We start from the raw sequence: 56,689 nt of genomic DNA on the forward strand, positions 1-56,689 counted from the left end.
CTTGCCCGGCGGCTGAACCTGCCCCTGCGCTGCGCCGGCAATTTCACCACCTCGAAACTGCCCGACGCGCAGGCGATGATGGAGGGCACGATGTCCATGCTTTCCGCCATCCATTGCGGCGCGAATTACATCCTGCATTCCGCCGGGTTCCTCGACGGCCTGCTGTCGATGTCCTACGAGAAATTCATGCTGGACGCCGACCTTTGCGGCGCGCTGCATTCCTATCTGAAGGGCGTGCAGGTCGATGACGACCAGCTTGCCGTCGATGCCTTCGCCGAAGTGGGGCCGGGCAACCATTTCTTCGGCTGCACGCATACGATGGGCCATTACGAAACGGCCTTCTGGGACAGCGAGCTTTCCGACAACGAGCCTTTCGAGAAATGGGAGGCTGCCGGGTCGGAAGATGCCGCGAGCCGTGCCAACAAGCTGTGGAAGCGGCGGCTGGCGGAATATGAGGCCCCGGCGCTGGACGAAGGTATTGACGAGGCGCTGCGCGATTTCGTGGCGCGGCGAAAGGCGGAAGTCGCGGATATGTGGTATTGATCTGCATGGCACAGGGCATTGCAATTCTTGGCGGAACCGGCTGGCTGGGGCTGGCGCTCGGACAGAACCTGCTGCGGCGCGGCCTGCCGCCGGGGGCTTTGCGCCTGCTCAACCGGCGCGGGCCGACGGCGGATTATGACGGCTGGCCGGGCGTTCACTGGGCGACAGACCTTGATGACCTTCTGGCGGGCGCCGGGGTTGTGGTGCTGTCGGTGCGTCCCGGGGATTACCACATCCCCGTCCCGCAGAGCTTTGGCGGGCTGGTGATTTCCTTCATGGCGGGTGTGCCGCTGGAACGGCTGGCGCGGGACTGGTCGCGGGCCACCATCGCCCGCGCCATGCCCGGCGGTGGCGCGCAGGAGGGGCAGGCTCATGTGCCGTGGTGCGCGGGCGAGATCCCCGCCGCAGCCGCAACCCGGGTGGCCGGGGTGCTGGGCGCCATCGGCATGGTGGATCGCGTGGCGGATGAGACGGCGCTGGCCTATATGTCGGCGCTGTCCGGCTCGGGTGCGGCTTATCCGGCGCTGATGGCGCAGGCAATGTATCACGACGCCATCAGGCGGGGCATCGCGCCGGATGTGGCATGGCGGGCCGTGCGGTCGGTGGTCTGCGGTGCCCCCGCGCTGTTCACCCAGGGCCCGGAACAGGCGGCGGCGCTGCTGAAAAGCTACCACGGCTATCGCGGTGTCACGGCGGCGGGGCTGACGGCGGCCGAGGCGTCGGGCTTTGCCGGGGCCATTACCGCGGCGCTGGAGGCCGCCACCGAAAAGGCACTGAATTTCTGAGCCTAGAGGCCGAAACGACCCCGGAACCGGGCAATCTCGCGTGGTTCCGGCGGGCGCCCCGTGTAGATCTCGACATAGCTCGGAATCCGCTCCAGCCGGGTTTCCAGCGTCTCGTCAGCCTGCATCGAGATATAGCCGATCTGCACCAGATAGATGGTGCGCGCCCGCACATCGGCATCCAGCGCCGCATGGCCCCAGCGTTCCAGCAGGGCAGCCAGCGCGGCCAGTCGCTGTTGATCAGCCTCGGCCACGCGGGCAAGGATGGCCGGGTCTTTCAGGCCCCAGCCGCGCATGGCGAATTCCAGCTTCGCGTCGAAGGTCTCGGGCCGCAGGAAACAGGCGATGACATTCAGCATCGCCTCCGTCTCCGTTTCGGCAAATTCACGCGTCGCGGCGGTCAGGGGGGTTGTGGTCCGCGCCTCCCACATCTCGGCCAGTGCGGCCAGCAGCGCGTCGCGGTTCTGGAAGAACCAGTAGAACGACGTCCGTGACAGCTTCAGCTGCTCCGCCAGCGGCAGGATTTTCACCGCATCCACGCCCTCGCGGATCAGCGCACCATAGGCCGCTTCCAGCCAGCCCTCGCGCGATCCGCGCCAGCCCGTTTCAGGTTTTTCCGTCTCTTCCATGACACGCAGACTAGGCGGAACGAACGGTATCCGCAAGAAATGTTCTACACTGACTGTTTTCTTGACAGTTATGAACATTTTTCCGATGATCCCGCCAGACTCACCTGCCAGCCCGCATCCGAAAGGCGCCCGCCATGTCGAACGACCCGCTTTTGCAGCCCTACAAGCTGAAGCATCTCACGCTGCGCAATCGCATCATGATCACCAGCCACGAACCGGCCTACCCGGAAGACGGGATGCCGAAGGGCCGCTACCGCGCCTATCATGTGGAACGGGCAAAGGCGGGGGTGGCGCTGACAATGACGGCCGGTTCCGCCAGCGTGGCGCAGGACAGCCCGCCGGTGTTCAACAACATCCTCGCCTGGAAGGACGAGGTGGTGGGCTGGATGAAGCAGATGGTCGATGAATGCCACGACCATGGCGCCGCCGTGATGATCCAGCTGACCCACCTTGGCCGCCGCACCCGCTGGGACAAGGCCGACTGGCTGCCGGTCGTCGCCCCCAGCCATGAACGCGAGGCGGCGCATCGTGCCTTTCCGAAGCGGATCGAGGATTGGGACATCACCCGCATCATCAGCGACTTCGCCGATGCCGCCGAGCGGATGAAGGCGGCGGGCGTGGATGGGATCGAGCTGGAGGCCTATGGCCACCTGCTCGAACAGTTCTGGTCGCCGCTGACCAATGATCTTGAGGAGCCCTATGGTGGCAGCCTCGACAACCGGCTGCGCTTTACCTTCGACGTGCTGCGCGCCATCCGTGCCCGCTGTGGCGAGGATTTCATCGTCGGCCTGCGCTATACCGGCGATCAGTGCCAGCCGGGCGGCATGACGGCGGCCGAGGGGCTGGAGGTCAGCCACAAGCTGAAGAACAGCGGGCTGGTCGATTTCCTCAATGTCGTGCGCGGGGCAATCGACACCGACCCGGCGCTGACCGATCTGATCCCGATTCAGGGCATGAAGAACGCGCCGCATCTGGACTTCGCGGGCGAGATCCGTGCGGCGACCGGCTTTCCGACCTTCCATGCGGCGAAGATCCCCGATGTGGCGACGGCACGGCACGCCATCGCCAGCGGCAAGCTGGATATGGTCGGGATGACGCGGGCGCATATGGCCGACCCGCATCTGGTGCGCAAGGTCATCGAAGGGCGGGAGGATGACATCCGTCCCTGTGTCGGCGCCAATTATTGCCTTGACCGTATCTATCAGGGCGGGCTGGCCTTCTGTCTGCACAACCCGGCGACGGGCCGGGAAGAGACCATGCCGCACAGCATCCCCGCTGCCGCCACGAAGAAGCGCATCACCATTGTCGGCGCCGGTCCGGCGGGGATGGAGGCAGCGCGGGTGGCGGGCGAACGTGGCCATGCCGTCACCGTATTCGAAGCGGCCGACCAGCCGGGCGGTCAGATCCGCCTGACCGCACAGGATGAACGGCGGCGCGAGATGATCTCGGTCATCGCCTGGCGTCAGGCGCAATGTGAAAAGCTGGGGGTGGATTTCCGCTTCAACACCTTCGCCGATGCCGCTGATATTCTGGCAACCAGCCCCGACGAGGTGATCATCGCCACAGGTGGTCTGCCGCATACCGAGGTGCTGTCGGGTGGCAATGACCTCGTGGTCTCTGCCTGGGACATCCTGTCGGGCGATGTGAAGCCGGGCAGCAATGTGCTGATCTATGACGACGCGGGTGATCATGCGGCGCTGCAAGCGGCCGATCTGATCTCGGCCACCGGGGCCGCGGTAGAAATCGTGACCCCGGACCGCAGCTTCTCGCCCGAGGTCATGGCGATGAACCTTGTGCCCTACATGCGCAACCTGCAAAAGCGCGACACCACCTTCACGGTGACCTGGCGTCTTATGTCGGTCGCACGCGAGGGCAATGCGTTGCGCGCCACGCTGGGCAGCGACTACGGCGATTTCCGGCGCGAGCGGCTGGTGGATCAGGTGGTGGTCAACCACGGCACCCGCCCGCTGGACGAGCTTTATTTCGAGCTGAAGCCGCAGTCGTCGAACCTGGGCGAGGTGGATTACCGCGCGCTGACCGCCGGTGCTGTGCAGGATGTGCGGCGCAACACCGAAGGCCGGTTCCGGCTGTTCCGCATCGGCGATGCGGTGGCGGCGCGTAACACCCATGCCGCGATCTATGATGCGCTGCGGCTGGTGAAAGACCTGTAATCCGGCTGCCGCCGCCCCGGCCTCCGGGGTGGCGGCCCGCCAAACCTTCCCCGTGGGGAATTGGCACGCCCCGGCGAAGGCCGCATACTGCGCGTGATCGGCGGTGGTGCGGCGTGGCAAGGAGCGGAAGATGGACGTAGGGACCAATGGCGAAGTGTCGTTCTGGTATGCCGATATGGGCGGCGTGCCGGGCTATCGCCCGCCGCTGCCCGGCGACATCTCGGTGGATGTCTGCATCGTCGGCGCGGGGTTCACCGGCCTCTGGACCGCCTATTACCTGAAAGAAGCTGAGCCCGGCCTGTCCATCGCCATCGTGGAAAAGGAATTCGCGGGCTTCGGCGCCTCGGGTCGCAATGGCGGCTGGTGTTCGGGCGAATTTGGATGGAGCCGCCACAAATACCTGTCCTCCGGCAGCCGTGCGGGGGTTATCGAATTTGAACGCCAGTTACGCGCCACCGTGGACGAGGTGAAGCGCGTGACGGAGGCCGAGGGCATCGACTGCGACTTCCGGCTGACCGATTGCCTGACCTTCGCCCAGACCCCCGCACAAATGGCGCGTCTGCGCGCGGATTACGAAACCGCGATGTCCTGGCAGGTGCCGACCACGCGGCTGGAACTGATCGGCGGGGCCGAGGCGGCGGCGCGCATCCGGGTACCCGATGCGAAGGGCGCGCTGGTGCGTCACCACGTCGCCCGCGTGCAGCCCGCCAAGCTGGTGCGCGGTCTGGCCGAAGCGGTGGAACGGCGCGGGGTGGCGATTTATGAACAGACCACCGTGACCGGCATCGCAAAGGGCCTTGTCACCACGAACCGGGGCAGGGTTACGGCGCACCGGATCATCCGCGCCACCGAGGGCTTTACCCATGGCATCCCCGGCAACGAACGTGAGTGGCTGCCGATGAACAGCGCCATTGTGGTCACCGAACCACTGCCCGATGACCTGTGGCGCGAGATCGGCTGGGAGGATCATCAGCTTCTGGCCGATGCCTCGCATGCCTATTGTTATGCGCAGCGCACGCGCGGCAACCGCATCGCCATGGGCGGACGCGGGGTGCCCTATCGTTTTGGCTCAAAGACCGATACCCGCGGCCAGACCCAGCCGGAAACCATCGAAAAGCTGAAGGACATCCTTTATCGGATGCTGCCGCAGACGCGCGGGCTGCGGCTGGATCATGCCTGGTGCGGGGTGCTGGGTGTGCCGCGCGACTGGTGCGCCACTGCGGGGATGGACCCGCAGACCGGCATCGGCTGGGCCGGCGGCTATGTCGGGCTGGGGGTCTCGACCTCCAATTTCTCGGGGCAGACGCTTGCCGATCTGGTGCTGGACCGCCAGACCGAACGGACCGCTCTGCCCTGGGTCAACCGCCGCCCGCGCAAATGGGAAGTGGAGCCGTTCCGCTGGCTGGGGGTGCATGGCATGTACTGGCTTTACCACCGCGCCGACCGGAACGAAGCGGCGGGCGGCGGCAAGACCACCTCGCGCCTTGCGACCTGGGCAAACCGTCTGACCGGGCGCTGAGCCGCTCAGCCCGTGCTGCGGCTGACGAGGCGCGACCAGAACCGTTCGACCTGCGGGCTGGTGGCATGGGCGTTGCGATAGGCGGTAATCCCGATCGGCTCGGCCATCTGCGGCATGTCGCGCGACAGATCGGCCAGCGCCCCGCTGGCCAGTTCCGCCGCGACCAGCTTTTCGGGCAGCCAGGCAATACCCAGCCCTTCGATCACGGCAGTTTTCAGCGCGGCGCCGATACTGTCCTCATAAACCGTATCCAGCGACAGCGCGTCGCCGTTGCGGGCGAGGATCGTGCGGGTCAGCCGCCCCAGAAAGCTGCCTGGCCCCGGTGACAGGAAGGGGATGTTTCCCCCGTCCAGCCCATGCAGCGCCTGCCCGGCCATGGCCTTCGACACCGGGATCAGGCGGTCGCGGTCCAGCGGGCAGACCGTCTTGCCCGGCAGGAAGCTGCCGGTGGAAATCGTGTCATGCGAATAACAGATCAGCACATCGGCAGAACCGGAGGTCACGGCATCCACGCATCCGGCGAAATTATCGGCAAAGACCCGGAACCGCGGCCGCGCACCATGATCGTACAGATTGCGCAGGAAAACAGGCACATAGGCCACGCTCAGCGATTGCAGGCAGGCAATGCGGATACCCGCCCGCGCCTCGCCCGCCCCCGCAAGCTCGGCCCGCGCGGTTTCCCATTCAAAGATCAGGCTTTGCGCCACCGGCAGAAATTTCTCACCCGCCGGGGTCAGCGTAACCGGATGCACGGAACGGTCGAACAGCACCGTTCCCACCGCATATTCCAGCTTCTTGATGCGGCGGGTGAAGGCAGGTTGCGTCACGTTGCGGATTTCCGCCGCGCGCGAGAACACCGAACATTCTGCCAGCGTCACGAAATCCAGCAGCCAGACCAGTTCCATTGCATGCTCCCTGCCCTTTTCGGCATTGATCATACCGAAAAGGCATCATGCAAAAAAGGCATGATAAATGTATCAACGGCATTTCCGCAAAAGACAGCGCCGCGACATCCTTGGCACAGCAACAACGGAGAACTTCCATGCGTGTCGAACGGGATCAGCTTGGCGTCGTCGAAATCGCCGATGATCTGGCCTATGGGGCGCAGACCGCCCGCGCCGTCCTGAACTTTCCGATTTCGCGCAGCCGCCTGAAGGACGAGCCGGAATTCGTGCGTGCCCTCGCCATGGTCAAGCAGGCTGCCGCGCGGGCCAATCTGGAACTGGGGGTCCTGGCACCGGAAAAGGCGCAGGTCATCACTGCCATCACCGACCAGATCATCGCGGGCCAGCACCACGATCATTTCGTGGTTGATCTGATTCAGGGTGGCGCGGGCACCTCGTCGAACATGAACGCCAACGAGGTCATCGCCAATCTGGGCCTGCGGGCGTTGGGGCATGGCTTTGGCGAATACCGCTACCTGCATCCGAACGACGATGTGAACCATTCGCAATCCACCAATGACGTCTATCCCACGGCAATCCGGCTGGCGCTGCTGCACCGGGCGCGGGCGCTGACCACCGCGCTGGAGGCGCTGGCGTTGGCATTCCGCAACAAGGCGACAGAGTTCGCCGGGATCACTAAGGTTGGCCGTACCCAGTTGCAGGATGCGGTGCCGATGAGCCTTGGCACCGAATTTGCTGCCTTTGCTGCCACGCTGGCCGACAGCGTGCGCCAGATCACCGCCGCAAGCGAAGGGCTGCGGGTGATCAATCTGGGTGGTACAGCCATCGGTGACGGCATTCTGGCACCTGAAGGGTATCGCGCCCGCGCCATTGCCGCGCTGTCGGAAATCTCCGGCTTTGATCTGACCGGCGCCGACGACCTGTTCGCCGCCGGCTACGATCAGGGCGCGCTGGTGCAGTTTTCGGCGGCACTGAAATCCGCCGCGCTGCGAATGTCGAAAATCGCCTCGGATCTGCGGCTGCTGTCCAGCGGGCCGCGCGCTGGTCTGGGCGAAATCATCCTGCCGCCGGTACAGGCCGGATCGTCGATCATGCCGGGCAAGGTGAACCCGGTGATCCCCGAGATGGTCAATCAGGTGGCCTATGCGGTGGTCGGCAATGATGTGACGGTTACGATGGCAGCCGAGGCGGGTGAATTGCAGCTGAACGCGATGGAACCTGTGCTGCTGTGCCGTTTGCTTGAGTCGCTGAGCCTGATGGAAAACGCGGCCAACACCTTCCGCACGCGCTGCGTTGACGGGATCGTGGCGGATGCCGACCGTTGCCGCGCGCTGTTTGAAGGCAGCCTCGCGCTGGCCACCAGGTTGAGCCTTGATCTGGGCTATGACCGCACCAGCGCGCTGGTCTACCGCGCGAAACGCGAGGGGATCGGCCTTGTTCCGGCGCTGGTTACGGAGCCGGATCTGCCAGGGGATCTCGTTGCGAACCTGACCGGCACGGTTCAGCGCAAAAGCGCCTGATCCGGCAAAACTGCGCCTTTGGTCGCGTTGCGGACAGGCGGGATGGGTGCTTCTGTGGGGGAGGGTCGGCAGAGCCGACGTCCCGGAGGACCGCAGATGCAGACACCCCTGTCCCGCCACCTGCAAAGGATCGAGGTGGCGCTTGCCAACGGGCAGGCGGCCCGATCCGCCATCGCGGCCTCCTGGGCGCGGTCGGCGCATCTGCACGGGCTGGACCCGACCCGCCGCCATGCGGTGCCCCGCCTGACACAGGCCGAGCTGGCGGAGGCCCGTGACCGGCTCGGGCCGCTGCCGCTGCTGGCCGCGCCGCATCTGGACCGGCTGTTCCAGATCGTCGGCGGTCTTGGCGCCTGCGTCGTGCTGGCCGATGCCGAAGGCGTGGCGCTGGACCGGCGCGGCAATCCGGGCGATGACCGCGATTTTGCCGACTCCGGTCTCTGGACCGGCGCCAACTGGTCCGAAGCGGAGCTGGGCACCAATGGCATCGGCACCTGTCTGGCCGAGGGGCGGGCAGTGACCATTCACCGTGATCAGCATTTTCTGGCCCATAACACCGGCCTGTCCTGTTCCTCCGCCCCCGTGCATGATGCGCAGGGACGGCTGGCGGCGGTGATCGACGTTTCCACCGCCCGCGCCGACTTGCCCGAGGCGGTGGCTTCGCTGATTGCCCATACCGTTTGCGATACGGCCCGGAAGATGGAGACGGATCTGTTCCGTGATCATTTCCCCCGCGCGCGCTTGGTGCTGGTGCCGGGCCTGGATCAGGGGCAGGGGGCGGTGCTGGCGGTGGATGCCGACGATCTGGTGATCGGCGCCACCCGAGCGGCGCGCACCCATCTGGGGCTGAGGGGCGATCTGTCTGCCACGCCGCGCCCGCTGGCTGATCTGGTGCAGCTGGAAGCGCATGAACGGCTGGAAGATGCCGAGCGCGCCGTGCTGAACCGGGCAATGGCGCGTGCCTCGGGCAATGTTTCCGCCGCCGCCCGTGCGCTGGGGCTGAGCCGCGCGACCATGCACCGCAAGCTGGGCCGGACCTGAGATTTCCGCGCCCCGACTGTCTCAAACCTGAGACAGTCGGGCGGCGCGAACCTTCGTGCCCCCGGTGACCGACTCATCCCCAGACCCCATGCTTTCCCCATGGCCGCAAGGAGGCGGCTTCGGAGGAGGAACAGCATGAACCAGATGACACAGGCCGATTTCCGCACGGTCTCGCCCTTCAAATCCCGCTATGACAATTTCATCGGCGGACGTTTCGTGCCCCCGGTGGCGGGGCGCTACATGGACAATATCACCCCGATCACCGGCGCGAAGGTCTGCGAAGTGGCCCGTTCGGATGCCGCCGACGTGAATGCCGCGCTGGACGCCGCCCATGCCGCGAAAGACGCCTGGGGCAAGACCTCGGCCGCGCATCGGTCAAACATCCTGCTGAAGATCGCGGATGTGATGGAAGCCAACCTTGATTTGCTGGCCGCGGCCGAAACCTGGGACAACGGCAAGCCGATCCGCGAGACGACCTTTGCCGACATTCCGCTGTCGATCGACCATTTCCGTTACTTTGCCGGTGTCCTGCGCAGCCAGGAAGGCACCATGTCGGAAATCGACCATGACACCGTGGCCTATCACTTCCACGAGCCGCTGGGCGTCGTCGGTCAGATCATCCCGTGGAACTTCTCGATCCTGATGGCGGCGTGGAAGCTGGCCCCCGCGCTGGCCGCCGGCAACTGCATCGTGATGAAGCCCGCCGAACAGACCCCGGCGGCCATTCTGGTGCTCGCCGAACTGATCGCCGATCTGCTGCCGCCGGGCGTGCTGAACATCGTGAACGGCTATGGTGCCGAAGCGGGCGACGCGCTGGCGCGGTCGAACCGCATCGCCAAGATCGCCTTCACCGGTTCGACGGCCACGGGCCGCAAGATCATGGAAGCGGCGACGGTGAACCTGATCCCGGTGACGCTGGAACTGGGCGGCAAGTCGCCCAACATCTTCTTCAGCGATGTGATGGCCGAGGATGATGCCTTCCTTGACAAGGCGGTCGAAGGCTTTGTGCTGTTTGCCTTCAACCAGGGTGAAGTCTGCACCTGCCCATCGCGCGCGCTGATCCAGGAAGACATCTACGAGGAATTCATTGCCCGCTGCATCGCCCGCGTGAAGGCGATCAAGCAGGGCGACCCGCGCGACATGGCCACCATGGTGGGCGCGCAGGCCTCGCGGATGCAGCATGACAAGATCATGTCCTACCTGCAAATCGGCCGTGATGAAGGCGCCGAGGTGCTGGTGGGTGGCGATGCCGCGCGCTTCAACGGCGATCTGGCGGAAGGTTTCTACATCCAGCCGACCATCCTGAAGGGCCACAACAAGATGCGGGTGTTCCAGGAAGAAATCTTTGGCCCCGTCGTCAGCGTGACCACCTTCAGGAACGAGGCTGAGGCGCTGGCCATCGCCAATGACACGATGTATGGCCTCGGCGCCGGTGTGTGGACCCGTGACGGCACCCGCGCCTATCGCTTTGGCCGCGCCATCGAGGCAGGCCGCGTCTGGGTGAACAACTACCACGCCTATCCGGCCCATGCAGCCTTCGGTGGCTACAAGCAGTCGGGCATCGGGCGCGAAACGCACAAGATGATGCTGGACCATTATCAGCAGACCAAGAACATGCTGGTCAGCTACAACCCCAACAAGCTGGGCTTCTTCTGAGGTCTTCATGGCACGCAGGGTTGCCCCGCGTGCCACAGCCATGACGGAAACGGGCGCAGTTGTGCGCCCGTTTTTTCATTTGCATGTTTGTGTTCAGTATCGTTCCCGCCTTCCGGGCGTCAGACAGGCCAGCGGCACCGCGCTGCGAGATATTCCTGCGCATTGTTTCCAGATGAACGGGGTGAAGCGGATCTGCTCTCGGGCACTGACGCGCTAGCGCCGATAGGTGAAATCGGTGGTTTCCAGTGGCCGGTCATCCGCCTCGGCCAGCAGCCGGTCCACCAGCCCCCGGTGCGGCGAATGGCGGCAGACCGGATCAGCCGCGCGGGCATCTCCTGCCAGCGCCATCGCCTGACAGCGACATCCCCCGAAATCCCGGTCCCGCCGCGCGCAGCCCTGACAGATGTCCGGCAGGTAATCGGTGCCGCGGAAAGCCATGAAAGCGTCACTGCGGTACCAGATATCAGCCAGCGGCAGGTCGGTCACCTTCGGGAAGCTGAGACCCGGAATCGTCTGCGCCGCATGGCAGGGCAGCACCGTCCCGTCGGGCGCGATGTTCAGACCCGTAGACCCCCAGCCGCCCATGCAGGCCTTGGGATAATCGGCATAATAATCGGGCGGCACGAAGTCGATCTGCATGCGGCCCTTATAGGTGTCGCGTGCAGCCTCCACCGTGACCTTGGCGGCCGCGACCTGTGCGCGGCTGGGTTGCAGGGCGGTGCGGTTCTTCAGCGCCCAGCCATAGAACTGCACACAGGCGACCTCGATCCGCCGGGCGCCAAGCTCGGCCGCCAGCGCAATCGCCTGCGGCAACTGGTCCAGATTGTGCCGGTGCATCACCGCATTCACCGTCAGCGGCAGGCCGCGCCGGGCGATGCTGTGCGCCACCGCCATCTTGCGGTCAAATCCGCCGGCATAGCCGCCGATCCGGTCCGCCACCGCATCACTGACCCCTTGCAGCGACAGTTGCACATGATCGAGGCCGCGCGCCTCCAGCGCATCCAGCCGCGCCTCGGTCAGCCCGATGCCAGAGGTGATGAGGTTGACGTAAAGACCCGCCTCGCGCGCCGCGCCCACCAGATCAGCCAGATCGCGGCGCGCGGCGGGTTCGCCCCCGGAAAGGTGCAGTTGCAACACGCCAAGATCCGCGGCCTGACGGAAGATGCCTGCCCAGACCTCGGTTGGCAGTTCTCCATCGGATTTCAGCAATTCCAGAGGGTTGGAGCAATAAGGGCAGGCGAGCGGGCAGCGATGCGTCAACTCGGCCAGCATGGAGATCGGCGGAGGAATGGCGCTCATGGCAACAGATCCACCAGCCGCCGGTCCCGCAGATCGCTCAGGAACTCATGCACATCCCCGGCAATCTCGGCCTCGGGCGCGGCAAAGCGCGCGGCCAGACGGGTGACGATCTGGCTTTCGCGGCTGCAGTTGTCGACTTCGGTCAGGATGGCGTGGGCAATGTCATCCAGCATCAGCGCCCGTTCCGGCCCCAGAAGGACGGGCCGTCCCCGCACGCGGTCGTCATGCAGCCGAACCCCGCGCGGCAGCAGTACCAGCGGGTCGGCGCTCATCGCAACTGTCCCTCACCGGGGCGCCAGGCGCCGGGCGGGATGCTGCCCTCGACATAGCCATGCCAAAGCGCATCAAGCTGTGCCCAAAGCACCTCGGTCTTGAAGGTCAGTGCGGCGGCGGCAGCCTCCTGATCGGCGCGGCTGGTGGCGTGATCCAGAACCCAGCGCAGGGTGAAGGCCACGTCCTTCGGCGCCTCGGTCAGACGGTGGCGGAAATAGGCAGTGGTTTCGGGATTGGCGAAGGGGTAATGCGCCAGCAACCCTTCGATCCGCTGGCCGTGGATGGCTGGTGCGAACAGTTCCGTCAGTGACGAGGCCATGGCCGCGATCAGCGGCTCGTCCCGCACGAAACGCACATAGGCATCCACCGCGAAGCGCGTGGCGGGCATCACGCCGCGCCCCGAGGCGACGTAATCAGGGTCCAGCCCCACCCCCTCGGCCAGTTTCAGCCAGCGCCGGATGCCGCCGCCCTCAGCTTCGCCACCATCGTGATCCTCGATCCGGCTGCGCCAGATGCGGCGCAACTGCGGGTCGGTGCAGCGCGACATGAAGGCCGCGTCTTTCATCGGAATGCGCGACTGGTAATACCAGCGGTTGATGACCCAGGCCTGCACCTCGTCCATCGAGCATTGGCCGCCATGCAGGCGATGATGGAACGGGTGGCGGTCGTGATAGCGTTCGGCGCCGATCTGGCGCAGACGGGCTTCGAAGGCCTGCGGGTTCGGGCTCTGGTCGGTCATGGGCGGATCTCCTCCTGATCCTGAACGATCTCCCACCCGGCGGCACGCAGGGCGGTGCGTTCGGCACTGGCGGGGTCGAGCGCGGGATTGGTGTTGTTCACATGAATGTAGCGGCGCAGCGCCCGCAGCCCGGCCAGCCGTGCCAGACTGCCCGAGGGGCCGGACATTGCGATATGGCCCATCCGCGCGCCGGTTTTGGCGCCGGTGCCGCTGGCGGGCATTTCGTCATCACGCCAGACGGTGCCGTCGAAGAACAGCAGATCGGCGTCGGCCAATTGTGCGACCAGATCGTCGGTCACTTCGGCGCAGCCGGGGATGTAGTGAAACACGCGGTCTTTGGCTTCGATCCGCAGGCCGATGGTCTGTTCGCCCAGCATCCGGGTATTGGGCGCAGCCCCCTCCAGATATAATGCGACCTTGCCGGGCACAGGATAGGCGGTGACCTGCAGGCCGGGCAGGGGCTCGAATGGCTGATGCAGTGCGATGGTGCGCGGGATCACCAGCGTTGGGTCCAGCACGCCAAAGATAGGATTCGCCGCCAGATCGGCGCGGGTACCCGATGTGGCCCAGAGGTCAAACCCGGTCTTTTCGCGCAGTGTCAGCAGACCCGCCACATGATCCACATCGGCATTGGTTACGATGACCGCCGCGATGGGTGTGTCGCGCAACCCGCGCGGATGCAGCGGCGGCGCGGCAGCCAGTTGCGCGCGCAGGTCGGGCGAGGCATTCAGGACGATCCAGCGGTCGCCGTCCGGGGAAACGGCGACCGAGGACTGCGTCATTTCCGGGATCGCGCCCGCCCGGGCAAGGGCACAGTTGCGGCAGCCGCAGTTCCATTGCGGCAGCCCGCCACCAGCCCCCGCGCCGAGCGTCCGGACGATCATCGCCGGGTCAGATCACGTCGTCGGAACGACGGTCATCCTCGGCGGGACCGTACATGTTGATCTCCATGCCGCAGGCAACTTCCTTCAGGGTCGGTTTCTTCCAGGCCATGTCATCCTCCTCTGTGCCGATGGCTGACCAAGGCTAGCAGAGTGCCCGAACCGTGCCATTCCACTTTGGTCTTGGATCGGCTGACAGGTGCCCGGTGCCGGGGCGGCATGGCAAGGCAAGCCGGCACCCCAAAGGGTGAACCGGCTTGCCCGCGCCCCTTCCGCCACTGGACAGGCGGAAGAGGATGGCTGTGCTGACCTACAGGTTCTGCCGCGACAGTTCCGCCGCGATGTGGTCTGCCTGCCGGATTGCGAGGGCGACGATAGTCAGCGTCGGGTTTTCCGCCGCGCCGGTGGTGAACTGGCTGCCATCCGAGATGAACAGGTTCGCGATGTCATGGGTCTGGCCATGACGGTTCACCACACCGTCGCGCGCATGTTCCGACATCCGGTTGGTGCCAAGGTTATGCGTGGACGGATAGGGCGGTGTCGGGAAGGTGCGGGTGGCGCCGGCGGCACGATAGATCGCCTCGCCCTGCCGGTAGGCATGACTGCGCATCGCGATGTCATTCGGGTGATCATCGAAATGCACATTGGGTGCGGGCAGACCATATTGGTCCTTCACCGTCGAGGACAGCGTGATGCGGTTGGTTTCCTGCGGCATGTCCTCGCCGACAATCCACATTCCCGCCATCCGTTCGTAATCATCCATGGCCGAGGTGAAGCCACGCCCCCAGCCGCCCGGATCGAGGAAGGCCGCCATGAAGGGCAGGCCAAGCGACAGGGTTTCCAGTTCGTAGCCGCCGACGAAACCGCGCGACGGGTCGAACCGGGCCTCGTCCTGCACGATCCCCGCCATGGTGGTGCCACGCCACATCCGCACCGGCTTTTCGAACACGCCATAGACCGATCCGGTGACATGGCGCATGTAGTTGCGCCCGACCTGACCCGAGGAATTGGCAAGACCATCCGGGAACATCTCGGAGGCGGAGTTCAGCAGCAGACGCGGGCTTTCGATGGAATTGCCCGCAACGCAGACCACGCGCGCCTTCTGGAAATGCTGGTTGCCCTCCTTGTCGGCATAAAGCGCGCCGGTGACGCGGCCTTTTTCATCATGTTCGATGCGCAGCACCTGCGCATTGGACCGCACCTCTAGATTGCCGGTGGCCTCGCCCTTCGGGATATCGGTATAGGCGGCCGACCATTTCGCGCCCCATTTGCAGCCCTGAAAGCAGAAGCCGGTCTGCTGGCAGGCCGGGCGGTCATCATTCTCGACCGAGTTGATGGCCATGCGCCCGGTGGAGACCTCCTTGTAACCCAGGGCAAGCGCGCCCTTTTCCAGCACCTTGTAATTGTTGTTGCCGGGCAGGCCGGGGAAATTGCCGGTGCGGGTCACGCCCAGCTTGGCCTCGGCTTTTTCATACCAGGGCGCCATTTCCTCGGCGTCGATCGGCCAGTCCAGCAGATTGGCGCCCGCGACATGGCCATAGGTGGTGCGGGCCTTCCATTCATGCGGACGAAACCGCAGCGAGGCCCCGGCCCAGTGGATCGTGGTGCCACCGACAGCCTTGACGATCCAGGCGGGCAGGCCCGAGAAATCCTGTGCCACGCGCCAGTCACCCGAAGTGGTCCGCGCATCGAGCCATGACAGCTGGCCGAAAGCATCCCATTCGTCATTGATGTAATCCTCGGGAAGATAGCGCCCGCCCGCTTCCAGCGCCACCACCTTGACGCCCTTTTGCGCCAGTTCGTTGGCCAGCACCCCGCCGCCTGCGCCGGTGCCGATGATCAGGACGACCGAGTCGTCATTCAGGTCGAATTTCGCAACCATGGTCCTGTTCTCCTTACAGCCAGTCGATGTCGTCGAAGCCACGGTCGATGTAGCCGCCCTGGCTGAAGGACTCGCCTTCATAGCCGAACAGCGGCCACAGCTCTTTCTGGTTGTAGAGCCCGGTCACCAGCCCGCCCCGGATCTTCTGGAAGAAGGCGGATTTCTCCATCCCGCGCAGCAGGGCCACGCGGTCATCCTCCCATGCGGCATCCAGATAGCTGGCATGGCCCGCCCCCTGTGCTGCGGCATTCAGCGCGGCGATGCCCGCCTCGATCTCGGCCGCGGTTTCGGCGGTGTCATAGCCTTTCACCGCCGTGACATAGAAAGCATCGCCGATGTGATCATGCGGATAGATGTCGCGCGCCATGCGGATCAGCGTGGCAAGCGTTTCGGGCTTCAGTGCCGCCGCCTCATAGGCCCAGGCCGCATTCGGCGCGGCGACGAAGCCTGCGCCGACGATCAGCGTGGTGCCCGCGGCAAAGCTGCGCGCGATCAGCTGGCGGCGGGTCATCCCGCGCCAGTTCGGTTTGGTGGTCATGGTGTCCTCCTTGCTGTTGGCTGAGTGCCCCGCCGCTCCTCCCGGCGGGGTTGGGTCAAAGGTAGCGACCGCCCCGTTCCAGCACCTCGATCTGGTAGCCGTCGGGATCGGCGATGAAGAAGAACCGCGCGATCACCTCGCCGCCGGGGGCGAAGTCGACGATTTTGCGCGGGGCATGTCCAAGGGCGGTCAGGCGGCTGTGTTCGGCAGCCACATCGGGCACCGACACCGCCAGATGGCCGTAGCCGTCGCCAAGGTCATAGGGTTGGGTCCGGCCCTTGTTGATGGTCAGCTCCAGCTCGAAGCTGCTTTCGGCATTCGAAAGGTAGACCAGCGTGAACGTGTCGAAATCCAGCCGGGCGGCGGGTTTCAGGCCAAAGGCCTCGTCGTAGAACTTCAGCGTGCGCTCCTCGTCAAGAACGCGGATCATGCTGTGGATGGCCTTGGCCATGGGATGCTCCTTTCCGGTAAATCAGGCGACAAGGCGCCCGTTGCGATAAAGCCGCAGCGCGGTGTCGCGCAGGGTGAAGGCGGCGGTGTCACCGGGGGCGAGCCCCAGCCCGGCCGGTGCCCGCAGCCGCACCTCGCCCGCCGGGTGGGAGAGGGCCACGATCTCGTCCAGCCCCTCGAACCACAGCCGCGCCACGCGGCCCTGCATGGTGCCGCTTGCGCCCGAAAGCCGCGCGTGCTCCGGCCGGAAACCCAGCACGAGGCCATCTGTGGGCAGCCCGTCCGGCAGCGGCAGCGACAAGCCGGTGCCCGGCACGACGGCCCGCCCCGCGACGGCCAGCGCGGGCAGGAAATTCATGGCGGGCGAGCCGATGAAATGGCCGACATGCGTGGTGGCCGGTCGTTCGAACAGATCGCGCGGGCGGCCTGCCTGCACCACCTCGCCATGATTCATCACGATCACCTCTTCGGCAAAGGTCATCGCCTCGGTCTGGTCATGCGTGACCAGAACCATGGTCACCCGGAATTCGGCGTTGATTTCCTTGAGGATGCGGCGCAGCTCGAATTTCATCTGCGGATCGATGACGGTCAGCGGCTCGTCCAGCAGTATTGCGGCCACATCCTCGCGCACCAGCCCACGCCCCAGCGAAACGAGTTGTTTCTGATCGGCCGTCAGGGCATTGGCGGGCCGTTTCAACAGTGGTGTGAGGCCAAGCCGTTCGGCAATTGCCTCCACCCGTTGGCGGATACGCGGGGTCGGGCCCCCCCGGCAGACCAGCGGGAAGGCAAGGTTCTGCCCCACCGTCATCGAGCGATAGATGACCGGCACCTGAAAGACCTGCGCGATATTGCGCTGGCCGGCGCCCAGACGGGTGACATCCTGCCCGTCGAACAGCACCCGCCCTTCCGAGGGATGCAGCAGGCCCGAGATGATATTGAGCATGGTGGATTTGCCGCAGCCCGACGGCCCGAGCAGCGCATAGGTGCCCCCGTCGCGCCAGGTCATGTCCAGCGGTTTCAGCGCATGAGGCGCACCGGGGGCATAGGCATGGGCAAGCTCTTGCAACCGGATCTCAGCCATGGCTGGCTCCTTTCAGGATCAGGGCGCCATCGGCACCGAAGACCAGCGCCTTCCCCAGATCGAGCATCAGGCCCAGTTCGGACCCCAGCCGGTGATCGGTCACCGCCCGCTCCAGCATCACAAGGGGCTGCGCCCCCGCCATCAGATGCGTGACGGTTTCCGAGCCGGAAACCTCGGTCAGGGCGACGCGCGCGGGAAGGGGGCCGCCGCTGCGGATATCCTCGGCCCGCAGGCCCAGCGTGTAACGCCCCGGCGGCAAGGCGCGGCCTGTTGCCCCGGGGGATTGCGGCCCCAGATGATCCAGCACAAGGCCGCTTTGGGTGATTTCGGCTGCCAGCAGGTTGATCGGCGGGTCATTGACCACCCGCGCCGCCTCTAGCGTGGCCGGGGCACCAAAGACGGCACGAGGCGGCCCGGCTTGCAGAACCCTCCCCTCGGCCATCAGCACGGTGCAATCGCCCATCTGAAGTGCCTCGCGCGGGTCGGTGGTGGCATAAAGCACCACGGTGTCGCTCTGGCTGCGCAAAAGCTCTGCCAGCTCCTCGCGAAGCCCTTCGCGCAGCTTGTAATCCAGATTGACGAAAGGCTCGTCCAGCAACAGCACCGGCGCGCGCTTGACCAGTGCGCGGGCAATGGCCACACGCTGCTGCTGCCCGCCCGAAAGCGCCGCCGGACGCCGCCCGGTCATCTGCGCCAGACCGACGCGCCCCAGCATTGCAGCCGCGGCTTCGCGGGCGGCCTCGCGCGGTTCACCGCGCCGGATCAGCGGAAAGGCCACGTTGTCCAGCACGCTCAGATGCGGGTAGTTGATGAATTGCTGGGTGACCATGGCCACCGGGCGCCGCCAGGGTGGCAGGCGTGACCAGTCGTTACCCGCCAGTGAAATCTGGCCCGATTGCGGCTGCACCAGCCCGGCCACCGCGCGCAGAAGCGTGGTCTTGCCCGCCCCGGTGCGGCCCAGCAGGGTGGTCATCCGCCCCGGCTCAGCCTCGACACTGACCGCCGCCAGATGCGGCACGCCACCCTCGGTCAGGGATAGATCGCGCAGCACCAGCATCAGCGCACCGCCCCGGCGAGACCGCCGCGCGACAGGAAGCGCTCGACCACGAAGGCCAGCACCGCCAGCGGCGCGACCGAGACGATGGCCGCCGCCGACAGCGCCCACCACGGCGTGACCGACGAGTTCAGCGCCACGATGGAGACCGGCAGAAGCTGCGTCTTTGTAAAGGTCAGCGTGAAGGCGAAGAAAAAGTCGTTCCAGCCGAAGATCAGGCAGAACATCCCGGCGACGACAAGGCCCGGCATCACATTGGGCAGGATGACACGGAGGAAGGTGGTGACCGGGGGGCAGCCGTCCATCCAGGCCATCTCGTCCAGACCACGCGGAATGGTGTTGAAGAAATCTACCATCACCCAGACCGCAATCGGCATCAGCAGCGCGACATATATCAGGATCAGCCCCGGCAGGCTGTCGAGCAGCCCCAGCCAGCGCAGCATCAGGAAAAACGGGATCGCCAGCACAATGGGCGGCATGATGCGCTGGCTGATGAAGAAGAAGGTGATGTCGCCATTGCGGATCGGCCCGGCGCGAAAGCTGAACCGTGACAGGCCATAGGCGGCCAGGGTGCCAAGGATCAGCGCGATGGCCGATCCGCTCAGCGTCACGACCAGCGAGTTCAGATAGGGTCTGACGATATTGACCCCGCCTGCGCCGCCGAACAGCGACTGCCAGCCACCCAGCGAGGGCTGGTATTGCAGCCATGGCAGCCATGTGGCGCCGCCGGTCACGCCATTGGCGGTCTTGAAGCTGGTGGTCAGCATCCAGAGGAAGGGGAAGATCACGAAACCGGACCAGAGCGTGACGGCCAGATATTTCAGGGCGAGGTAAAGCGTTCTCATGCCCGCGCCTCCCGCACCATCAGGCGGATCAGCGCCTTGGCGATCAGGGTCAGCGCCACGGCCATGATGACCAGATAGGTCAGCGACAGCGCGGCAGCGTAGCCGATCTGGAAATCGCGCATGCCCCGGATGTAGATGTAATAGCTGACGGTTTCGGTCGCGGTGCCCGGCCCGCCCGAGGTCAGCACATAAACGGTTTCCATGATCTTTGACGCCTCGATGGCGCGGATCAGGATGGCCCCGACCGAGATCGCGCCCATCATCGGGAAGGTCACCGACAGGAAGGTCCGCACCGGCCCCGCCCCGTCGACCCTGGCGGCCAGGAACGGTTCGGACGGCAGCGAAAGCAGCCCCGCCAGCAGCAACAGGAACATGAAAGGCGTCCATTGCCAGATCTCGACGATCATCACTGCGGCGAAGGCATGGGTGGCCTGTGACAGCCAGGGCTGGGCGCCGATGCCAAGGGCTTCGAGGATCGGGTTCAGCGGACCGAGGCTTTCGTGAAAGATCGTGCGCCAGATCACCGACATGACCACCGGGGTTGTCATCATCGGCACCAGAAACAGCACACGCAGGAAGCGCCGCGCGGCAATGTCTCGCCAGACCAGCAGCGCCAGCGCGAACCCCAGTACATATTGGATCAGCACCGTTGACAGGCTAAGCAGAGAGAGGCGCCAGAGTGCCTCCCAATAGCGGCTGTCGTCCCAGAGCCGGGCATACATCGCGCCGCCCGCATTGTTCAGGCCGGGATTGTAGACATCCCATGACGAAAAGCTGACGCGGATGGTGAAGATCAGCGGGAACAGGATCACCGCAACCAGCACCAGAAGGCCGGGCAGCAGGAAGATGTATTTCTGGCGATACATGGCGGTCTCGGGCATGGACGGGCGGGCGGAGGGCCGGGTCTGGCCCTCCGGGCGAATGCGCTCAGCGGTCTTCCAGCGCCACGACGTTGGCATAGGCCTCGCGCACGCGGTCGGCGCCGATGCGGTCGACGATGGCGGTCCATTCGGCGGCCACGCCGTCCAACGCCTCTTGCGGCGACTGTTCGCCCGATTGCGCACGGGCCACCCCTGCGGCAAGTGACGACATGAACTCGCCCACCCCCGGCACGCGCAGGTCAAAAACCTGGTTCGGCGCAGTGTCGATGCCCTTCAGCGTTGCGGTATAGGTTTCCGCCACTGCGGCATCCCAACCCATTTCCGTCTCGTAGAAGGCCGGGTCGAAATGGGTATCGCGATAGGGGTTGATCCCGAAGCGCCCGATCTGAAGATCGGCCAGCGTATTGGCCTCGTTCGCAAAGAAGCACAGATAGTCGAAGGCCATGTCCTGATTGGCACTGTCCTTCGCCACCGCCGAGGTCCAGCCCCAGGTGACATAGGCGACGCGGTTGGGCTCGTCGAATGTGTCCCACTGGCCGGTCTTGCGGTTCCACACCTCTTTCGCGCCCGGCAGGATCGCGGCCGCCACCTTGTTGCGGATCGGGCTGTCCTCCTGCATCGCCTGGATGAAGGCATCGTCCCAGCTGTAGGACATCAGCGTCTGCCCGCCGCCGAACGAGAAAATCTCGTCCCCCAGGCCGAAAGAGGTGCCACCGGGCGGCATGGCGGCCTGCGCCGCGACGAACAGTTCCAGCCCGCGCACCCAGCCGGGCGTGTTGACCAGCGGGGTCATGGTTTCAAGATCGAAGAAGAACCCGCCCTTCACATTCGGGTGCTTGGCGTAAGGCGCGACCCGGCTGATGAAGGCGGAAAACATCAGGTCATCGCGCTTCGTCACTTCGGCAGTGCCGAAATTCGGCGCGCCGTCGCCGTCCCAATCCATGTTGGTGAAAACCGAGGCGACCTCGTTATAGTCTTCCCAGGTGGCGGGCACGGTCAGTTCGCGCCCGGTCTTTTCCCTGAACAGCGCCTGCATCTCGGGGTTCGAGAATACATCCGAGCGATATTTCAGGTAATGGCGATCGCCATCCATCGTATATTGCAGCATCCGGCCCTGCCAGCCGGCGATGCCGCGATAGGTTTCCGTGACCTCCTTCATTCCCGCGACCTCCTGATAGGCGGCGGGAACCTCGGCCAGATAGGGGTTGAAATCCCCAAGCCAGAGCGAGCCGTAGAACAGCACGTCATAGGCGGCCTGTCCGGTCTGGAACGGGATCATGATGCGCTGGAACAGATCGCCGAAGGGCACATGCACCACATTGACCGTGGCGCCGGTGAGTTCCTGAAACTGTCGGGCATGCAGGGCGGTCGGCTCGCCGATCACCGGGATCGCATGGGTGATGATGTTCAGCGTGCGGCCCGTGTAGTCCTTGGCGTCGATCGCCTCGAAGCTGCACATGCCCGGAACATCGGCCTTGATGCCGTATTGGCTGTAGTCCTCGGCCGTGGCCATGCCGGTCGCAAGGCCAAATGCCACGGATGCGTAAAGCGCGCGCTTCAGCGCGGTAATGGTGTTCATCTCTGTCTTCCCTTGAATGGTGGCAGTTCAGGGCACCAGAACGGCGCGGCCGCGGATCTTGCCGTGATGCAGGTCGCGCAGCGCCTGATTGGCCTCGGACAGGCGGTAATGTCTGGTCGCCAGCTCCACGAGGCCGCGATCCGCCAGGGCCATCAGCTCGGTCAGTTCGGCCCAGGTGCCGACCAGATTGCCGATGATGTTCTTTTCGGTGATCACCATGTCGACGGTGGGCACGCGGATATCTTCGCCGTAACCGACGACATAGTAGCTGCCCGCCGCGCGGGTCATGTCGAGGCCCTTCTTCGTCGTGCCTTTCTCGCCCACGAAGTCGATCACCGCCTCGGCGCCCTTGCCGCCGGTCAGGGCCAGCACTGCCTCGACCTCGCCGCCATCCGCCTTCACCAGATGATCGGCCCCATGTTCGCCAGCCAGCGCCAGCGAGGTGTCGGAGATGTCGACCACGATGATGCGTGCGGCGCACATCGCCCGCAGCACCTGAATGCCGATGTGGCCCAGACCGCCCGCGCCGATCACCACCGCCGCCTGATCGGGCAGCAGTTGCTGCGCTGCCTTCTTGGCGGCGCGATAGGCGGTCAGCCCCGCATCGGCATAGGGCGCGACATCCCGGGGCGCGAGCGTCCTGGGCAGGGCGATGAGGTTGCGCGACGAGGTCAGCAGCGCCTCGGCATAGCCGCCATTGCTGTCGAGCCCCGGAAACTTGCCGTCGCCATGCATGTCATGGCCGCGACGGCAGGCGATGCAGGTGCCGCCCGTGACCTTCGGATGCACGATCACCGGATCGCCCTTCCTGAACCCTTCGACCTCGGCGCCGACTTCCTCGACCCAGCCCGCATTCTCGTGCCCCATGATCAGCGGCAGCAGACCCGTGCCCGTCGGATCGGTATGCGGGCGCCAGATCCCCTCGATGATATGCAGGTCGGTGCGGCAGACGCCCGCGCCACCGATGCGCACGATCACGTCGTTCGACTTGACGATCCGCGGGTCCGGCACGGTTTCCTCCGTCACCCAGACGGGTGCGGTCAGGGCCGGGTCATAATGATGAAGAACCTGTGCTTTCATGGTCTGGCGAGCCTCCTGGTGACCGCCCTCCCCGGCGGTGATGGGGGCAAGTTTCCGCAGAGGCAGGGGACGCGGCAATGAAAGCCCATTCTGCGGATGCAGCCGTTCGCAAACTGGACGAAGGTGCCGGAAATACCGTTCAGGAACTGGACGCCCGCCCGCGCATCTGCCTGAGGCGCCTTGGAAAATCCCCATGTGTTCACAAACTGGACGATTGAACGCGAATCATCCGCCACCGTTGACAGGGTGCCACCAGCAGATACGCTCGGGACTGGCCAAGGATCGGGGAGGAGACGCGGCCATGGACTTGCAGACCTCGGCCCTTGGCCGTGCGCGGCAGATGCTGGAAACGCAGGGGCGGTTTCCGGGTGGCGCCCTGCCGGGCGACATCACCGAAAGCTGGCTGCGCAGCCTGTCGCACGGGCTGGACCCGCTGGCGCGCAGCCAGCGGCTGATCCTGTCGGAGGTGGAGTTCAATGCCACCCGGCAGACCCATGCCGATCTGATCCGCTTTGCCCGGCCCGAGCTGGAACTGCTTTACGACCAGATCGCCGGATCGAATTTCATGATCGCGCTCGGCTCGCCGGACGGGGTGGTGCTGGACACGCTGCACGACACCCAGTTTGCCGAAACCGAGGCCGGGGCGCAGGTCATACCCGGCTCGGTCTGGAGCGAGAATCTGCGCGGCACCAATGCCATGGGCGTCTGCATCGCGACGGGACGCCCGGCGCAGGTCTATGGCGGTGAGCATTTCCTGCGTGCGCATGGCGATGTCTCCTGCATCAGTGCGCCGATCTTTGACGGGGCGGGACGGCTGGCGGGGGTGCTGGATGCCTCCTCAATGTCGGCGGTGCGGCAACAGCACACCGCCGCGCTGGTGCAAATGGCCGCCAGCAGCATCGAGAACAGCCTGATCCGGTCCGGCCATGACCGGCGGATCGTGCTGCAATTCCATCCCCGGCCCGAATATCTGGGCACGCTGTCGATGGGGGTTCTGGTGCTGGACGAGGATCTGACGCTCCATGCCATCAACCGGCGGGGCGAGATGTTCCTGACAGGCTTTCCGCGCCTGCTGGGCGAAAGCTTCGACCGCATCTTCGAACAGCCTTTCGCAGCCATCCAGCAGCGTCTGGTCGAGGGCGAGACGCTGCGGGTCAGGGACCGGATCGGATCGGCGGTGTCGCTGCGCTGCGTTGCAAACCGCGCGAGTTTTGCGCTGGCACGGCGTCTGATCCCGGTGGTGACAGAGCCGGGCACCGCCCCTGCGCGTAACCTGTTCCGCGATGTCGTCATCGACGACCCCGCGCTGTGGCAAAGGTTGCAGGCGCTGCCCGATGCTGCAAAGCGCGGCGCGGCCATCGCGATCACCGGCGAGACCGGCACCGGCAAAGCCCTGATCGCCCGGCTGGCCCATGCTGCCAGCGAACGGTCCGGTCCGCTGGTCACGCTGGACGGGCGCATGCTGGCCGAGGGCGATTTCGCCCGTGTCTGTCTGGGCAGCGGCACCGAGCCGGGGCTGTTGCAGCAGGCGGCGGGTGGCACGCTGTTTCTGGACGAGGTGACCGACCTTCCGGTGGTGGCGCAGGCTGCACTGGCGGGGGTGCTGGATATCGGCGAATACCGTCACCCCGAGACGGGGGCTGTGGTGCGCACCGACCTGCGGGTGGTCTGCGCCACCAGCGCCCCGGCCGCGCTATCGGATCTGTTGCCCGCGCTGCGCTACCGGCTGGAAGGTTTCCGGCTTGACCTGCCGCCGCTGCGGCTTCGCAGCGATCTCGCCGCGCTGGCGCAAAGGTTTGCCCGGTCTGTCCGCCCGGATGCCCGGATGACCGAGGCGGCGCTGGCCCGCCTTGCCGCGCATGACTGGCCCGGCAACCTGCACGAATTGCGCGCCATCGTTTTGCAGGCCATGCTGATGCGCCCCGAAGGTGCACTGGAGGCGCAGGATTTCGATGCGCTTTTGCCGGGCGCCCCGGCCAGACCCGTGTCCTCCGGTGCCACCTGTTGCGCGCAATGCGCGGGCGTGCCCTGGAAAGCGGACCAGTGCCAGAACATCCGCACAGTGGTGGCGCGGCACGAGGGCAATGTCTCACGCGCGGCACGGGTTCTGGGCATGTCCCGCACGACGATCTACAAACACCTGAAGGATCAGGCCTCCTGACGACGGCGACGGGCTCGGGGCGGAATGCCCAGCTCTTGCCGGAACTTGGCGACAGTCCTGCGTGCAAGGGCCATGCCCTCGGCCGACAGCAGGGTGGTCAGCGCCCCATCGTCAAAGGGATCGGCGGGATTTTCCGCAGCGACAAGCTGCGCCAGCCGGTGCCGGATCGCGGCAGAGGCCGGCACGAGGCCAGCCCGGCGCGGGCCGCTGTCGAAAAGGCTGCACAGGCTGCGCAACCCCTGTGGCGTTTCCACCAGAAGATCGCGCGCAACGCGGCCTATCGTGCTGTCATGCAGCCCAAGCTCTGCCGCGATCTCGGTGCGCCGCAAGGCGACGAGCGCGTGCGCGCCGTGATCCAGAAACCCGCCCTGTCGCAGCAGCACGGCGCGGGCCACCGCAAGGACGGTGCGGTTGCGCCGCTCCACGATCGTGGCCAGCCACGCCGCTTCGGTGCGCGCCGCCCGCGTGGCGGCGGAAGCGTCGGGGGCCGGGCTGACGCTGAGTACGGGCAGGGTGGAGCGGTTCAGCGCCACCTCCCAGCCCGCAGCCCCGCGTGATACGATTACATCCGGCGCCCGCAGCGGCGCGACGCCGCCGCCAAAGGCCAGACCCGGACGCGGGTCCATCCGGCGCAGGGTGGCCAGCACGGTGGTAACCTCATCCTGCGGCAGCCTCGTCGCGGCGGCCACCGCAGGGACACCGCCTTCTGCCAGCAGGCCGATATGCGTCAGAACCAGTGCCATGGCAGCCGTCATCTGACCGCGGTCCTGTGCTTGCAGGCGCAGGCAATCTGCCAGATCGCGGGCAAACAGCCCCACCGGCTCCACCTCTGCTTGCAGCGCGACCAGCATCGCCTCGGCCCGGTGCAGCGGACGACCGGCACCACGGGCAATCTCGGCCACCGGGCGATCCAGCCAGCCGTTGCCATCCAGCGCCTCGACGAAGGCAATCGCCAGCGCCTCGTCCGCGCGGGCGGCGGCGATCAGGCGCAACTGCGCCATGACATGTGCATACAGCCCGCCCGAGGTATCGGCCTGCTCGACCTCGCCGCCGCCGGATAGGATGCCCGCAGGCAGCCGCAGGCGCAGAAAGGGGTTGGCGGCCGCCCGCCGCGCCAGATGATCGGCCAGCCCCTCGTTGGTCAGCCGTAGCAGGCCAACCGCCTGGATCTGCCGGAAACCCAGGGTTTGACGCTGGCTTTGCGTTTGCCGAGACGATACCATCAGCCTGCCCAACCTGTTTCGGGAAAACGACTTTGGCGACATTTGCCCCGGATCGACTGATCGGACCCGAGCGTTTCTACAGCGCCATGACGCCACAACTGGCCGCGCGGCTGCGCCAGATGTGGTCGGCGCGCGGGCATGATCTGGACCGGATCTGGGGCGAGTGCATCCGGGGCCTGCCGGGGTTCCGGCCCTTGCCGCCGGGCAAACCCGAAGCGGACAGCCGCGCGCATGACGGCCTTTGCCTGTTCGATCAGGCGCTGATCTGGATCATCTCGCTGAACCGTGCCGCTGAGGCGGGCAACCGTGTTGCGGGTCTGCGGCTGAGCGGGCCGCAGCTTTGTGCGCTGCATCTGTTGTCCGGGCGGCTGATCGAGACGGTTTCGGCCCTGCGGCTGCTGGTCCTGTCGGAACTGTCGGTGCCCGCACTGCAACTGGCGCGGTCGGTATCCGAGGATGTGGACATGCTGCTGGCACTGCTGCTGCGCCCGCGTCTGGCGCAGCAATTCGTCGGCTGCCGCACCGCCGACGAGGCAAATGATTTCTGGCGCCGTCATATCGCGGGCGGCCGGGCCTTCCGGCTGGTGGCGGAAAAGCTTTACAGCATTGGTCTCGATTATTCGGACCAAAGTGAATACGGCCAGTGGCGGCGCGAGGTGCTGACGCTGCTGGGCAGCGCGGTGCACAGTTCGCCCCTTGGGCGGCGCGGGCAGGGCAGGGATACCGCCTGGCCCGCCAATCCGGTGGCCTGCGACTGTGTGGATTTTGTGACGCATCGGCTGCATGAGCTTTGTGCCTGGGCGCATCTGCTGGAAAGCGGTCTGGACAAGGATCTGGCCTGCATCGCCGAACGCGCGCCCTCAGATTCGGCACTGCTGGCCTTTGCCGCCGGGTCGCGCGACATCCTGCTGGACCAGATGCGCTGGACGATGGCCGGGCAGGGCGGGGTAGCGGCCACCGCCCGGCCCGGACCGCTCAGTGGCGGGCAGGCGGTTCACTGATCTTGTCGCTGGCGATCCAGCGCGCGGCCAGAACAAGGGTTCCCATTGCGAAATCCTTGCCATGCGCCGCGATCATGTCCTGCGAAATTTCCGCGATCCGTGCAAAGAACGCATCCTTGCTGGCATCCTCGTCCGTCCGGCTTTGCTGGGCTTGGGTCATGTCGGTTCCTTTCCTTATTTGAAGAGTTGCGGTGGCAGCGTCACCAATGCCGCCTCGCCATTCGCGGTGCCGATCACCAGATGAAGACCATCGGCCGACCAGGCGAGCGCGGTGACCGCCGCACCGTCGGCCTGGCGCAGGGGCATTTCCTCGGCCCGTCCGGCCTGGGCAATGGCAACGGCGCCATCCGCCGTGCCAAGCGCAATCAGGTCGCGCGCGGGATGGGCTGCCACCTTGTCGATCAGCACCAGACCGGAACGCCCGGTTTTCAGCGCACCCGTCGCTTCGTTGCCGAAAGGCGGCGTGGCAAGCGACCAGCCTGCCGCGCGGAAGGCGCCGGAGGCAAAAACCGCATCCGCCGCGCGACAGAAGGTGACCGAGGTCGGAGCCGCACGGAACTTGCCGATGCGCGCGATCTGCCCGTCCTGACGCTGCAACAGCCAGATCCCGTCCTTGCCATTGGACCCGACAAGCCAGCGCCCGTCCGCGGAAAAGCCGATGGGACCGCTGCCGCCCAGCGGGAACAGCTCATACCCCTTGCGCGGCTGCCCGATGATCAGGCTTTCCTTCAGCGCCACCGCAAGCGAGCGGTCATCCGGCGCGAAGGCGAGCGCATGGGCCGGGCCGGGGGTCAGAAGTCCCGCCTGACGCGCCATGCCATCCTCGTCATGCAGATCGGTCCGGCCATCGCGGGCGATGGCCAGCCGTCCCAGCCCGTCCGCCGCCAGGGCAAAGATCGGCTCGGCCTTGTTGCACAGCGAAATCACCTGCCCGCGCGGCGTTACGCGATGGATACGCCCGTCACGGCCCGCCGCGACCAGGCCGATCATGTTCGACGGCGCCAGCAGCGGTGCGCCGGTTGCAAGCTCGGGCGTGAGGATCGGCTGCGCCACCGGCTTTTCGCGCGGGCGGATGGTGCTGCGGCCGGAATCCGCCTCGACCCGCATCCGGGCGAGGGGGGACTCCGGGTCGTCCAGCGGCATCAGCGCCACACGGCCATCCGCCAGCGCGAAGCCCGCCGCCTTGCCCGCCCTGTCCAGCGCGACATCGGTGATGGCGGCCTCCAGCGTCCAGCTGCGGGCCAGCAGATCAAACAGGGGGGATTGCGCCGCTTTCGCCGGTTGCTGGGGCGTCGCGGCAGGGGCAATGGTCTGGGTCATGGTCGCTCCTTATTTCAACGCGGCCAGTTCTTGCCCGAGGGCGCTGAGCCGGTGTTCCAGATCCTGAATCTTCACTTCGCAGGACTCTGCCGCGAGCTTCGCGGCAATCTCGGTGCGTTCGGCCTCGATCAATTGCGGCTCTGGCCCGTCCTCGGCCATCTGGCGGGCGAAACCGGCCGCCGCGACCCGCTGCAAAAGGCGGTGATACTCGCCGGTCAGAACACAAAGATCGGCAGTCAGGCGAAACTGATCGGCCAGAACCTCTTGCGTGCCGCGTATGTCTTTTGTCATCTTGCCCCCCATTGGCCGCCATGGAGCGACAGATGACGCCGCCCGATCCCGAAACCCGTTTCCTTGCCGCCCTTGCACAGGCCGCCGCCGTTGAACTGGGCGCGGACCATCCGCTTGCCAGCGGCACGACCGATGGTCGCGATGCCCTGCTCGCGCAGGAGCAGCTTGCGGCCCTGCCCGAGGCGACGCGCGAGCGCCTGCTGGCCGCTGCGCATCGGCTGATGCGCGAAGATCTGGCAGCGATCTGGTCTTTCCTGCCCGGCGCCGTGCAATCCGGCGGAATGATGCACTGAGCCTGTCATGACCGGGCCTCGCGCAGCGCGGCCTCGTCGGCGTTCAGGCCTGCGACCACGCGCGCGATCCCTTCGCTGAAGCGCCGTTCGGCCATGTCGATCTGGCTGGCCAGCGCATCCCAGATGTCTACACGCATCAGGGTTTCGACATCGCCGGTCAGGATCTCGATTTCGCCCAGGCGGAAGCTGCGGGCCAGCGAGACGCCGGTCACCACAAAGTCCCGCAGCTCGACCGCGTGGCTGTCGATGAAGAACGGCAGCAGCGGGTGGCTTTCGGGCGTGACCCCGGCGGCGGACAGCCGGGTCTCCAGAAAGCGCCGGAAATGGGTGTGCAGGATTTCCTGACTCTGGCCGATGAACTGCATGGTGAACACCAGATCCTGCGGCGCACGCGCCACCATCGCCTCGGCGGTGAGGCGGGCGGGATTCTGGTCGACGGGAAGTGGATCAGACATTGTAACGGCCTTCTGCAACCGGGCCGGTGCGGGCCGGCGATTGTGCAGATCATAGCAGGATCGGGGCATCCCCAGAAGCGCGACCGTCTTTGTAAGATAATGATTATAAATGGTAAAATGAGGGTTGCGCGTTACGGATGTAACATTTTGTGCCGGTCGGCAGTTACAGTTTCCGTGCCGCTTTACATGCTGCGCCGCCGCACAAATTTTCTGCACCACGGCAAGTCCCGTGAGGCGGCGAATCAGGCCCGAACCGGGAGTAAAGGGCCGAAGTGTTACAGTTTTGCGTAATGTAACGGCGAGGGGGCGTGACAAGTGTAACGGAATGCAACGTCTGCGCCCTGCGGCCCCATCTGCCTGCCCGCAGGTTGCCGATAAAAAGTGCGAAAAATAAAACTGTTTATTTTCAATATATTATTAGAATACGCGCGAAGAATTTCAGGAAAACCGCCTCCGAAACCCCGCTTTGGCACGGGTTCTGCATGTATCCCAGACACAAGAAGGCGGCTCCCCATGCAGGGCGCCCCGCAAGAACGAAGGAATGGGAGGAGAAGCGCGGCCACCGGAGACGACCATCACGCTGATGCAGTCGCTTGCGGTTTCCCGGCCCCGTTGCCCGCAACCTTTGCCGTGACCTGACCCGGCCCACCGGCCGGACAAACCCGGGCGGAGCCTCCGCCCACCGGCCCGGAAATCTGTCCGTGCCGTCAACATCAGGAGACTCATGGCATGACTCAACTGACGCTCAACAAGATCACCGCACAGCGCGGGATCTCGGTCGGCGAAGCGACAAAGAAGATCTCGGATCTCGGCTGGAACCCCAGCTATGTCCAGGAAGCCGCGACCTTCCCGACCGACTACAAGATCAACAAGGCCCCGCGCGACCCGATGAAGCAGGTGCTGCGGTCCTACTTCCCCATGCAGGAAGAAAAGGACAACCGGGTTTACGGCGCGCTGGACGCCGCGCTGCGCGGTGACATGTTCCGCAACGTGCAGCCGCGCTGGGTGGAATGGATGAAGCTGTTCCTGGCGATCATTCCCTTCCCGGAAATCTCGGCCGCGCGCTCGATGGCCATGGTGGCACGCATCGCACCCGGCGAAGACCTGCGCACCGGCTTTACCATGCAGATGGTTGACGAGTTCCGCCACTCCACCATTCAGATGAACCTGAAGAAGTGGTATATGGAGAACTACATCGACCCGGCGGGCTTCGACATCACCGAAGAAGCTTTCGGCAAGTGCTATGCCACCACCATCGGCCGTCAGTTCGGTGAAGGCTTCATCACCGGCGACGTGATGACTTCGGCCTGCATGTATCTGACGGTCGTCGCTGAGACCGCCTTCACCAACACACTCTTCGTGGCCATGCCGTCGGAAGCCGCCCGCAACGGCGACTACGCGCTGCCCACCGTGTTCCTGTCGGTGCAGTCGGACGAAAGCCGCCATATCGGCAACGGCCACTCGCTGCTGATGGCTGCGCTGAAAGAGCCGGAAAACCACCTGCTCCTGGAACGCGACCTGCGCTATGCATTCTGGCAGAACCACGCCATCGTTGACGCCGCCATCGGCACGCTGATCGAATACGGCACCACCAACCGCGACAAGGAAAAGGAATCCTACGCGGAAATGTGGCACCGCTGGATCTTCGAGGACTACTACCGCACCTATATGCTGCCGCTTGAGAAGTACGGCATCAAGGTGCACCATGACGATGTTCAGGAAGCCTGGAACCGCATCACCAAGAAGAACTATGTCCACAAGGTCGCGCAGTTCTTCGCGGTCGGCTGGCCGGTGAACTTCTGGCGGATCGAAGCCCAGACCGACAAGGACTTCGAATGGTTCGAGCACAAGTATCCGGGCTGGTATGCCGAATTCGGCGAGTTCTGGAAATGGTATGCGAAGCTGTCGAAGCCGGGCCAGAAGGTCATCACCTTCAACGAGGAAACCGGCTACGTCTATCCGCATCGCTGCTGGTCGTGCCTGGTGCCCTGCCTCATCCGCGAGGACATGGTGGTCGATGAAATCGACGGCCAGATCCACACCTTCGCGCATGAACTGGACCGCTGGACCGCCGTCGAGGCCTTCTCGAGCGAATATCAGGGCCGTCCGACCCCGGCCATGGGCAAGTTCTCGGGCAAGCGCGAGTGGGAAACCGTCTATCACGGCTGGGATCTCGCGGATGCGATCAAGGATCTGAACTTCGTCCGCGACGACGGCAAGACTCTGGTGCCGCAGCCGCACCTGCGCTTCGACAACAAGGATATGTGGACGCTCGACGACGTGCGCGGCCACACCCTGCTGTCGCCGCTGACGCTGCTGCGTGAAATGACCCCCGAGGCGCGTGCCAAGCACATCGCCGAATACAAGGCGGGCTTCACCATCAATCCCTGCAACTGAGCGGGCAGGGCGGGGGCCATCGCAGGCCCCCGCCAGTGACCGGAACTGACCAGGCGGCCCGGCGGGCTGCCAGACTGACGGCGGGGAGGCCGGACAGAATGGGAGATGTTTACACCGTAAGGCTCGAGCCGGTGGGCGTGGAATTCGAGGTGGAAGAGGATGAAACCGTCCTTGACGCCGCATTCCGCCAGGGCATCGCGCTGCCGCATGGCTGCAAGGAGGGGCAGTGTTCCGCCTGCAAATGTGTGCTTCTCGACGGCGAGGTCGAGATGCTGAAATATTCAACCTTTGCCCTGAACGATGCGGACCGCGATGGCGGCCAGATCCTGATGTGCCGGGCAAAGGCGTTCGACAACCTGACGATCGACCTTCTGAACTATGATGAGGAGGTCCTGTCGAAATCCATTCCGGTCAAGTCTTTCGAAGGCCGGATCACGGATTTCCGGAAGCTCACGCATGACATTCGCGGCGTTGAGATCGAGCTGAATGCGCCGCTCAAGTTCTGGGCGGGTCAGTATGTCGACATCACAGTCACCACGGAAGAAGGGGAGACGATCACGCGTTCGTTCTCCATGGCAAATCCGCCGAGCGAAACCCAAAAGCTCTCCTTCATCATCAAGAAATACCCCGAAGGAAAGTTCTCCAACCAGCTCGACAACGGAGGAATCCGGGCCGGAGCGGAAGTGACGGTGGTTGGCCCCTACGGGATGTGTTTCCGCCGCGAGAACCGCGAGGGGCCGGTGGTGCTGGTGGGTGCCGGGTCGGGCATGTCGCCGGTCTGGTCGATCCTGCACGACCATATCGAAAGCGGCGAGGACCGGCCGGTCTATTTCTTCTACGGCGCAAGGACAGAGGACGACCTGTTCCACCTCGACCGGCTGGCCGCCATAACGGCCGAACATCCCTCGGTGACCTTCATCCCCGTCCTGTCGCATGCCCCCGAGGGCAGTGGCTGGACCGGCGAGCGCGGCTTCGTTCACGAAGCAGTGGACCGCAGGCTGAAGGCGCTGGGGCTGGAAGGGCAGGGCGATGTCTATGCCTGTGGCCCGCCGCCGATGATCGACGCGCTGACGCCCACGCTCTTCATGCTCGATTTCGAAAGCGAGCGGATTTTCTACGACAAGTTCACCACGACGTCCGGTTCGTCGGGCCATTAAGGCGGCCCGACCGCTCGTCCAAGTGAAAACACCATCAAGGGAGAGAGACCATGACAGCAACCTCCAGCTCTGTCGGTTCCGGGGCGGCAGGCGCCGCGATTTTTGCCGGATCGACCAGTCGCAAATACAATTACTTCGAGCCGCGCGGCAAACGCGCGACCCATTACGAGGATGTCACCTGTGACGTGCAGCCTGATCCCGAACGCTATCTGATCCAGGACTGGATCATCAGCTTCGGCAACGGCAAGGGCGCCTATACCAAGGACAACACCAAGGCGCTGTCCTCGAACTGGCACGCCTTCCGCGCGCCCGACCAGGAATGGGAACGCACCCATTACCAGCGCCAGTCCAAGATCGAGACCATGGTGCAGGCGGTCATCGGCAATGCCCGCAAGGCCGGTGCACACATGGCCTTTGACAAGGTGTGGCAGCGCATCCTGCAAGTTCATCTGGGCGCATGGAAACATGCCGAATTCGGCCTTGGCACCTCGCTCATGCAGGCGCAGCGCTATGGCTATACCCAGATGATCAACAACGCCACGCTGACCAATTCTTCCTACAAGATGCGGCTGGCGCAGGACATCACGCTGTATCTGGCCGAGATCGGCATGGATATCGAAGGCTGGAGCGACGAGCTGGGCAAGCAGGCCTGGCTTGAAGACCCGATCTGGCAGCCCACCCGCCTTGCGATCGAGACGATCATGGGGTCGGAAGACTATCTGGAGCAGTATTTCGCGATCAACCTGATCTTCGAACCACTGGTGGGCGAGCTGTTCCGTTCGGGCTTCCTGATGCAGGCGGCGGCGGCGAACAACGACTTCATCACGCCTCCGGTGATCTCGGCGGCCGAAGCGGATTACGAACGCAATCTCGCCAATACCATCGACCTGATCTACCTGCTGGCTAATGACGAAAAGCACGGCGCCCACAACCGTGCCCTGTTCAACGGCTGGGTGAAGAAGCACGCCGGTCTGGCCGACAAGGCCGCCGCCGCGCTGCAACCCGTCTGGTCGCAACCCCATTCCAAGCCTGTGTCCTTCGCCGATGCCTTGGCCGTCTCGCACGAGCGGCTGGCGCAGATCCTTGGCGAAGTCGGTCTGAGCCGCTGAGAGGAGCATCCAATGTCCACCACCGCACGCGACAGCACGAAGAGCAACATCTTCAAGTCCATGAAGGACATCGACCTCAGCAGCCGCGAAATCTCGCATGAATGCGGCGTCACCATGAATGACTCGGTCGAGGCCCGCGCCATCGCCGAATACATGGATCAGGACCCGAAGGTGACGGTCACCTACAACCCGGCCACCATCCGCATCGACGGCGAAGGCAAGCTGATCTTCAAGATGGATGACATCAGCGAATATCTGGGCCGGGAAATGACAGCCGAGATCTTCGAGGTGAATACCTCGACCCACTATGGCCGCATGGTGCGGATCGACGACAACACCGTCATCCTGTTCGGCAACATGGACGAAGTGTTCGAGTTCATCTGAGCGATGCGGGGAGAGCGCCTGCCGCGCTCTCCCCATTCCCACCAACCGGATCAAGGAGGGCACGCATGGCCCAGATGATGAAGGCGGCGGTGTTCGTCGAGAAGGGGCGCATTGTCCTTGAGGACAAGAAGATCCCCGATGTCGGACCGAACGACGCATTGATGCGCGTGACGACAACCACGATCTGCGGCACGGATATTCATATCCTGAAGGGCGAATACCCGGTCGAGAAGGGCCTGACCATCGGCCACGAGCCGGTCGGCGTGATCGAAAAGCTGGGCTCTGCCGTGAAGGGCTTCCGGGAAGGGCAGCGCGTCATCGCCGGGGCGATCACGCCCTCGGGCTGGTCGAATGCCTGCCTCTGCGGTTTCTGCTCGCAGGACGGGGCTGGCACCCCGCATGGCTGGAAGGCCATCGGCGGCTGGAAATTCGGCAATACCATCGACGGCTGTCAGGCCGAATATGTGCTGGTGCCCGATGCCATGGCCAATCTGGCGCCGATCCCGGACGACCTGTCCGACGAAGAAGTGCTGATGTGCCCCGACATCATGTCGACCGGCTTTGTCGGCGCCGAGAATGGCGGCATCAAGATCGGCGACACCGTTGTGGTCTTTGCACAGGGCCCCATCGGCCTTTGTGCCACCGCCGGGGCCAAGCTGATGGGCGCCAGTCGCATCATCGCGGTCGACACCGTGCCCGCGCGTCTGGAAATGGCCCGGCGCATGGGCGCGGACGAGGTGGTGGATTTCAAGGCGTCGAACAACGTCGTCGAGACCATCCTTGAAATGACCAACGGGCGCGGCTGTGATGTCGCCATCGAGGCGCTTGGTCTTCAGGCGACCTTTGAATGGGCGCTGCGCTCGATCCGGCCCGGCGGCACGCTGTCGAGCCTTGGGGTCTATTCCGGCGATCTGAAGATTCCGCTGGATGCCTATGCGGCCGGTCTGGGCGAAAAGACCATCCGTTCGGCGCTGTGTCCCGGTGGGAAAGAGCGGATGCGGCGGATGATGGAAGTCGTGCGCGCAAGGCGCGTCGATTTCAAGGCGCTGGTGACCCATCGCTACAGCCTCGACCAGATCGAGGATGCCTACGAGCTTTTCGCCAATCAGCGCGACGGCGTGCTGAAGGTCGCGATAACCACCTGACACCACAACAGAACATCCAGGGAGGAAATCATGTACAAGACACCCGACGGACAGGACGTCTTCGTTCTCGACTGCCACACCCATTTCTGGGACGGCAGCCCGGCCAACCAGCGCAACGTGCATGGCAAGCAGTTCATCGACTGCTTCTATGCCTATCACACCGCGCTGTCGCCGAAGGACCAGCTTTGGGAGAAATCGAAGTTCGAGAAATACTCGGTCGATGACATCTATCGCGATCTCTTCGTCGACGGGCCGGATGACATGGCGATCATCCAGTCCACCTATCTGCGCGACTTCTACAAGGAGGGCTTCTCGTCCATCGAACGCTCGTCGCAGATGGCGCAGATCAATCCGGGCCGTTTCATCGTCAACGGGGCCTTCGACCCCCGCGATGGCGAAAAGGCGCTGGAATACATCCACTACATGAAAGAGACCTTCGATATCAAAGGGGTCAAGATGTATACGGCCGAATGGAACGGCGATTCCAAAGGCTGGAAACTGACCGATCCTTCGGCCTACAAGTGCTTTGAACTGTGCGAGAAGCTGGGCATCCGCAACGTCCATGTCCACAAGGGTCCGACCATCCTGCCGCTGTCGAAGGATGCCTTCGCGGTGGGCGATGTCGATGAGGCGGCAACGGATTTCCAGGGCCTGAACTGGATCATCGAACATTGCGGCCTGCCGCGTCTGGATGATTTCTGCTGGATCGCCACGCAGGAAACCAACGTCTACGGCGGTCTTGCCGTGGCGCTGCCCTTCATCCACTCGCGTCCGCGCTACTTTGCCGAGGTGATTTCGGAGCTGCTGTTCTGGCTTGGCCCCGACAAGATCCTGTTCGGGTCGGACTACGCGATCTGGACGCCGCAATGGCTGGTCGACCGGCTGTGGAATTTCGAAATTCCCGAAGACATCGCCACCGAGCGTGGCGTGCAGCTGACGGACGAGATCAAGCGCAAGATCCTCGGCCTGAATGCGGCGCGGCTTTACGACATCGACGTGGCCGCCAAGATGCGCGAACTGGCCCAGTCCCCCGTTCGCATCGCGGCGGAGTAAGCCGATGCCTGTGCCGCAAATCCGTGGCGCGCAGGCAAGGGAAGTGTGGCGGCGGCTTTCCGCCGTCACCGACCCCGAGCTGGACGAGCCGATCACCGACATGGGATTTGTCGAACGGCTGGAGGTATCGCGCAGCGGCGAGGTCGAGATCGACTTTCGTCTGCCGACCTACTGGTGTTCGCCGAACTTCGCCTTCCTGATGGCCGACGGCATCCGCAAGGCCGCCATGACGCCTGCCTGGGTGCAGAAGGTGCGTGTGCAGTTGCAGGATCATTGCTTTGCCGACAAGGTGAATGACGGGATCAACGGCCAGCAGCCCTTCGGGGCGATCTTTGCTGCGCTGACCGAAGGCGGCAATCTGGACGAGGTGCGCGAGACCTTCCGCGAAAAGGCGTTTCTGCGCCGACAGGAGGCTGTGCTTCAGGGCCTGCGCGCGATGGGCTGGACCGCCGGGCAGATCACAACGCTGACACTGGCCGAGTTTGATGCGCTCAATCTCTCGGGCCATGCCGAGGCGGCAGCGCAGAAACCGCGCTACCGCGAAATCCTCGTCGGGGACGGGCTGGCGCTTCTGCCCGAAGACTGGGCCTTCGTCACCTGGCGCGGCGATCCCATCGTTGCCGAAGACCTGCAAGATCATCTGATGCGGCTGCGCGCCCTGCGCATCAACATGGAGTTCAATGGCGCCATGTGCCGTGGCCTTGCCGCGGCGCGCTACAAGGAAGTTGTCCGCAACGGAGAGGAGCCGGAGCTGATCGACTTCATCCTGGGGCGGGTTCCGCCACGGGCCTGCGGGGACAGCCAGAGCAGCCGGGGCTGAACACGCCAACCCAACCACCATGAAGGGAGACCGCCGCGCCCCGCGCGTGCGGTGACAAAGGAGGATTATCCATGCCGAACTTTCTGATTCACAATGTCGAGGCCCGCCGCGCTCTGGCTCGTGGCGTCGCCCGTCTGGCCGCTGCGGTCGAACCGACGCTGGGGCCGAAAGGGCTCAATGCGATGATTGACCGTCCGGTGGGCACCCCGCTCATCACGCGGGACGGCGTTTCCATCGCGACCGAAATCGAATTGCCCGACAGGTTCGAGAACATGGGCGCGCAGGTGGTGCGCGAAGTGTCGATGCAGACCAACGAGGTCGCGGGGGATGGCACCACCACCGCCATCGTTCTGGCCAATGCGATGATCCAGCAGGGTGTGACCCAGGCCGAACGCGGCGCCCGCACGGTCGATCTGTGCCGGGGCATCGAACTGGCGGTGGGCCGCGTTGTCGAGGCGCTGAAACGTCAGGCGGTTCCGGTCAAGGACAATCCGCGCCTTCTGGGCGCCGTGGCGAATATCGCCGCGACCGATCCCCGTCTGGGGGAAATCGTTGCCGAGGCGCATTCCCGCGTGGGCGAGGATGGCATCATCACCGCTGATTTCTCGGTGACGGTCGAGACAACGCTGGAAGTGACCGAAGGCATGTCCTTCGAGCGGGGTTATATCTCGCATCACATGGTGACCGATCAGGACGAAATGGAAGCGGTGCTGGACAAGCCGCTGATCCTGTTGACCGACCAGAAGATCCTGCATCCTTCTGTGCTGGACAACGCGCGCGGCATCGCCGAGGCGGAAGGCCGGTCGCTGCTGGTCGTGGCAGAAGAAATCGCGCCCGAAGTCGTGGTTACGCTTCTGGAAGCGGCGCGGCCGGGCAAGTATCTGATCGTGCATCCGCCGGAATACGGCCACTGGCGGAAGGCGCAGATGGATGATCTGGCGATCCTTACCGGCGGCGAGGTTCTGGCCCGCGATCTGGGCAGGAAGATCGAGAATGTCACCCGCGAACAGCTTGGCGCGGCGCGTCAGGTCCGGGCGTCAGCCAACCAGACCACGGTGATCGGCGGCGCGGGTGAACCTGCGGCCATCGCAGCCCGCCGCCTGCAAGTGCAGCGCCAGTATGACATCGCCCCGCCGAATATCGAGCAGGACAAGCTGCGCGAACGTCTGGCCAAGCTTTCGGGCGGCACGGCGGTGATCCATGCCGGCGGACTGACGCCGGTGGAACAGAAGCGCAAGATCCAGCTGATCGAGGATTCGCTTTATGCGATCCGGGCCGCGGTGGAGGAGGGCGTGGTGCCGGGTGGCGGCTCTGCCCTGGCCCATGTCGCCCCCGAACTGGATGCGCTGGTGGCCGAAACCTCGGGCGATGTTTCGGTCGGGGTGGAGCTTGTCCGCTCGGTGCTGACCCGCCCGCTGGCCCGCATCGCGATCAACGCAGGCTCTGACCCGAATGCCGTCATTGCCGAGGTGATCCGGTCAGGAAGCGGACATGGCTTCGATGCCGCACAGGGCCGTTTCCGCGACATGATTGAAGCCGGCATCGTCGATCCCGTGCGGGTCACCTGCTCGGCACTGGCCAATGCGGCTTCGGTCGCTGCGCTGATCCTGACCACCGAAACGCTGATCGGCCATGTCGAGGATCACGTCGACCCGACCGCCGGTCCGGCGCTTGGCGGCGGTGCCGAACGGCTCGGGCGGCAATGAGATCACAGGAGAAATGACAATGAGCACCCAGAAACTTGCGGGCAAGACGGTAATCGTTTCGGGCGGATCGCGCGGCATCGGGCGGGGCATCGCCCTCGCCCTTGCGGCAGAGGGCGCGGATATCGCGTTCTGCCACTTCCGCGATGACGAGCGTGCGAAGGAAACTGCCGCCGCCATCGCCGCCCTGGGCCGTAAGGTCCATGCCGCCGAATGCGACGTCTCCTCAGTCGCGGCCATCCATGCGTTCTATGCCGGGGCAAAGGCCGCCCTGGGCGAGATCGACATTCTGGTCAACAATGCCGGGCACAATATCACCGAAGCGTTCGAGGATATCAGTGAGGCCAGCTTTGACCGGATGCTGGATGTCCATGTGAAGGGCACCTTCTTCATGGCCCAGACCGTCTATCGCGATATGAAGAAACGCGGCAGCGGCAGGATCATCAACATCACCTCGCAACTGGCCTACAAGGGGGCACCCACGCTGACGCATTATTGCGCGGCGAAAGGGGCAAACGCGACCTTTACGCGTGCGCTGGCGCTGGAATGCGCCGGGACGGGTGTTCTTGTGAACGCAGTGGCACCGGGCGTGACCAACACCGACCTGCTGACGCCATTGTCACAGGAGCTTCTGGATACGCTGAAGGCCGCAATCCCGCTGGGTCGTTTTGCCGAGGTTGACGAGATCACCCCGGCAGCGGTGCTTCTGGCCTCGCCCGAAGGGGCCTTCTTCCATGGCACCTGCATTTCGCCGAATGGCGGCGAGGTCATGTTCTGATCCGCAAGGACGGCTGATCAAAACAGATGGGGCGAAGGTCATCCTTCGCCCCGTCTGGTCATTTCCGGCCCCGAAAGTGCCGCGCGCTAGCCGTAGCTGCGTTTGATCCCGTAAGTCTTCAGCTTGCGATACAGCGTCGGGCGGGAAATCCCCAGAACGGCGGCGACGCGGGTCAGATTGCCCTGCTCTGCCGCCAGCGCGCGACGGATCGCCTGTTCTTCCATATCGGTCAGATTGGGCGGCAGATCGGGTTCCTGCGGTGCGGACAGCTTGCCCTGCGGCACGGCGACGGGGGCGAGAAAGGCGGGGGGCAGATCAGCTTCTGTCACCACCCCGTCCGAGACGACCAGATGCAGGCGCTCGAACAGGTTGCGCATTTCCCGCACATTGCCCGGCCAGCTATAGGCGCCCAGCCGCGTCGCCACCTCTTCTGACAGCAGCAGCGGTTCGCGCCGCATCTTGGTGGCCACGGCGCGGTTGAAATGATCCGCCAGCGCCGGAATGTCACAGGGCCGTTCCCGCAGCGGCGGCACCTCGATCGTCATGGCGCCGATGCGGTAGTAAAGATCCCGGCGGAAGCGGCCAGCCTCGACCTCCTGGCCCAGATCGCGGTTGGTCATCGCCACAAGCTGCACATCGACCTGCCGCCGCTTTGAACAGCCGATGCGGTAAACCGCCCGCTGTTCCAGCACGCGCAACAGATAGGGCTGCAATTCAAGCGGCATCTCGCCAATCTCGTCGAGGCACAGCACGCCGCCGTCGGCCTGTTCAAACTTGCCTGCCTTGCCTTCGCGTGAGGCCCCTGTGAAGGCCCCGGAGACATGGCCGAACAGCTCCGATCCAAACAGATCGGCGGAAATCGCGCCACAGTTCACGGTGACGAAAGGCGCGCGGCCCTTGTGCGCGGCCGAGGTATGGATCAGGCGGGCGAACAGCTCTTTCCCCGCGCCGGTTTCCCCTTGGATCAAAACCGGAGAGCCTGCGGCGGCGGTGCGGCGGGCAAGGTCTACAGCTTTCACGAACTTCGGGGACTGCCCGATCATCAGCAGTTCGTCGCGTTCCGCCCCCGCGCGCGGCGGAATGCGGAACGGCTCTGCCGCGATGGCCGGGGTGCTGCGCCGGGGCGGCAGGATCAGTGCCGCTCCGCTGAACTCCCCGTCCAGAAAAAGCCTGCTGATGCCGCTGGGTTGCAGATGTGGCGGGATGGCGCGGGCGATGTCCTGATCGCTCATGGTGCCGGTCAGCGTGATGAACTGCTGTCCCAGTGTCAGACCGGGCGAGTTCGGCGTCTTCGGCACGCCCGCCGGAAAGCGGTGATACATCACGCGCCCGATCCGGTCGAGGATCACCACGGCGTCGCGGCTGCTGCGGGTCGGGCCGCTGTCAAGGAATGCCTCCAGCAGCCGGGTGCGGCGCATTTCCTGCCGCTCGGCCAGGCTGGATTCGATCTCGCGGGCAACGGCCGCGATCATGGCGACATTGTGCGGGCGAAAGATGCTGGGCGGGCCGGAGAGATCCACCGCACCGATGATGCGCTGGTCCACCGGGTCGCGGATCGGCGTAGCCGCACAGGTCCAGGCCTTGATGCCCTGACAGAAATGCTCTGACGCGTGGACGACAGTTGGCCGTCCCGAACGGATCGCGGTGCCGATCCCGTTGGTGCCAATCGCGGATTCGTCCCATTTGCCGCCACGGACCAGATGGATGCTGCGCGCCGCATCATGTGTGCGCAAATCGCCGATCTGATCCAGAACAAGCCCCTCGGCATCGGTCAGGATCAGCAGCGCATTGGCCTCTGACAGCAGCGGGCCGATCTTTTCGAACGGATGCCGGGCTGCCGCGCGCAGTTCGGAATTCTTCTGCCGCGCATCCTCAAGCCGCTCCTCCGTCTCGTCCAGCGGCGCCAGTTCGGCGGTGGCGTCGATGCCGGAGGCCAGACTGCGGGACCAGGATTCAAGGATCTCGCGCCGGACGCCCGAGGTGCGTATGGGGTCCAGTTCCTTGAAGGTCAGAAAATCCTCCCAGGCGCGCATCGTAGCGCGCTGGTCAAGCCAGTCCTCGAACATGCCGGTCCGGGTATGAAATCCCGTTGCCAGATCGGTCATGCAGTTCCTCCCAAAGGGCTGGGGCGCGGATTTCGCCCTTGCTGACGCACGCAGTTACGATGTGCGGGTGTACGGGTATCGGCGGGAGGGAAAGCGCCCGCCAGAAGCGGACGCCGGAACGTCATTGAAAGCCAAGCCGCTCAGAAATTTCGCTGGCCAGCAGGCTTTCGGGGCAGGTGTCGTCGATGATCTGGCCATCCAGCTCGCCAATGGCTTCGGTCACATCCTCGGGCAGGGCCGAGAAGAACCCGTTCTCGCGCGATGCCAGCGCGAAGTAGCGCACGTCATCCTGCCGCCGGATTTCGCCCAGCAGATGAAGCTGCCGCCCCGACCCGCTGTCATAGGCCACCACACGGTTATTGACGCTGACCTTGACCCGGATATCGCCCGAGGCGGTGCCGGTCTGTGCGCGCCCTGAGGTCAGATCGTGGAAGATCTTGCCATCGGGCGGCGGCGGGGCATTGCTGGCAGCGGCCTTGGCGCGTTTACCCGCGCTGTAGGCACCCTGGGTCAGCCGGTCGGCGATCTGGGTAATGGCCCCCTGATTCGCCTGAATCATGCGCCGGGCACGCTCGTCCTCGCGGCGCGGGCCATCGCGCTTCGAAATGATGTCGACCATGGTCATCCTCCCAATGTCCAGTGATCCATATATAAATTCAGCATTTCTGCTTTCTTTGCACCGGCCCTCCCCGCCGGTTTCAGACTACATAATGCCGCAAGCGGTGTCCGATTTTGACGGGTTCTGCCGCTTCTGTGGATCAAACCTACAATGCAGATGTTGCATTCATCAAGCATTTCCGCGTGACGGACAGCGCGTCACCGGCCTCAGCGGCGCCAGCCGGGCAGGGTCGTGAGGCCACTGGCCTGCCGTAACGTCATGCCGCAGTGCCGCACCACTTCGGCGATCTGGAGAAGCTGCGCCTCCATACCGCTGGAGCGTCGCCAGACCATGCCGATTGTCCGCACCGGCTGCGGATCGCGGAAGCGCGCGACCGAGACGGCGGCAGACCGCGTTTCGATCGGCACCGCCATTTCGGGGATCAGCGTCACCCCGATTCCGACCCCCACCATCTGCACCAGCGTGGACAGCGAACTGCCGTCCAGCATCTCGCGCGGCTGGGTCGAGGGCATGTCGCAGAAGGACAGCGCCTGATCCCGGAAACAATGCCCCTCTTCCAGCAGCAGCAGGCGCATCTCACGCAGCATGTCTCGGCTGGGCACCGGCCTGTCGGCATCGGCGATCTGCCGGATCAGCACGAACCGTTCGGTGAACAGGGACACTTCAGTCAGCGCCGGTTCGGAGACCGGCAGCGCAAGGATGGCGGCGTCGATCCTGCCATCGTTCAGTTCCTCGATCAGGCGCGAGGTCATGGTTTCGCGCAGAATCGGCATCAGGCCGGGGAATTGCTGGGACAGCCGGGTGATGACCGCCGGCAGCAGATAAGGCGCAATGGTCGGGATCACACCAAGCCGCAGCTTGCCCGCCGGCTGACCGCCCGCCGCGCGCGCCAGATCATCCAGATCATCGACGATGGCCAGCATGGCCTGGGCGCGGGTCAGGAACATCTCGCCAAAGGCGGTCAGCCGGATCTGCCGTGGCCCCCGTTCCAGCAGCGGCGTTCCGGCCATTTCCTCCAGTTCCTTGATCTGCATGGACAAGGCGGGCTGGGTCACGGCGCAGGCTTCCGCCGCGCGCCCGAAGGTGCGGTGACGGGCGAGCGCCTCGAAATAGCGTATCTGCTTCAGTGTCAGGCCCTTCATCAGGAAACCTTATATCAGAAATAAGAATATTCAAGTTTCCCTTACAGTGATCCGTGACTAGAATGATTCCAGATTGAAGGCCGCCTTCGGGAGGTCCGGGCACCCGCCCGGAAGCTGGCGCCCGATTGATGGCTGATCGCCAACCGCCGATCCTGGGAGGAAAATCATGGACGGAAATACCCCCGCCGGGCGCTGCCCGGTGATGCATCACAGCCTGCCGCAGACCACGCTGGGCGGGCGCGGCAACAAGGACTGGTGGCCGAACCAGCTCAACCTGTCGATCCTGCATCAGCACAGCCCGAAATCAGATCCGATGGGCGCCGGTTTCGATTATCGCACTGAGTTCCAAAAGCTTGATTATGACGGGCTGAAGAAGGATCTGGCGGCGCTGATGACCGACAGCCAGGATTGGTGGCCAGCCGACTGGGGCCATTACGGCGGCTTCATGATCCGCATGGCCTGGCATGCGGCGGGCACCTATCGCACCGCTGACGGGCGGGGCGGCGGCTCGACCGGCAACCAGCGGTTCGCGCCGCTGAACTCCTGGCCGGACAACGGCAATCTGGACAAGGCCCGCCGCCTGTTGTGGCCGGTGAAGCAGAAATACGGCAACCGGATTTCCTGGGCCGATCTGATGCTGCTGGCGGGCAATGTCGCGATGGAGACCATGGGCTTCAAGACCTTCGGCTTTGCCGGGGGCAGGGCCGACATCTGGGCGCCGGAGGAAGATATCTACTGGGGGCCGGAAGGCGAATGGCTTGCCACGTCGGACAAACCGAGCAGCCGCTATTCCGGCGAACGGGATCTGGCGAACCCGCTGGCCGCCGTGCAGATGGGCCTCATCTACGTCAACCCGCAGGGACCGGACGGCAACCCCGATCCCGTCGCTTCGGGCCGCGATGTGCGCGAGACCTTCGGCCGTATGGCGATGAACGACGAGGAAACGGTGGCGCTGGTAGCTGGCGGCCATACGTTCGGCAAGGCCCATGGCGCGGGCGATCCGGCGCTGGTCGGGGCTGAACCGGAAGGCGGCGGCATCGAGGCGCAGGGCTTTGGCTGGATCAACAGCTTCGGCACCGGCAAGGGCATCCACACCACCACTTCAGGCTTTGAAGGGGCGTGGAAACCCAATCCGACCACCTGGGACAACGGCTATTTCGACATGCTGTTCGGCTACGAGTGGGAACAGGTGAAAAGCCCGGCCGGTGCGATCCAGTGGCGGGCAAAGGATGTGCGTCCTGAACACATGATCCCCGATGCGCATGATCCCGCGATCCGGCACGCACCCTTCATGACCACGGCGGACCTGTCGCTGCGCTTCGATCCCATCTACGAACCCATTGCGCGCCGGTTCCACCAGAACCCTGACCAGTTCGCCGATGCCTTTGCCCGTGCCTGGTTCAAGCTGCTGCATCGTGATCTTGGTCCGAAGGCGCTGTATCTGGGGCCGGAAGCCCCGACCGAGGATCTGATCTGGCAAGATCCGATTCCGGCGCGGGATCACGCGCTGATCGACGCCGCCGATATCACCGATCTGAAGGCGCGGATTCTGGCGACGGGCCTGAGCAGCGCCGAACTGGTGGCGACGGCCTGGGCCTCTGCCTCGACCTTCCGGCGTTCCGACAAGCGCGGTGGCGCTAATGGCGCACGCATCCGCCTTGCGCCGCAAAAGGACTGGGAGGTCAACCAGCCCGCGCAGCTGGCCCGCGTTCTTGCCGCGCTGGAAGGCGTGCAGGCCGCTTTCAATACCGCGCAGACCGGCGGCAAGAAGGTCTCGCTGGCCGATCTGATCGTGCTGGGTGGTTCTGCTGCCGTAGAAGCGGCGGCGCTTGCCGCGGGACACCCGGTCAGCGTGCCGTTCACGCCGGGCCGGATGGATGCCACCGAAGCGCAGACCGATGCCGCCAGCTTCGATCCGCTGGAGCCGCAGGCTGACGGGTTCCGCAACTATTCCAAGGGCAATTTCCGAACCGCGCCCGAGGAAATGCTGGTGGATCGCGCCCAGCTTCTGACGCTCAGCGCGCCGGAAATGACCGTGCTGGTCGGCGGGCTGCGGGTACTTGGCGCCAACTACAACGGCTCTGCCGACGGGGTGCTGACCGGGCGCAAAGGTCAGTTGACGAATGACTTCTTCGTCAACCTGCTCGACATGGCGGTGGAATGGCACGGCGCGAATGCGGATCAGACCCGGTTCGAGGGCCGGGACCGCAAGACGGGCGAACTGCGCTGGACCGGCACGCGCGCCGATCTGGTCTTCGGATCGAACTCGCAACTGCGCGCATTGTCCGAAGTCTATGCCCAGTCCGACAATGCAGCGAAATTCGTGGCTGATTTCGTTGCAGCCTGGGTCAAGGTGATGGAACTGGACCTGTTCGAGGCCTGATCCACGCCTCCTTGCAATCTTGCCCGGCGCCGTCCTGACGGCGCCGGGTTTTTCAGCGTGCCATGCCGGTCGCGGCGATCCAGTCGAACAGATAGGGCACCAGCCCCCGGTCGACATGCAGCCTCAAGGCCCCCTCCACCCTGCACAGGGCGGCATGAACCCCTGCGAAATCCAGCGCGGCGCTGGCGCTGGACAGGCGTGGATCAATCGCAGAGGCACGGGCAAACAGCGCCATGCCGTTCGGTCCCGCGATTTCAAGCACTGCCAGCGCCCCGGTCATCGGCGTCGTGGCCACTCCATCCTGCCAGCCCGCCGTTTGATGATCCTGCCGGACACCAGCCACCAGCATTCTGTGCCGGGCAAGCCGCAGGGCATAGCGCCCGGGTGTGACCTGCCCCAGAAGGCCGACCGCCGGGCCAAGATCCCGTGCCGCGAGAAAGCGGTCTGTAGCGCCGCTGACCATCACCTGCGGCACAGGCGGCAGTTGTCGGACAGAAAGCCCCTCGCCCTCCAGCCGGGCATCGGGGGCAGGCGGGGCAGGCCAGAAGCCGGAACGGTCAGGCATTCAGCCGATCTCCCTTCGGATCAAGAAAACAGGGGGCGCAGATCCGCGCCCGGCGACGTTGGCCAAGATGCTGGATCACGATTTCTTCGCCATGCCGGCTGGCACCGCGTTCGATCAGCCCCAGCGCCACCGGATGATCCACCGCCGCGCCCGGAGAGCTGGAGGTAATATAACCGATGGAACGCGGCACTGGTCCCGACAGGTCAAGACCATGCCCCCCCACCGGCAGCAGACCCTGACCATCGGCGGGCAGCAGTCCGACCAGTTGATTGCGGTCCGGGCGCTGCGCCTCATCCTGAAACAGCGAACGCCGACCGATAAACTCTGCCTTCTTTGTCCGCAGCGGGCCGGAGACGCCAAGATCCATCGGGCGCGTCATGCCATCGGAATCCTTGCCGATGACAATGAAACCCTTCTCGGCACGCAGGATCATGATGGCCTCGATCCCGGCCGGGCCACCACCATGGCGTGCGGCGGCTTCGGCAAGCCGGTCCCACAAGGCCGCTGCGCGATCCTGCCGGACCGAGATTTCATACGAACGGTCGCCCGTAAAACTGACCCGCGTCAGGCGCAGCGCCTCGGCAGCCAGCCAGCGGCTTGTCATATGCGGGAAAGCCGCATCCGAAAGATCCGCCGCGATGCCCGCCGCCACAATGGTATCGCGAGCGCGGGGGCCAGAAACGGTGATCGTGGCGGTTTCTGCGGTGGCGTTGTGGATGAAGATAGCTTTGCGAGGGAACCTGTCCTGCCGCCATTCCTCCAGCAGGGCATGGACGCCCGCGGTATGGGAGGACGAGCAGGACACCACGAACCTGTCGACATCCAGCCGCACCAGCACACCGTCGTCGAACACCACGCCGCTTTCAGACAGGATAAAGCCATAGCGGCAATGGCCGGACTTCACCGTCGACATGGTGTTGTAATAGATGAAATCCAGAAACTCCGCCGCATCCGGGCCGATGACCTCGATCTTGCCCAGAGGCGAGGCATCGAACAGCCCGACCGCCTGCCGCGCCATTCGCGCCTCGGTCAGGATGGCCGTTTCGTCCCGGCCATAATGAACGGGACGCAGCCATCCGCCGTATTCCGCCAGCACGGCCCCCGCCGCGCGATGCTGCGTCTCCAGCGCGAGGCGGCGCACGGGGTTCATGCGGCTCGCCCCGCGCGGCCCGGCAAAGCTGGCATAGGGCACGGGGGTGAAAGGCGGGCGATAGGTCGTGGTGCCGACCTCGGGAATGGTGCGCCCGGTGATCTGCCCCATCAGCGCCAGCCCGTTCAGGTTCGAGGTCTTGCCCTGATCAGTAGCCATGCCAAGGGTCGTGTAGCGCTTCAGATGCTCGACAGAGACGAAATTCTCGCGCGCGGCCAGTTCGACATCCTTGGCGGTGACATCATGCTGATAGTCCACCCAGACCCGGTCCTTCCGGCCGGGTTCAGGCCAGGCAGGTGTGATATCGTAAGGCGCGCTTTCGGCGACCGGCGCGGAGGACAGGCCAAGCGCTGCGGGCAGCGCGGCGAGCCCGTCGGCGAGCGTAAAATGCCCGGCGGCAGCACCGATGACAGTGAGGCCCGGAACCTCCGCGCCCGGCAGGAAGGTGAGGCGGCGGTCATCCCAGGCCAGCTTGCCACGCGCCTGCGCAAAAAGGTGGATGCTGGCGGTAAATCCGCCGGAGACCAGAACGCCATCGCAATCTAGCCGCGTGCCATCATCCAGTTCGACCCCCGTCACCTGGCCACGGCCAAAGGCACGGCGGAGGCTGCGGCCTGCCCGCAGATCAACGGTGTCCGGCCCGGTGGCCTGCGGCCTGCGGTCGATCAGGGTCACGCTCGCCCCTGCCGCTGCCATGGCCCCCGCCACCTCGGCGCCCGTTGAGTTGTTGGTCGCGATGACCAGACGGGCGCCGGGCAGGACCGCAAACCGGCGCAGATAGGCCAGTCCCGCCTGCGCCGACAGGATGCCGGGCAGATCGTTCTGCGCGAAGGGCAGGGGACGCTCGATCGCTCCTGCCGCCAGAACGATGCGATCCGGCCGCACTCGCCACAACGTATCCGGCCGTCCGGCTTCTCGCCTCTGGTTCAGCGCGATCAGACCATGGTCATAGATACCGAAAGCGGTGGTGCGGGTCAGAACCCTTACGCCCAGGGCGGCCAGTTCGGCACTGGCGGCAGGCAGCCAGTCGGCGCCCGGCACGCCGTCGATCCGGGCGTCCCGATAAAGCAGGCTTCCGCCAATGCGGCTGCCCTCATCGACCAGCATCACCTCGTCACCCCGCCGGGCCAGCGCCAGCGCGGCGGCAATGCCAACCGGCCCGGCACCCACGACAACCACATCGCAGAAATGGTTTATCTGATCCCCCGACGGTCCGGTCTGGCCGGTTTCCACCCGGCCCAGACCGGCCATGGCGCGGATGCGCGGCTCGAACAGATGCCAGTCGGGCCACATGAAGGTCTTGTAGTAGAAGCCCGAAGGGATGAAGCGCGCACAGAGGTCGATGAATCCCGTGCGGTCATTGCGCGCGGTCGGGCTCGCGTTGACCGCACGCAGATCGAGCCCTTCGATGGCGGGTTCGGTGGTCACGCGCTGATTGGGGCGGAACTGTCCGTCTCCGGTCACATCGGCATAGATGTTCGGCTCTTCCACACCCGCACCGAACAATCCGCGTGGGCGGCGATACTTGAAGCTGCGGCCAAGGACGGGCTGGCCCGAAGCCAGCAGGGCGGATGCCAGCGTATCACCATGGAACCCGGAAACCGCCTGGCCGTCGAAAGTGAAGCGCAGCGGGCGCGTGCGGTCGATCTCGCCCCCGCGGGGCAGGCGGCGTGCGGTCATGGCCGGCCCTCCGCTGCGGTCAGCGCCTGGCCGGGGGCGGCCTCCATCGTCAGGGTATCGCGCTGTAGCGCGAAGATTTCGCCACAGGTCATATGCAGCCAGATCTCCTCCGAGGCGCCCTTGGGGTTGTTGCGGAAGTGCAGGTATTGCGCCCAGACTTCAGCCGAAACCTCGGGGCCTTCGGGGCGGTGATTGCCCAGATCGCCCCCGAAGTGGAATTCGTATTCGGGCCGGGGGCCGCAAAACGGGCAGGAAAAGATCTGCATGGATGATGCCTCAGTGTGCGATGCCGGAACCTGCGGCCTCGTCGATCAGGCGGCCGGTGGCAAAGCGGTCCAGATCGAAAGGGCGCGAGATATCGTGGTGGGTGCCGGTGGCCAGAAGGTGTGCAAGCAGGGTGCCGCCCGCCGGGATTGCCTTGAACCCGCCGGTTCCCCAGCCGCAGTTCAGGAACAGACCCGGCAGCGGGCTTTCCCCGAGGATGGGCGAACTGTCGGGCACCACATCCACGATCCCCGCCCATTGCCGCATCAGCCTGAGCTGGCGGAAGGCCGGAAACATCTCGACCAGACCTGACAAAACCGTTTCCAGCACCGGCAGGTTGCCACGCTGACCGTAAGAGGGGATGCGATCCAACCCGCCGCCCACCACCATTTCGCCCTTGTCGGACTGGCTGGCATAGGTGCCCGCGCCGGGGGACAGGACGATGGTATCAAGCACGGGTTTCACCGGCTCGGACACGCAGGCCTGCAGCGCGTAGGATACGACGGGCAGGCGGAACCCGGCCCGTGCTGCCATTTGCGACGAATGGCCCGCCACCGCCATGCCCACACGATCCGCCCGGATCGTGCCGCGACTGGTGACGACCCCCCGGCAGCGCCCACCCTCGATCAGAAAATCCTGCACCTCGCATTGCTGGAGGATGTCGACCCCGAGACGGGAGGCCGCGCGGGCATAGCCCCATGCCACCGCATCGTGCCGGGCCGTACCGGAGCGACCCTGCCAGACCCCGCCAAGCGCCGGATACCGGGCCTTGTCGGAAAAATTGTAGATCGGCAGCACCCGCCGCACGTCCTCGGGGCCGAAAAGCTCGGCATCGGTGCCGTTGATCTGCATGGCGTTCACCACGCGGGCGGACATCTCCATCTCGGCGGGGGTATGGGCGAGGCTGATCATGCCGCGCTGCGACAGCATGATGTTATAGTTGAGCTCGCGCGACAGGCCCTCGTAGAGCTTCAGCGCCATGTCATAAAGCCGCACGCTTTCCGGGAAAAAATAGTTCGACCGCACCACCGTGGTGTTGCGCCCGGTATTACCGCCGCCCAGCCAGCCCTTTTCGATCACCGCGACATTGGTGATCCCGTGGGTCCGTGCCAGATAATAGGCCGTGGCAAGGCCATGACCGCCGCCGCCGATGATTACGACATCATAGCGCGGCTTCGGCGCCCGGCTTTCCCAGGCGCGGACCCAGCCCTTCTGGTTGTTGAGACCCTCTTTCACCAGAGAGAGGGCCGAATAGTGCCTTGTCATCACGATCTTCCGGCTGTGAGAGGCCCCGCCTGCGGGCGGCGGGGCAGGGCGGTCAGGCGCGCAGCGCCGATCCTTCAGGGTCATAAGGCGAGGGCGGAATGACCCGCGCCGTCACTTCCTGGCCCACGATATGCAGGCTGAGCGAGGTGCCGGGCGCTGCAACGCTGCGGTCGACCATGGCCATGGCAAGGCTCTTGCCGATGGTATGGCCATAACCGCCCGACGTGACAAAACCGACCAGCCGGCCATCCTGCCAGACGGGCTCATATCCGGTGGCATCGGCATCGGTGGCGTCTACTTCCAGCGTCACGACGGTGCGCGATGAGGGCGCGTCGCGTTCGGCCAGCGCCGCCGTGCGCCCGACAAAGCCTTCGCGGGTCCAGTCAATGAACCGCGACAGCCCGGTTTCGCCCGGCGTATAGCCCTGAGTGAATTCGCGCGACCAGATGCCGAAGCTCTTTTCCAGCCGCAGTGACAGAACGGCGTTGAAGCCGATTTCGCGGATGCCGAACGCGGCGCCCGCCTCAAGCAGCATCTTGCGCAGGCTGGCATGTTCCAGCGCGCCGACGTTGATCTCGAACCCCAGTTCGCCCGTGACCGACATGCGGGCTACGCGGGTGCGCAGCAGCCCCAGATCCACCTGTGCCAGCCCCATGAACGGCAAAGCGCGGGAGGACAGGTCCTGATGGCTGAGTTTCTGTAATACCTCGCGAGAGCGGGGGCCGGTCACAGCGAACCCCCCGACCGAATCCGAGATATCGCGCAAGGTGACACCCGCGGGCAGGGTGCCCTCGAACCAGCGCATGTGCCACTGGCGCAGATAATACGATCCCATGATCCACCAGGTGCCATTCCCCCAGTTCAGCAGGGACAGATCGCCCTTCAGCTTGCCATCTTCTGACAGCATGGGCGCAAGGCCCGCCCGGCCCGGCTTTGGCAGCTTGCAGGCGAAGGTGCGCGCCAGCCAGGCTTCGGCCCCGGGGCCGCTGACCTCGTACCGCGAAAAGGCGGTGATATCGAGAAGCGCCACCCCCTCGCGCGCCGCCCGCGCTTCGGCCCCGACAAGATCGAAAGCATTCGACCGTTTCAGCGAAGGCTCCTCCCGGAACCCGGCCGGAGCGAAATACAGCGGCTGTTCCAGCCCCCAGCCCGAACCCCACTGGCACCCGGCGGCAGTCATGTCGGCATAGGCACCTGGCGTTTTCAACACGCGGCCAGCCGGAAGCTGCTCGTTCGGGTAGGACATGACGAAGCGGCGCGAATAGAATTGTCCGGTGGTCTGACGGATATATTCGCGGTTCGAGGCAAAATCGCCGTAGCGCGCAATATCCATGCCAAAGATATCGGCCTGCGGCGCGCCGCTGATCATCCATTCGGCCAGCGACTTGCCGACGCCGCCACCCTGCAGGAAGCCCGCCATGACCCCGCAGGCGACCCAGTAGTTGCGCAGGCCGCGCACCGGCCCGACCAGCGGATTGCCGTCAGGCGAGAAGGTGAAGGCGCCGTTGACCCAGCGCTTGACGCCCGCTTCGTTCAGGCAAGGAAAGCGCTGGAACCCGAGGCCGAGTTCATGTTCGATCCGCCCAAGGTCTTCCTGGATAAGCTCGATACCGAAATCCCAGGGTGCGCCCTCCATGTGCCAATGCTTGAAGTCGCGTTCGTAGATCCCCAGAAGCAGGCCCTTCTGTTCCTGCCGGGTGTAGGTAAAGCCTTCCAGATCGACGATCAGCGGGATTTCTCCCTGCATCGCCACCAGTTCGGGGATCGCTTCGGTCACCAGATAATGATGCTCCATCGGCGTGACCGGCAGGTCGACCCCCGCCATCCGCCCCACCTGCTTGGCCCAGAGACCACCGGCATTGACCACATGCTCGGCGATGATCACACCCTTGTCGGTGACAACCTCCCATTGGCCATCCGCACGCTGGTTCAGACTTTCGACCTTCGTATGTTCCAGGATGTGCGCGCCCCGGTTTTTCGCGGCGCGGGCATAGGCATGTACCACCGCCGACGGGTCGATATGGCCTTCGCGGTCGCTCCACATGCCGCCGATGATGCCCTCGGTCGAGATGATGGGGCAGCGGCGCCTGATCTCTTCCGGCCCGATCAGTTCCACATCTTCGATCCCGAGCGACTGGAAGGTGCGATAAGCCGATTGCAGCCACTCCCACCGCGCCGGGGCCGAGGCGATGGAAATGCCGCCGGTCATGTGCATCCCGATATTGATGCCGGATTCCGCGCCCACCTCGGTCAGCAGGTCGATCGTATAGGCCTGAAGTGCGGCGATGTTGGGATCGGCATTCAGCGCATGAAAGCCGCCTGCGGCATGCCAGCTTGACCCGGCGGTCAGCACGTCCCGCTCGACGATGGCCACATCGGTCCAGCCGAATTTCGCAAGATGATAGGCAACCGAGGCGCCGACCACGCCCCCGCCGACGATGACGACCCGATAGTGATTCAGCATGGTGAGCCTCCCTGTTTTCAGGAAGGTGACATGACCGTACACTTATGTCCAGAGTTTCCGAGGGGCTGCCGTTTCCGCCGCTCAGTCGCCTCCCTTGTCAGCCATTTTGGCCCGTAGGGGCACGAAGAACTTTTCCTCAATACATTTCGACAGATGTGCACGATGCGCGGCCGTCGGCTCCTGTCCCGAGAAGATGTGCAGATAGGCGGGACCGCGCGAGAACCGGACCTCCGGGGGCTCGAAATCCTCCAGCGTATATTGCCCGATCTGCGTGTAATACAGGGTGCGCGCGCGGATCAGAGCCTCCTCTTCGGGATAGGCATAGCGCAGGAACATGCGGCGCAGGGCATCTACCCTGATTCCATCAGCCTGGGTCACGACATCGCGCACCTCTGCGGAACGTCGCGCCCAAAGACGCACCGCCATGTCCAGCGCCGGGCTGAACAGCGTTTCATCCAGCCAGCATTCAAAGACATTGATCACCGCGAAAATGACATCCGGCGCCGGGCGCATCGCGCGTTCGATGATCGGGCTGGTATTCTTGCGCAGCCAGTCGTCCAACATGGCTTGCTGCAATGCCTCGCGGCTTTCAAAATGCCAGTAAAAACTGGATCTTGCGACGTTCAACTGCTTGGACATGATCTGGATTTTGACATTGTCGATGCCTTCGTCGACAAGGGTGCGCAGTGCCAGATCCAGCCAGTCCTGTCTGGTTCGCCGCTCGGCCCGGTCTTCGGCATCGTCAACCTGCCCCCCTGTCGCATCCCTGTCCCGCACGCGCCAATCCCTGATTGTTCCCGTTTCTGCGGCCAGAATACGCGGGGCCAGCCGCAGGGCGCAATGCCCGAAGCATCTGGCGGCAGTTTGCGCGCTACTGCCAATAATTTCTGTGGACACAAGTGTGCGGAGAGGGGTAACAATTTTGTCAAGGCGGCGTCATGTGGCGGTGCAGGTAACGGAATCGCAGCGGCCGGCAGCGCGGCACGCGCGCCGGATGCCGCGCCCTGCAATCGCAGGCCACACATGACGCAACATGGAGGATTGTCATGCCGATCACCGCACTCAAGACCCTCGCCCTTGCTGCAGGCGTCAGCCTGATTGCCCTGACCGCATCCGCGCAAAGCATGACGATCAAGCTGGCGACGGATTCGGGCGCCAAAGGCTCGCCCACCGGCGATGCGATGGAAAAATGGGCCTCGCTGATCGAAGAGGGCACCAAGGGCGACATCAAGGTCAACATCTTCTACCAGAACGAACTGGGCGGCCAGCAGGAGATCTTTGACCTGTTCGTCGCCAATGATGTGCAGCTGATGATCAACTGGCCCTCCACCTCTTACGACGAACGGATCGGGCTGCTGTACACGCCCTACATGCTGAAAAGCTGGGATGATGCCTTCAATGCCTACGGGCAGGGCGGCTGGCTGAACGGCATTCTGGACGAGGTCTATTCCGACATCGGGCTGAAATTCTTCGGCGCCTGGCCCGAGGGCTTCAACGGCGTGGCAACCAAAGGCAAATACGCCAAATCGCTGGAAGAAGCCGCCTCGCTGAAGGTGCGGGTGCCGACGATGTTCCCGATGGCGGAATCCTTGCAGGCGATGGGGTATCAGACGGCCTCGATCGACTGGTCAGAAACCTTCACCTCGATCCAGACCGGGGTTGTCGACGGGGATGCGGCCAACGTGATCTATTGGGATTACGAATATTTCCGCGACACGATCAACTACTACAACCGCACCCGCCAGCAGTTCATCACCGGCGTCATTTCCGCCAATGGCGAATTCTGGGCCGGTCTCAGCGACGAGCAGAAGAAGGTCGTGGCCGATGCCGCGCAGGTCGTGATGCAGGACGGCTTCGATGCCGCCCGGACCATCGACGCAGGCTATGTCGAGAAGGCGAAAGAGGTGGGCATCGAATATATCGAACCCTCGGACTCGGATCTTGCCCCGATTGCCCGCAAGGTGCGTGACGAGGTCTGGCCGCAGATGGACAAGCGCATCGGGCAGGAGATCATGGACAAGGTCCGTGCCAACGCCGCCGAGTTCTGATGCGCATGGCCGGGTTTGGCAAACTGGCTGCGGGCGTGCTTGACACGCTCGCAGCTATCGCCATGGCGGTGGTGGTTTCGCTGATGGTCTTTCTGATCGTCGCCCGTTTCGCCAACATTTCCGTTGTCGGAATATTCGAGATCATCGGGCTTTTCGCGATGGCCAGCTACATGCTTGGCGCGGCAACCGCGTCGCGCCGGCACCAGCATCTTGTGGTGGACTGGCTGAACGAAAAGCTGGTCGATCCGCGTCAACGCGCCTTGCAACAGCTTGTTGTGGCGCTTTGCACCGTGTGTGCCACAGCGCTGTTCAGCTACTGGACCTATCGCATGCTTGCCTGGGGCATGCAGCGGCCGCAGTTCACGCCC

The 56,689-nt window shown here is 64.7% G+C and carries 52 protein-coding genes (1 of these 52 cut by a window edge); 22 read left to right on the forward strand and 30 right to left on the reverse strand.

Annotation, left to right across the window (positions count from 1 at the left end; translation table 11 throughout):
• The coding region (locus C8N34_RS11865) for a trimethylamine methyltransferase family protein (protein WP_211317728.1) at positions 1-543 on the forward strand (543 nt) is incomplete at its 5' end.
• A gap of 5 nt (positions 544-548) precedes the next feature.
• On the forward strand, positions 549-1,328 hold the full coding sequence (locus C8N34_RS11870; RefSeq protein ID WP_108129035.1) for a pyrroline-5-carboxylate reductase family protein: 780 nt from the start codon (positions 549-551) through the stop codon (positions 1,326-1,328).
• Positions 1,329-1,330: 2 nt separating this feature from the next.
• Here the strand turns inward: C8N34_RS11870 and C8N34_RS11875 are convergent, their stop codons facing one another.
• Positions 1,331-1,954, reverse strand: coding sequence for a TetR/AcrR family transcriptional regulator (locus C8N34_RS11875; protein WP_054302889.1), 624 nt, complete (start codon positions 1,952-1,954; stop codon positions 1,331-1,333).
• A gap of 134 nt (positions 1,955-2,088) precedes the next feature.
• On the opposite strand from C8N34_RS11875, the gene hpbA reads away from it, so the two are divergent.
• Both hpbA and C8N34_RS11885 read left to right on the forward strand, forming a co-directional pair.
• A complete protein-coding gene (hpbA, locus tag C8N34_RS11880; RefSeq protein ID WP_108129036.1) occupies positions 2,089-4,125 on the forward strand; it encodes an N-methyl-L-proline N-demethylase HpbA in 2,037 nt (678 codons plus the stop codon).
• A 130-nt stretch (positions 4,126-4,255) separates the two neighbouring features.
• Entirely contained in the window at positions 4,256-5,644 is a 1,389-nt protein-coding gene (locus C8N34_RS11885) for an NAD(P)/FAD-dependent oxidoreductase (RefSeq protein ID WP_108129037.1), read from the forward strand.
• Positions 5,645-5,649: 5 nt separating this feature from the next.
• On the opposite strand, the gene C8N34_RS11890 is transcribed toward C8N34_RS11885, so the two are convergent.
• A complete protein-coding gene (locus C8N34_RS11890; RefSeq protein WP_158640691.1) occupies positions 5,650-6,549 on the reverse strand; it encodes a LysR family transcriptional regulator in 900 nt (299 codons plus the stop codon).
• Between the two features lie 137 nt (positions 6,550-6,686).
• Between C8N34_RS11890 and C8N34_RS11895 the strand changes: the two genes are divergently transcribed.
• From C8N34_RS11895 to exaC, 3 genes are all read left to right on the forward strand, one after another.
• Entirely contained in the window at positions 6,687-8,069 is a 1,383-nt protein-coding gene (locus C8N34_RS11895) for an aspartate ammonia-lyase (protein WP_108129039.1), read from the forward strand.
• A 96-nt stretch (positions 8,070-8,165) separates the two neighbouring features.
• Positions 8,166-9,107: a GAF domain-containing protein gene (locus tag C8N34_RS11900; RefSeq protein WP_108129040.1), complete on the forward strand. Its 942-nt coding sequence runs from the start codon at positions 8,166-8,168 to the stop codon at positions 9,105-9,107.
• Between the two features lie 135 nt (positions 9,108-9,242).
• Positions 9,243-10,763 (forward strand): acetaldehyde dehydrogenase ExaC, encoded by a 1,521-nt coding sequence (exaC, locus tag C8N34_RS11905; protein WP_054302895.1) that lies wholly within the window; start codon positions 9,243-9,245, stop codon positions 10,761-10,763.
• Between the two features lie 213 nt (positions 10,764-10,976).
• Here exaC and pqqE read toward each other — a convergent pair whose 3' ends face one another.
• From pqqE to C8N34_RS11975, 14 genes are all read right to left on the reverse strand, one after another.
• The gene (gene pqqE / locus C8N34_RS11910) at positions 10,977-12,062 is read right to left on the reverse strand and encodes a pyrroloquinoline quinone biosynthesis protein PqqE (RefSeq protein WP_108129041.1); all 1,086 of its coding nucleotides are present in this window, start codon (positions 12,060-12,062) and stop codon (positions 10,977-10,979) included.
• Positions 12,059-12,334 carry a pyrroloquinoline quinone biosynthesis peptide chaperone PqqD gene (gene pqqD, locus C8N34_RS11915; RefSeq protein ID WP_108129042.1) on the reverse strand — a complete coding sequence of 92 codons (276 nt, stop codon included), beginning with the start codon at positions 12,332-12,334 and terminating at the stop codon, positions 12,059-12,061. Before pqqD ends, pqqE begins: the two co-directional genes overlap by 4 nt.
• Complete coding sequence (gene pqqC, locus C8N34_RS11920; RefSeq protein ID WP_108129043.1) at positions 12,331-13,074, reverse strand: pyrroloquinoline-quinone synthase PqqC; 744 nt, start codon at positions 13,072-13,074, stop codon at positions 12,331-12,333. Before pqqC ends, pqqD begins: the two co-directional genes overlap by 4 nt.
• Positions 13,071-13,958 carry a pyrroloquinoline quinone biosynthesis protein PqqB gene (gene pqqB, locus C8N34_RS11925; RefSeq protein ID WP_108129044.1) on the reverse strand — a complete coding sequence of 296 codons (888 nt, stop codon included), beginning with the start codon at positions 13,956-13,958 and terminating at the stop codon, positions 13,071-13,073. Before pqqB ends, pqqC begins: the two co-directional genes overlap by 4 nt.
• 7 nt (positions 13,959-13,965) lie before the next feature.
• Complete coding sequence (gene pqqA, locus C8N34_RS11930; RefSeq protein ID WP_054302900.1) at positions 13,966-14,067, reverse strand: pyrroloquinoline quinone precursor peptide PqqA; 102 nt, start codon at positions 14,065-14,067, stop codon at positions 13,966-13,968.
• 198 nt (positions 14,068-14,265) lie between these two features.
• The gene (locus C8N34_RS11935) at positions 14,266-15,837 is read right to left on the reverse strand and encodes a GMC family oxidoreductase (protein ID WP_108129045.1); all 1,572 of its coding nucleotides are present in this window, start codon (positions 15,835-15,837) and stop codon (positions 14,266-14,268) included.
• A gap of 13 nt (positions 15,838-15,850) precedes the next feature.
• The gene (locus C8N34_RS11940; protein ID WP_054302902.1) at positions 15,851-16,375 is read right to left on the reverse strand and encodes a twin-arginine translocation pathway signal; all 525 of its coding nucleotides are present in this window, start codon (positions 16,373-16,375) and stop codon (positions 15,851-15,853) included.
• 55 nt (positions 16,376-16,430) lie between these two features.
• The gene (locus C8N34_RS11945; protein WP_054302903.1) at positions 16,431-16,826 is read right to left on the reverse strand and encodes a VOC family protein; all 396 of its coding nucleotides are present in this window, start codon (positions 16,824-16,826) and stop codon (positions 16,431-16,433) included.
• Positions 16,827-16,847: 21 nt separating this feature from the next.
• On the reverse strand, positions 16,848-17,906 hold the full coding sequence (locus C8N34_RS11950) for an ABC transporter ATP-binding protein (RefSeq protein ID WP_108129046.1): 1,059 nt from the start codon (positions 17,904-17,906) through the stop codon (positions 16,848-16,850).
• Positions 17,899-18,963 (reverse strand): ABC transporter ATP-binding protein, encoded by a 1,065-nt coding sequence (locus C8N34_RS11955; RefSeq protein WP_108129047.1) that lies wholly within the window; start codon positions 18,961-18,963, stop codon positions 17,899-17,901. The genes C8N34_RS11950 and C8N34_RS11955 overlap by 8 nt, the downstream gene beginning before the upstream one ends.
• Entirely contained in the window at positions 18,963-19,805 is an 843-nt protein-coding gene (locus C8N34_RS11960) for a carbohydrate ABC transporter permease (RefSeq protein ID WP_108129048.1), read from the reverse strand. The genes C8N34_RS11955 and C8N34_RS11960 overlap by 1 nt, the downstream gene beginning before the upstream one ends.
• Positions 19,802-20,671 carry a carbohydrate ABC transporter permease gene (locus tag C8N34_RS11965; protein ID WP_108129208.1) on the reverse strand — a complete coding sequence of 290 codons (870 nt, stop codon included), beginning with the start codon at positions 20,669-20,671 and terminating at the stop codon, positions 19,802-19,804. Before C8N34_RS11965 ends, C8N34_RS11960 begins: the two co-directional genes overlap by 4 nt.
• A gap of 61 nt (positions 20,672-20,732) precedes the next feature.
• Entirely contained in the window at positions 20,733-22,265 is a 1,533-nt protein-coding gene (locus C8N34_RS11970; RefSeq protein ID WP_108129049.1) for an extracellular solute-binding protein, read from the reverse strand.
• Positions 22,266-22,292: 27 nt separating this feature from the next.
• Complete coding sequence (locus tag C8N34_RS11975) at positions 22,293-23,345, reverse strand: NAD(P)-dependent alcohol dehydrogenase (RefSeq protein ID WP_108129050.1); 1,053 nt, start codon at positions 23,343-23,345, stop codon at positions 22,293-22,295.
• Positions 23,346-23,646: 301 nt separating this feature from the next.
• Here C8N34_RS11975 and C8N34_RS11980 point away from each other — a divergent pair, with 301 nt between their 5' ends.
• Positions 23,647-25,506, forward strand: coding sequence for a sigma-54-dependent Fis family transcriptional regulator (locus tag C8N34_RS11980; protein ID WP_158640690.1), 1,860 nt, complete (start codon positions 23,647-23,649; stop codon positions 25,504-25,506).
• Here the strand turns inward: C8N34_RS11980 and C8N34_RS11985 are convergent.
• Positions 25,494-26,729 carry an RNA polymerase factor sigma-54 gene (locus C8N34_RS11985; protein ID WP_158640689.1) on the reverse strand — a complete coding sequence of 412 codons (1,236 nt, stop codon included), beginning with the start codon at positions 26,727-26,729 and terminating at the stop codon, positions 25,494-25,496. The genes C8N34_RS11980 and C8N34_RS11985 overlap by 13 nt on opposite strands.
• 32 nt (positions 26,730-26,761) lie before the next feature.
• Between C8N34_RS11985 and C8N34_RS11990 the strand changes: the two genes are divergently transcribed.
• Positions 26,762-27,730, forward strand: coding sequence for a hypothetical protein (locus tag C8N34_RS11990; protein WP_145693597.1), 969 nt, complete (start codon positions 26,762-26,764; stop codon positions 27,728-27,730).
• Here the strand turns inward: C8N34_RS11990 and C8N34_RS11995 are convergent.
• Genes C8N34_RS11995 through C8N34_RS12005 form a run of 3 tightly spaced genes read right to left on the reverse strand, consistent with a single transcriptional unit; the run spans position 27,705 to position 29,341 of the window.
• Positions 27,705-27,890 (reverse strand): hypothetical protein, encoded by a 186-nt coding sequence (locus C8N34_RS11995; RefSeq protein ID WP_054302911.1) that lies wholly within the window; start codon positions 27,888-27,890, stop codon positions 27,705-27,707. The two genes, C8N34_RS11990 and C8N34_RS11995, sit on opposite strands and share 26 nt — an antisense overlap.
• 14 nt (positions 27,891-27,904) lie before the next feature.
• Positions 27,905-29,050: a WD40 repeat domain-containing protein gene (locus C8N34_RS12000; RefSeq protein WP_108129053.1), complete on the reverse strand. Its 1,146-nt coding sequence runs from the start codon at positions 29,048-29,050 to the stop codon at positions 27,905-27,907.
• A 9-nt stretch (positions 29,051-29,059) separates the two neighbouring features.
• Positions 29,060-29,341, reverse strand: a complete 282-nt coding sequence (locus C8N34_RS12005; RefSeq protein WP_145693596.1) for a hypothetical protein — start codon at positions 29,339-29,341, stop codon at positions 29,060-29,062.
• A 32-nt stretch (positions 29,342-29,373) separates the two neighbouring features.
• Here C8N34_RS12005 and C8N34_RS12010 point away from each other — a divergent pair, with 32 nt between their 5' ends.
• Positions 29,374-29,634, forward strand: a complete 261-nt coding sequence (locus C8N34_RS12010) for a hypothetical protein (protein ID WP_108129054.1) — start codon at positions 29,374-29,376, stop codon at positions 29,632-29,634.
• A 5-nt stretch (positions 29,635-29,639) separates the two neighbouring features.
• On the opposite strand, the gene C8N34_RS12015 is transcribed toward C8N34_RS12010, so the two are convergent.
• The gene (locus C8N34_RS12015) at positions 29,640-30,089 is read right to left on the reverse strand and encodes a hypothetical protein (protein WP_108129055.1); all 450 of its coding nucleotides are present in this window, start codon (positions 30,087-30,089) and stop codon (positions 29,640-29,642) included.
• A 729-nt stretch (positions 30,090-30,818) separates the two neighbouring features.
• On the opposite strand from C8N34_RS12015, the gene C8N34_RS12020 reads away from it, so the two are divergent.
• The 9 genes from C8N34_RS12020 to C8N34_RS12060 all read left to right on the forward strand — a co-directional run bounded on the left by C8N34_RS12020 (position 30,819) and on the right by C8N34_RS12060 (position 40,635).
• On the forward strand, positions 30,819-32,486 hold the full coding sequence (locus tag C8N34_RS12020) for an aromatic/alkene/methane monooxygenase hydroxylase/oxygenase subunit alpha (protein WP_054302916.1): 1,668 nt from the start codon (positions 30,819-30,821) through the stop codon (positions 32,484-32,486).
• 98 nt (positions 32,487-32,584) lie between these two features.
• Positions 32,585-33,643, forward strand: a complete 1,059-nt coding sequence (locus tag C8N34_RS12025; protein ID WP_054302917.1) for an NADH:ubiquinone reductase (Na(+)-transporting) subunit F — start codon at positions 32,585-32,587, stop codon at positions 33,641-33,643.
• 50 nt (positions 33,644-33,693) lie between these two features.
• Positions 33,694-34,752, forward strand: a complete 1,059-nt coding sequence (locus tag C8N34_RS12030) for an aromatic/alkene monooxygenase hydroxylase subunit beta (protein WP_054302918.1) — start codon at positions 33,694-33,696, stop codon at positions 34,750-34,752.
• 12 nt (positions 34,753-34,764) lie between these two features.
• Positions 34,765-35,136 (forward strand): MmoB/DmpM family protein, encoded by a 372-nt coding sequence (locus C8N34_RS12035; protein WP_028029691.1) that lies wholly within the window; start codon positions 34,765-34,767, stop codon positions 35,134-35,136.
• Positions 35,137-35,201: 65 nt separating this feature from the next.
• Positions 35,202-36,281: an NAD(P)-dependent alcohol dehydrogenase gene (locus tag C8N34_RS12040; RefSeq protein WP_054302919.1), complete on the forward strand. Its 1,080-nt coding sequence runs from the start codon at positions 35,202-35,204 to the stop codon at positions 36,279-36,281.
• 30 nt (positions 36,282-36,311) lie between these two features.
• On the forward strand, positions 36,312-37,334 hold the full coding sequence (locus tag C8N34_RS12045) for an amidohydrolase family protein (protein ID WP_108129056.1): 1,023 nt from the start codon (positions 36,312-36,314) through the stop codon (positions 37,332-37,334).
• 4 nt (positions 37,335-37,338) lie between these two features.
• On the forward strand, positions 37,339-38,154 hold the full coding sequence (locus C8N34_RS12050; RefSeq protein WP_108129057.1) for an iron-sulfur cluster assembly protein: 816 nt from the start codon (positions 37,339-37,341) through the stop codon (positions 38,152-38,154).
• 71 nt (positions 38,155-38,225) lie between these two features.
• Positions 38,226-39,860: a molecular chaperone GroEL gene (gene groEL / locus C8N34_RS12055; protein ID WP_054302922.1), complete on the forward strand. Its 1,635-nt coding sequence runs from the start codon at positions 38,226-38,228 to the stop codon at positions 39,858-39,860.
• A 19-nt stretch (positions 39,861-39,879) separates the two neighbouring features.
• Positions 39,880-40,635 carry an SDR family NAD(P)-dependent oxidoreductase gene (locus C8N34_RS12060; protein WP_054302923.1) on the forward strand — a complete coding sequence of 252 codons (756 nt, stop codon included), beginning with the start codon at positions 39,880-39,882 and terminating at the stop codon, positions 40,633-40,635.
• Between the two features lie 86 nt (positions 40,636-40,721).
• Here C8N34_RS12060 and C8N34_RS12065 read toward each other — a convergent pair whose 3' ends face one another.
• The 3 genes from C8N34_RS12065 to C8N34_RS12075 form a co-directional block, all read right to left on the reverse strand.
• Positions 40,722-42,740, reverse strand: coding sequence for a sigma-54-dependent Fis family transcriptional regulator (locus C8N34_RS12065; protein WP_242013796.1), 2,019 nt, complete (start codon positions 42,738-42,740; stop codon positions 40,722-40,724).
• 121 nt (positions 42,741-42,861) lie between these two features.
• A complete protein-coding gene (locus C8N34_RS12070) occupies positions 42,862-43,359 on the reverse strand; it encodes a hypothetical protein (RefSeq protein ID WP_108129058.1) in 498 nt (165 codons plus the stop codon).
• Between the two features lie 206 nt (positions 43,360-43,565).
• The gene (locus C8N34_RS12075; RefSeq protein WP_054302925.1) at positions 43,566-44,501 is read right to left on the reverse strand and encodes a hydrogen peroxide-inducible genes activator; all 936 of its coding nucleotides are present in this window, start codon (positions 44,499-44,501) and stop codon (positions 43,566-43,568) included.
• 166 nt (positions 44,502-44,667) lie between these two features.
• Between C8N34_RS12075 and katG the strand changes: the two genes are divergently transcribed.
• On the forward strand, positions 44,668-46,884 hold the full coding sequence (gene katG / locus C8N34_RS12080; protein WP_108129059.1) for a catalase/peroxidase HPI: 2,217 nt from the start codon (positions 44,668-44,670) through the stop codon (positions 46,882-46,884).
• A gap of 52 nt (positions 46,885-46,936) precedes the next feature.
• On the opposite strand, the gene C8N34_RS12085 is transcribed toward katG, so the two are convergent.
• The 6 genes from C8N34_RS12085 to C8N34_RS12110 form a co-directional block, all read right to left on the reverse strand.
• Entirely contained in the window at positions 46,937-47,449 is a 513-nt protein-coding gene (locus C8N34_RS12085; protein ID WP_108129060.1) for a hypothetical protein, read from the reverse strand.
• Positions 47,442-50,279, reverse strand: coding sequence for an FAD-dependent oxidoreductase (locus C8N34_RS12090; protein WP_108129061.1), 2,838 nt, complete (start codon positions 50,277-50,279; stop codon positions 47,442-47,444). The genes C8N34_RS12085 and C8N34_RS12090 overlap by 8 nt, the downstream gene beginning before the upstream one ends.
• Entirely contained in the window at positions 50,276-50,545 is a 270-nt protein-coding gene (locus C8N34_RS12095) for a sarcosine oxidase subunit delta (protein WP_108129062.1), read from the reverse strand. The genes C8N34_RS12090 and C8N34_RS12095 overlap by 4 nt, the downstream gene beginning before the upstream one ends.
• A 10-nt stretch (positions 50,546-50,555) precedes the next feature.
• Positions 50,556-51,809, reverse strand: a complete 1,254-nt coding sequence (locus C8N34_RS12100) for a sarcosine oxidase subunit beta family protein (protein WP_108129210.1) — start codon at positions 51,807-51,809, stop codon at positions 50,556-50,558.
• 52 nt (positions 51,810-51,861) lie between these two features.
• A complete protein-coding gene (locus C8N34_RS12105) occupies positions 51,862-54,273 on the reverse strand; it encodes a GcvT family protein (RefSeq protein WP_108129063.1) in 2,412 nt (803 codons plus the stop codon).
• Positions 54,274-54,354: 81 nt separating this feature from the next.
• The gene (locus C8N34_RS12110) at positions 54,355-55,050 is read right to left on the reverse strand and encodes a TetR/AcrR family transcriptional regulator (protein WP_108129064.1); all 696 of its coding nucleotides are present in this window, start codon (positions 55,048-55,050) and stop codon (positions 54,355-54,357) included.
• Positions 55,051-55,319: 269 nt separating this feature from the next.
• Here C8N34_RS12110 and dctP point away from each other — a divergent pair, with 269 nt between their 5' ends.
• Positions 55,320-56,321, forward strand: a complete 1,002-nt coding sequence (gene dctP / locus C8N34_RS12115; RefSeq protein ID WP_108129065.1) for a TRAP transporter substrate-binding protein DctP — start codon at positions 55,320-55,322, stop codon at positions 56,319-56,321.
• Positions 56,321-56,689: the 5' portion of a TRAP transporter small permease gene (locus C8N34_RS12120; protein ID WP_054302933.1), read on the forward strand. It continues 126 nt past the right edge of the window; only the first 369 of its 495 coding nucleotides appear in the window; it begins with the start codon at positions 56,321-56,323; its stop codon lies off the right edge, out of view. Before dctP ends, C8N34_RS12120 begins: the two co-directional genes overlap by 1 nt.

This window comes from Gemmobacter caeni, assembly GCF_003054195.1.
Taxonomy (GTDB): domain Bacteria; phylum Pseudomonadota; class Alphaproteobacteria; order Rhodobacterales; family Rhodobacteraceae; genus Gemmobacter; species Gemmobacter caeni.

Coding starts and splice junctions, on each gene's coding strand:
- C8N34_RS11870 (WP_108129035.1), top strand. CDS start 549: ATGGCACAGGGCATTGCAATTCTTGGCGGAACCGGCTGGCTGGGGCTG.
- C8N34_RS11875 (WP_054302889.1), bottom strand. CDS start 1,954: ATGGAAGAGACGGAAAAACCTGAAACGGGCTGGCGCGGATCGCGCGAG.
- hpbA (WP_108129036.1), top strand. CDS start 2,089: ATGTCGAACGACCCGCTTTTGCAGCCCTACAAGCTGAAGCATCTCACG.
- C8N34_RS11885 (WP_108129037.1), top strand. CDS start 4,256: ATGGACGTAGGGACCAATGGCGAAGTGTCGTTCTGGTATGCCGATATG.
- C8N34_RS11890 (WP_158640691.1), bottom strand. CDS start 6,549: ATGGAACTGGTCTGGCTGCTGGATTTCGTGACGCTGGCAGAATGTTCG.
- C8N34_RS11895 (WP_108129039.1), top strand. CDS start 6,687: ATGCGTGTCGAACGGGATCAGCTTGGCGTCGTCGAAATCGCCGATGAT.
- C8N34_RS11900 (WP_108129040.1), top strand. CDS start 8,166: ATGCAGACACCCCTGTCCCGCCACCTGCAAAGGATCGAGGTGGCGCTT.
- exaC (WP_054302895.1), top strand. CDS start 9,243: ATGAACCAGATGACACAGGCCGATTTCCGCACGGTCTCGCCCTTCAAA.
- pqqE (WP_108129041.1), bottom strand. CDS start 12,062: ATGAGCGCCATTCCTCCGCCGATCTCCATGCTGGCCGAGTTGACGCAT.
- pqqD (WP_108129042.1), bottom strand. CDS start 12,334: ATGAGCGCCGACCCGCTGGTACTGCTGCCGCGCGGGGTTCGGCTGCAT.
- pqqC (WP_108129043.1), bottom strand. CDS start 13,074: ATGACCGACCAGAGCCCGAACCCGCAGGCCTTCGAAGCCCGTCTGCGC.
- pqqB (WP_108129044.1), bottom strand. CDS start 13,958: ATGATCGTCCGGACGCTCGGCGCGGGGGCTGGTGGCGGGCTGCCGCAA.
- pqqA (WP_054302900.1), bottom strand. CDS start 14,067: ATGGCCTGGAAGAAACCGACCCTGAAGGAAGTTGCCTGCGGCATGGAG.
- C8N34_RS11935 (WP_108129045.1), bottom strand. CDS start 15,837: ATGGTTGCGAAATTCGACCTGAATGACGACTCGGTCGTCCTGATCATC.
- C8N34_RS11940 (WP_054302902.1), bottom strand. CDS start 16,375: ATGACCACCAAACCGAACTGGCGCGGGATGACCCGCCGCCAGCTGATC.
- C8N34_RS11945 (WP_054302903.1), bottom strand. CDS start 16,826: ATGGCCAAGGCCATCCACAGCATGATCCGCGTTCTTGACGAGGAGCGC.
- C8N34_RS11950 (WP_108129046.1), bottom strand. CDS start 17,906: ATGGCTGAGATCCGGTTGCAAGAGCTTGCCCATGCCTATGCCCCCGGT.
- C8N34_RS11955 (WP_108129047.1), bottom strand. CDS start 18,963: ATGCTGGTGCTGCGCGATCTATCCCTGACCGAGGGTGGCGTGCCGCAT.
- C8N34_RS11960 (WP_108129048.1), bottom strand. CDS start 19,805: ATGAGAACGCTTTACCTCGCCCTGAAATATCTGGCCGTCACGCTCTGG.
- C8N34_RS11965 (WP_108129208.1), bottom strand. CDS start 20,671: ATGTATCGCCAGAAATACATCTTCCTGCTGCCCGGCCTTCTGGTGCTG.
- C8N34_RS11970 (WP_108129049.1), bottom strand. CDS start 22,265: ATGAACACCATTACCGCGCTGAAGCGCGCGCTTTACGCATCCGTGGCA.
- C8N34_RS11975 (WP_108129050.1), bottom strand. CDS start 23,345: ATGAAAGCACAGGTTCTTCATCATTATGACCCGGCCCTGACCGCACCC.
- C8N34_RS11980 (WP_158640690.1), top strand. CDS start 23,647: ATGGACTTGCAGACCTCGGCCCTTGGCCGTGCGCGGCAGATGCTGGAA.
- C8N34_RS11985 (WP_158640689.1), bottom strand. CDS start 26,729: ATGGTATCGTCTCGGCAAACGCAAAGCCAGCGTCAAACCCTGGGTTTC.
- C8N34_RS11995 (WP_054302911.1), bottom strand. CDS start 27,890: ATGACCCAAGCCCAGCAAAGCCGGACGGACGAGGATGCCAGCAAGGAT.
- C8N34_RS12000 (WP_108129053.1), bottom strand. CDS start 29,050: ATGACCCAGACCATTGCCCCTGCCGCGACGCCCCAGCAACCGGCGAAA.
- C8N34_RS12005 (WP_145693596.1), bottom strand. CDS start 29,341: ATGACAAAAGACATACGCGGCACGCAAGAGGTTCTGGCCGATCAGTTT.
- C8N34_RS12010 (WP_108129054.1), top strand. CDS start 29,374: ATGACGCCGCCCGATCCCGAAACCCGTTTCCTTGCCGCCCTTGCACAG.
- C8N34_RS12015 (WP_108129055.1), bottom strand. CDS start 30,089: ATGTCTGATCCACTTCCCGTCGACCAGAATCCCGCCCGCCTCACCGCC.
- C8N34_RS12020 (WP_054302916.1), top strand. CDS start 30,819: ATGACTCAACTGACGCTCAACAAGATCACCGCACAGCGCGGGATCTCG.
- C8N34_RS12025 (WP_054302917.1), top strand. CDS start 32,585: ATGGGAGATGTTTACACCGTAAGGCTCGAGCCGGTGGGCGTGGAATTC.
- C8N34_RS12030 (WP_054302918.1), top strand. CDS start 33,694: ATGACAGCAACCTCCAGCTCTGTCGGTTCCGGGGCGGCAGGCGCCGCG.
- C8N34_RS12035 (WP_028029691.1), top strand. CDS start 34,765: ATGTCCACCACCGCACGCGACAGCACGAAGAGCAACATCTTCAAGTCC.
- C8N34_RS12040 (WP_054302919.1), top strand. CDS start 35,202: ATGGCCCAGATGATGAAGGCGGCGGTGTTCGTCGAGAAGGGGCGCATT.
- C8N34_RS12045 (WP_108129056.1), top strand. CDS start 36,312: ATGTACAAGACACCCGACGGACAGGACGTCTTCGTTCTCGACTGCCAC.
- C8N34_RS12050 (WP_108129057.1), top strand. CDS start 37,339: ATGCCTGTGCCGCAAATCCGTGGCGCGCAGGCAAGGGAAGTGTGGCGG.
- groEL (WP_054302922.1), top strand. CDS start 38,226: ATGCCGAACTTTCTGATTCACAATGTCGAGGCCCGCCGCGCTCTGGCT.
- C8N34_RS12060 (WP_054302923.1), top strand. CDS start 39,880: ATGAGCACCCAGAAACTTGCGGGCAAGACGGTAATCGTTTCGGGCGGA.
- C8N34_RS12065 (WP_242013796.1), bottom strand. CDS start 42,740: ATGACCGATCTGGCAACGGGATTTCATACCCGGACCGGCATGTTCGAG.
- C8N34_RS12070 (WP_108129058.1), bottom strand. CDS start 43,359: ATGGTCGACATCATTTCGAAGCGCGATGGCCCGCGCCGCGAGGACGAG.
- C8N34_RS12075 (WP_054302925.1), bottom strand. CDS start 44,501: ATGAAGGGCCTGACACTGAAGCAGATACGCTATTTCGAGGCGCTCGCC.
- katG (WP_108129059.1), top strand. CDS start 44,668: ATGGACGGAAATACCCCCGCCGGGCGCTGCCCGGTGATGCATCACAGC.
- C8N34_RS12085 (WP_108129060.1), bottom strand. CDS start 47,449: ATGCCTGACCGTTCCGGCTTCTGGCCTGCCCCGCCTGCCCCCGATGCC.
- C8N34_RS12090 (WP_108129061.1), bottom strand. CDS start 50,279: ATGACCGCACGCCGCCTGCCCCGCGGGGGCGAGATCGACCGCACGCGC.
- C8N34_RS12095 (WP_108129062.1), bottom strand. CDS start 50,545: ATGCAGATCTTTTCCTGCCCGTTTTGCGGCCCCCGGCCCGAATACGAA.
- C8N34_RS12100 (WP_108129210.1), bottom strand. CDS start 51,809: ATGACAAGGCACTATTCGGCCCTCTCTCTGGTGAAAGAGGGTCTCAAC.
- C8N34_RS12105 (WP_108129063.1), bottom strand. CDS start 54,273: ATGCTGAATCACTATCGGGTCGTCATCGTCGGCGGGGGCGTGGTCGGC.
- dctP (WP_108129065.1), top strand. CDS start 55,320: ATGCCGATCACCGCACTCAAGACCCTCGCCCTTGCTGCAGGCGTCAGC.